The organism is Planobispora rosea (genome assembly GCF_014648175.1).
GTDB classification, from domain to species: Bacteria; Actinomycetota; Actinomycetes; order Streptosporangiales; family Streptosporangiaceae; genus Planobispora; species Planobispora rosea.
In genome coordinates this window covers 1-55063 of the sequence record NZ_BMQP01000039.1, presented here as the reverse complement: position 1 = coordinate 55063, position 55063 = coordinate 1, and the positions used below count along the sequence as shown (strand labels likewise).

Below are 55063 nucleotides of genomic sequence, written 5' to 3'. Positions count from 1 at the left end.
CCGGTCGAGTCCGGCCGCGTCCTCGCGCGCGAGCGCGAACCAGGTGGCCACCGCGGCGGTGCCGGTCCACACGGGCAGCCGGACGTCGTGCTCCACGACCGTGTGCCCGGCCTCGCCGAGCAGGCGCGCGGCGCCGTTCACCGCCTCCTGGAACTCCCCGTCCACGGCGAACCCCGGCGGCAGCGGCCGGGGCGCGACGGCGACCTTGAGCCTCACCGGCTCGGAGGTGGTCAGCCCGCCCGGGTAGTCGTCGATCGACTCGCCGACCCGGAGGGACTCGGTCTCACCGGGCGTGGCCAGGGACATGTCACCGGACATCACGGCCAGGGCGAGGGCGAGGTCGGCCACCGTCGTGGCGAGCGGGCCGTTCTCCGACAGGCCGTGCCAGTCGGGTTCCGGCGGCGGGAGCACTCCCGTGCCGGGCTTGATCGAGACGATTCCGCAGCAGGCCGCCGGGATGCGCAGCGAGCCGAGCCCGTCGGTGCCGTGGGCCAGCGGGACCATCCCCGCCGCCACGGCCGCCGCGCTCCCGCCCGACGATCCGCCGGGGGTGCGTTCGAGGTTCCACGGGTTGCGGGTCACGCCGTACACGCTGTCGGAGAAACCCGCCAGGCACAGCTCCGGCACGTTGGTGATCCCGACGACCACCGCGCCGGCCTCCCGCAACCGGGCCACCACGGGATGGTCCCCGGCCGCGGGCGCGTCCGGTGTGGCGGCCGAGCCGTGGCGCACCGCCTCGCCCCGCACCGGAACGGTGTCCTTGACCGCGATCGGCACCCCGGCGAGCGGCAGCTCCGCCAGATCCTCCCGCTCCTGTACGGCACGCGCCTCCGCGACCGCCTCCTCGGCCCTGACCCTGCGGAACGCCCCCACGTTCCCGTCACGCTCGGCGATCGCCCGGAGATGCTCCTCGACGACCACCGGGACGGTGGCCTTTCCCCGTCGTACGGCTTCCGCGATCTCGATTGCGGATCTTCCCACCCACGACATGCACCGAGTGTGGTCCCGCAGGCACGGTCAGGGGAAGTGCCCTGTGCCGCAATCGGGTCTCAATCGGATGACGCGCCGTTGTCGGGCGTCCCGTCCTTCTTCGCGGCGCGGCCCGCTTCCTTCAGCGCCAGGCGCAGCGCGTACTCGATCTGCGCGTTGACGCTGCGCAGGTCGTCGGCCGCCCACTTGGCGATCGCCTCGTAGACGGCCGGGTCGAGCCGGAGCAGGAGTTTCTTCCGCTCGGGCATGGTCTAGGAGTAGAGACTGCCGGCGTTGACCACCGGCTGGGTCGCCCGGTCACCGCACAGGACGACCAGCAGGTTGGAGACCATCTGCGCCTTCCGCTCCTCGTCGAGATCCACCACGCCCTCCTCGGCCAGCCTGGTCAGGGCCAGCTGGACCATGCCCACCGCGCCGGACACGATGTGCGTGCGGGCCGCGACGACCTGGGCGGCCTGCTGGCGGACGAGCATCGCCTGGGCGATCTCCGGAGCATAGGCGAGATGCGTGATCCGTGCCTCCAGCACCTCGACTCCGGCGAGCTGGGTGCGCTCGCGCAGTTCGGCGGTGAGCTCCTCGGCGACCTCGGCGCCGTCGCGCAGGCTGGTACGGCCCTCCTGGTGGGCGTCGTAGGGGTGGCTGGTGGCCAGGTGCCGGACGGCGGCCTCGGACTGGATCGCGACGTACTCCTCGTAGTCGTCGACGGAGAACGCCGCCTTGGCGGTGTCGGTGACCTTGTAGACGACCACGGCCGCGATCTCCACCGGGTTGCCGTCGGCGTCGTTCACCTTGAGCTTGTTCGTCTCGAAGTTCCGGATCCGGAGGGTGACGTTCTGCTTGGTGGTGAAGGGCAGCACCCACTGGAAGCCCGGCGTGCTCACCGTGCCGATGTAGCGGCCGAGGAACTGCACGACCTTCGCCTCGTTGGGGTTGACGACCGTGAACCCGCTGAGCAGGACGAGCGCGGCGAGACCCCACGGTCCGACCGTGGCGACCAGCGCCGCAACCGAGTCGGTCCATCCGGCCGCCACCACGACCGCTCCCACGACCGCCGCCACGACCAGCAGCCCGACCAGGACCGCGAACCCGCTCATCCGGAAAGCCTGTCGCTCCATGAATCCTGCCTTTGCTATCGGAGTGATATCACCACGATATCCGACAGAGGGCGTCGCGCGCACGTCGTACGGCGGGCCGGACAGATGCACGGAAAGGCCCGCGGTGCCGGGCTTTCCGTGGTCGCACAGCGTTTGACCTGGAGGCTTTCAAGTGAAACGCAAGTGGGAGGCCGGATACTGAAACCATGTGGTTCCTCGACAAGACGGCTCGTCAGCTCCGTTCCAACCCCTGCCTGCTCACCTTCCGGCCCCCGGAGCCGGGGCGGCTGGAGAGCCTGCTCCGCCAGTACGACCCCGCGCTCAAGGTCTCGGGCGACTGGTTCGTCGTACGGGACGCCAAGGTGCGCTGGACGGAGGTCACCGAGGGCGTGGCCGCCAAGGCGGGCATCCCGGCCGACCGGAGGGGGGCGATCGTCGCCGACGGCGACAAGGACGCCGCCAGGTTCGTGCTCAACGCCCTCGCCAGCCGGATCGGCGGAGCGCTGTACCCGCCGGAGATCCAGGACGACTACGTCGACGTCCAGGTGAACCTGGGTGCCAAGCGCGGCGTGCTCGACTGCGAGGAGGTGGCCGAGCTGGTGCGCTCGGTCCTCGGGGAGCGGACCGTCCGCCACGATCACGAGCTGGGCCTGTGCTCCTTCGAAGGCGGGCCGGGCAGCGTCGTCAAGGCCTCCTACAGCTGGCCGACCTCCGACCTGATGGACCCCGAGGACCACGTGATCGACCTGGAGCTCGACGCCAGGGACCTCGCGAACCACCCGGGCCTGGAGCTCCTCTACCGCACCGCGGTCTCCCTCGCCGCCGCCCTCGACGCCACCGTCACCTCCTACGACATGCCCGTCACCCGGCTTGAGGACATCATCCCCACCCAGGACCGCCTGCCCGCCTGATCTGTCCCGGCCGCTCCGGCTCCGGGGGCGGGGCGCGCCTGCCTGCGGCGGCCTCGCGGCCTCCCGCGGCCTCACCGTCTCCCGCGGTCTCCCGCGGGGTTCAGCGGCGGGGGTCGGTGCGGCGGGTCGCCACGGCGGAGAGCGGGTCCTCGGGCCAGGGGTGCTTCGGGTAGCGGCCGCGCAGTTCGGCGCGGACCGCGCGGTAGCCCTCGCGCCAGAAGGAGGCGAGGTCGCCGGTGACGGCGGCCGGGCGCCCGGCGGGGGAGAGCAGGTGGACCACGAGGGGCACCCCGGCCACGCTCGGGGCCTCGTCCCAGCCGAACAGCTCCTGCAGCTTGGCGGCGAGGACCGGCCGCTCTCCGGAGTAGTCGATCCTGATCCGCGACCCGCTCGGCACCTCGATCCGCTCCGGAGCCGTCTCCTCCAGGCGGGCGCTCCACGGGACCAGCCGGAGCAGGGCCGCGGCCACGTCGATGCGCTCCAGGTCGGAACGGCGGCGGGCACGGGACAACTCGGGTTCCAGCCACAGGTCGGCGGCGCCGACGAGGGAGTCGTCGTCCACCGGGTGCCAGGGCTCGCCGAGCGCGCGGCGGCAGAACGCCAGGCGTTCGCGCAGGGCCGCGGCCTCGGGAGACCAGCGCAGCACCGACAGTCCCTCGGTGCGCAGTCCCGCAAGGACGGCGGGCCTGACGTCGGCGTCGCGGAGCGGGGACGAGGAGAGCTCGATCGCGCCGAGCCGCTCGACCCGCCGGGCCGAGACGTCGCCCTGCCGCTGTCCCGGAGGGATCCGCCAGGTGATCTCGTCACCGGATCCGTACAGCGGAGCGGCGGCGAGCCTGGCGATCTCCTCGTCGATCACGACGGCCTGCGTGATCCGTGCCGTCGCCGACCCGGTGGGCCGGTCCGCGACCGCGACGGCCAGCCACTCGGCCGTGCCGAGCCGCGATCCCGGGGGCAGTTCGGCGGCCGTTCCCGAGGCCATGAGGTAGGCGCCGCCGCGCCTGCGGGCCACCCGCTCGGGGTAGGCCAGAGCGACCACCATCCCGGCCAGGTGGTCGTCGTTCCGGGTGGCGATCGGGCCGATGGTCCGGGTGCCGGCCGGATCGGTGTGCCGGGCGGGGGCCGGGGAGCCGTCCTCCCGGGGTGCGGCCCGCGCCAGGCGTTCGGCCTCCCGGCGCCAGCGGGCGGAGAAGCCGTCTCCGCCCCGGCGGGCGGACCGCCAGATCGCGACGAGGTCGTCGCCCGCGTCCCGGGGGAGCTGCTCGGACAGGAGGGCGACGACCTCGGCGGCCCGAGGACCGAGGTCGATCAGGGCGCGGGCCAGGCGGGGGTGGACCCCGACGGCGGACATCCGCCTCCCCCGATCGGTGACGACGGCGTCGGAGAGCTCCGGGTCACCGGGCTGCCCGGCACCGGCCCGCGTGTCCGGGCCGGTGGAGGCGGCACGGGGCCGGAGGGCGCCGAGGGCGTGCAGGGTACGGCGGGCGGCGGCCATCGCGGCCGGCGGGGGCGGGTCGAGCAGGGCCAGGCCGGTCGCGGCGGGATCGCCCCAGCAGGCCGCCTGCAGCGCGAAGCCGGTCAGATCGGCGAGGGCGATCTCGGGCCGGGAGTACTCGGGGAGGCGGTCGTGCTCGGCCCGGGACCAGCACCGGTAGACCGTACCGGGAGCCTCCCGGCCCGCGCGTCCGGCTCGCTGCTCGGCCGAGGCGCGGGAGACGCGGACGGTGGTGAGCGAGCCGAGGCCACGGGCGTGGTCGGTGCGCGGCTCGCGAGCCAGGCCGGAGTCGACCACGACCCGGACGCCGGGCACGGTCAGGCTCGACTCGGCGACCGAGGTCGCGAGGATCACCCGCCGCGTCCGGCCGGGGGACAGGACCGCGTCCTGGACGTGGGCCGGAGCCTGCCCGTGGACCTGGAGGATCTGGACTCCGCCCGGGTCGAGCCCGGCGAGCATCCCGGCGACCCGGCCGATCTCGCCGACACCGGGCAGGAAGCACAGCACGTCCCCGTGCCGCTCGGCCAGCGCCCGCCGTACGACGTCGGCGACGTGGGACAGGAACGCGGGATCGACCCGGAGACCGTGCGGGGGCGCCGTGGGCCGGGGCGGCGGCGCCCAGATCGCGGTGACGGGGTGCAGGGTGCCGGAGGCGTGGATGATCGGGGCCGTCGCGTCCTCGCCGGTGCCGAGCAGGCGGGCCCAGGGAGCCGCGTCGGCGGTGGCGGAGGTGGCGAGCAGCCGCAGGTCGGGGCGGAGGGTGGCGCGGACGTCGAGGAGGAAGGCGAGGGCGGTGTCGGCGTCCAGATGGCGCTCATGGCACTCGTCCAGCAGGACCACGTCCACGCCGCCGAGCTCGGGGTCACGCTGAAGGCGCTGGAGGAGGACCCCGGTGGTGACGACCTCGACGATCGTGTCCGGCCCCGCCCTGCGCTCGCCCCGGACCGAGAAGCCGACCTCCGCGCCGACCCGCGACTCCAGCAGCCAGGCCATCCGCCGGGCCGCCGCCCGTACCGCCATCCGGCGCGGCTCGGCCACGATCGCCTTCCTGGTCGGCGGGCCGTCGAGGAGCCCGGCCAGGGCGAGCGGGAGCAGCGTGGTCTTGCCGGTGCCGGGAGGGGCGGTGAGTACGGCGACGCCGTACTCGTCCAGGGCGGCGGCCAGCTCGGGAAGGACATGCCGGACGGGCAGTCCGGACCACTCGGAACGCACCCGACCAGTCTCCCCGAAGGCGCGAGCGGAGGCGGGGGTGGCCGGAGGCCGGGATGGTGCGAGCGGAGGTGGAGGTGGCCGCAGGCCGGGATGGCGGTGCGGGTGGGGGCGGGGGTGGTGAGGGCGGTCAGATGGTGAGATCGCCGGTGAGGTAGCGCTGGACAGTGGGGCCGAGGGCGGCGGTCACCTGCTCTGTGCTGAGTGCGGTCATCGGCTCCACGTGGAGCAGGTACCGGGTGAGCGCCACACCGATCATCTGGGACGCCACCAGGACGGCCCGCGTCTCGCCGTCGTCGCCGCCCAGGTGCTCGGCGAGCGGGCGGAGGATCTCGGCGACCATGAAGTCCCTGAGGATCTGCCCGGCGGCGGGGGCGGACGTCGCGGCCTGCATGACGGCGCGGAGGCGGGGCGCGGCCGCCGGGTCGTCCCACAGGGACAGATAGCGCCGGATCAGGCGTTCGCCCAGCTCGGCGGGGGGACCGGCGTCGATCACCTCACGCAGCCGCCGCAGGGGCATGCCCGGTCCCCGGATCGCGGCGTCGAACAGGCCGTCCTTGCTGCCGAAGAAGTGCATGACCAGCGCCGGGTCCACTCCGGCCGCCGTGGCCACACCCCGGATCGTCGTCCCGCCGTATCCCTTCTCCTCGAACGCGCCCAGAGCGGCCGCCAGGATCGCCTCCCGCGTCTGGGGGGACTCACCGCTCCCACGCCGTCGTCCGGATCGTTTTGTCTGCTCCGTCACACTCTCTATTCAACCACGTTGAATTCGTCTACGTTGAATTCAACGCAGTTGAAGTCAACGAATGGTGAAAAAGATGAGAAAGATCATCGCTCTGCTCGCGGCGGTGACCGTCCTGGGCATGCTGTTCGCCGGATCGTTCCTCGGTGCCCTGCACAAGCCCGAGCCGCACGGGGTGCCCGTCGCGGTGGTGGCGCCGGAACCGGTGACACGGCACCTGCGGACGGCGCTGGACCAGCGCGGACCCGGCGCCTTCGAACTGTCCGGCTACCCGTCCGAGCAGGCCGCGCGCCAGGCGCTTCTCGATCGGGACGTCGAGGCGGTCCTGTTGCCGCAGGAGGGCAGGCTGGTGGTCGCCAGCGCGGGCGGGCGCACCGCCGCGACGGTCGTCACGCAGGTCTTCCAGTCCGCGGCGCAGGCTCAGGGCCGGTCGCTGGCCGTGGAGGACGCCGTCCCGCTCCCGCCCGGTGACCCGGGCGGCATCTCGGGTCTGTTCTACGTGCTCAGCCTGGTGATCCCGGGTATCGCGCTGGCGGTCCTGCTCTCGAGGCTCGCTCCCGGGCTCGGTCTCGCCGCCCGCCTCGGCGTGCTGGCGGCCGGTTCCCTGGCGGCCGGTACGGCGAACGCCTGGCTGGCCGACGTCGTCCTCGGCGCGCTCCCCGGCGCCTTCGGCGGGCTGGTGGCCGTCTCCTCCGGCATCACCCTGACCGTCGCCCTGGTCGCCGCCGGCCTGATGAAGGTCGTGGGACCGGGCGGGGTCGGGCTGGCCGCCCTGCTGTTCATCCCGATCGGCCTGCCCGCCGGCGGCGGCCCGCTCGGCGCCCGGTTCATCCCGGAGTGGTACGCCGCGATCGGCCAGTTCCTGCCCATCGGCCCCGGCGCCGCCGCCGTCACCAACGTCGTGCACTTCGACGGGGCGACGCTGGCCCGGCCGCTGGCCGTACTGGGCGGATGGGCTCTGCTGGGCCTGGTCCTGCTGGCGCTCCCGGCACGGCGCCCGGTCGGCCGTGACGTCCGCGAGGTTCGGGACGCCTTCGCGGCGCGGTGATTGGGCCTTGTTGGCAGGGGAGGGCGGAGTTACGATCCGCTTAATTGTTAGGAAACTTTCCTATAAGAAAGAGTTTCCGCATGCGCCGAACACCCCCCATCCTGTGCGCTCTCATCCTCCTGGCGGCCCTGGCCGCCACCCTCACGGCCACGCCCGCCGCGGCCGCCGCCCGCCTGACCGCCGCGTTCACCCTGACCGGCAGCCAGGGCAAGTTCGTGGTGAGCAACCCGGGCAGCACCCCGGTCACCGGCTGGTCGATCACCTTCGACCTGCCGCCCGGGGTCACCGTCGGCAATCCCCAGCACGCCACCACCACCCAGAGCGGGACGCGGGTCAAGCTCACCCCCGCGTTCTACATCAACACCGTGCGGGCGAACGGGAACACCGAACCGTACAGCCCCACCTTCACCCTCAGCTCGCCGGCCCAGCCGACGAGCTGCACGATCAACAACGCCGGCTGCGACGGGAGCGGCGACCCGCCGCCCCCGCCCGCGCCGGTCACCGCCACCTACACGGGCAGCGGGACGCGGGGCGGGTTCGTGATCGCCAACAACACCACCACCGCGCTCAGCGGCTGGTCGATCACCTTCGACCTGCCCGCGGGGGTCACCGCGAGCGGGGCCCAGCACGCGACGCTGAGCCAGAGCGGCCGCCAGGTCACGCTCACCCCCGCCCACTACAACACCACCGTGCCCGCGGGCGGATCCACCGAGCCGTACAGCCCGGCCTTCACCCTCAGCGCGTCCGCGGAGCCGGAGAACTGCCGGATCAACGACGTCCGGTGCGACGGGTCGGCGGACACGCCGCCCGCCGCGCCGGGGAACCTGCGCTCGCCGGTCAAGACCACGAAGACCGTCTCGCTGGCCTGGGACGCCTCGGTCCCCGGGAGCCTGCCGGTCACCGGCTACGAGGTCTACAACGGCGCCGCGCTCGCCGCGACGGTCACCGGCACGAGCACGACCCTCACCGGCCTGACCCCGAACACGGAGTACACCTTCAGCGTCAAGGCCAAGGACCGCAAGGGGAACACCTCCCCGGCCAGTTCCGGGCTGAAGGTCAGGACCAACGACCCCGGTGAGGACTCCCGGCCGCCCACCGCGCCGACCGGGCTGCGCAGCACCGGCAGGGGCCCGGCGAGCGTCTCGCTCGCCTGGACGGCGTCCACCGACAACACGGGCGTCGCCGGGTACGACGTCTACATCGGCGAGACCCTGAAGACGACCGTGCCCGGCACCACGGCGACCGTCAACGGGCTCTCGCCGTCCACCGAGTACACCTTCACCGTGCGGGCCCGCGATCTGTACGACAACGTCTCACCGCCGAGCAACGAGCTGAAGGCGAGCACCGCCGACATCGTCGGCGACGGTTACGCCAGGGTCGGTTACTTCGTGCAGTGGGGCATCTACGGTCGCCAGTACTTCGTGCGCAACCTCGACACCACCGGGGCCGCGGCGAAGCTGACCCACATCAACTACGCCTTCGGCAACGTCGACCCGGTCAACCTGACCTGTCTGCACGGGGTCACCAAGGGCACCTCGTCCAACCCGCAGGACCCCAACCAGGGGGACGGCGCGGGCGACGCGGACGCCGACTACGGCAGGCCGATGAGCGCGGCGCAGTCCGTGGACGGGGTCGGCGACACCGGCTGGGAGAAGCTGCGCGGCAACTACAACCAGCTCCGCAAGCTCAAGGCCAAGCACCCCCACCTGAAGGTGCTGATCTCCCTGGGCGGCTGGACCTACTCGAAGTACTTCTCCGACGTGGCCGCCACCGACGCCGCCCGGCGCAAGTTCGTCAGCTCCTGCATCGACGTCTACATCAAGGGCAACCTGCCGGTGTACAACGGCGCGGGCGGGCCGGGCACCGCCGCCGGGATCTTCGACGGCATCGACCTGGACTGGGAGTGGCCGGGGGCCGAGGGACACCCGGGCAACCACGTCAGCCCCGCCGACAAGCGGAACAACACGCTGCTGATCGCCGAGTTCCGCAGGCAGCTCGACGCGCTGACCGAGGAGACCGGTAAGCGCTACCAGCTGACCGCCTTCACCCCGGCGGACCCGGCCAAGATCGAGGCGGGCTGGGAGCTGGGCGAGGTCGCCAGGCACCTGGACATCTTCAACGTCCAGGGCTACGACTTCCACGGCTCGGGCAGCGACAACTCCTGGGAGCCGAACCGGACCGGCCACCAGGGCAACCTGTACGCCGACGCCGACGATCCGTACCCCTTCCACTTCAGCGTCGAGAACGCGGTCGACGAGTATCTGGACGCCGGGGTCAACCCGAGGAAGATCACCATCGGTCTCGCCTACTACGGCCGAGGCTGGCAGGGCGTCACCGACGGAGGCAGGCACGGCGAGTGGCAGGCGGCCACCGGCGCCGCCCCCGGCCAGTTCCAGGAGGAGGCGGGCACCCGCGGATACGCCAACCTCGTGGCGAGCGTGCCGGGCTGCACCGTACGGCACGACGAGCAGGCGGTGGCCACCTACTGCTTCACCGGCAACGGCGGCCAGTGGTGGACCTTCGACGACACCTGGTCGATCGCCCGCAAGACCGCGTGGGTACGGCAGAAGGGCCTGCTCGGCGTGATGATCTGGGAGATGTCCGGTGACACCGGTGTCCTGACCACCGCCGTCGACACCGGCCTGAGGTGACCGGCCTGAGGTGACCGGCCTGAGGTGACCGGTCCCGTGCCCGTTCGCAGACGTCCGCGGACGGGCACGCCCGTTCTCCCGCCGGCGGGCCGGGGACGATCAGCTCAGGAACTTCAGCGCGGACCGCGGCGCCTGGTTGGCCTGGGCCGGCACCGAGGCGTCGGCCTGGGGGACGATCCGGTCGCGGACGGCGGTGGCCACCTGCCGGGCCATGGCCGTGTCCCGGATACGGGACCCCGGGGCGGACAGGTCCCCGATCACCGCGTTCAGGCTGCTGATCATGTGCTCGTAGCGGTTCTGGGCGGCGCCGAGCCTCGCCCGGGTGTCCGAGACCGCCTGGAGGGTGGTGTCGATGGAAGTGACCGCGGCCTGGGCGGCGGCGGCGTTCAGCGCCTGGTTCTCGGGATCGGTGGCGTCCACCAGGGACGCCGGGCCCAGACTCAGTGACGGGGCGCCGGAACCGCCGGCGTCGCTGATGCGCCGGCCGACGGCGTTGACGCCGTCGGCCCGGAGACCGCCGGAGGATGCGTCGCCCAGCGACGCGCCGTGACCGGAGGCGACGGCGGAGATCCGGTCGAGCTCTCTCTTGAGCTGGGTGAACTTCCTGTCGGCCGCCTGCTGGGTCCGGGCGTCCTGGAAGCCGCTGCTCGCGGCCTGGACGGCCAGGCCGCGCATGTGGTGCAGGACGGAAGACGCCTGGGCGAGCGCCGCGTCGACGGCCTGGATGGCCGAGATACCGTCCTGGGCGCTGCGCACGACGGTTCTGAGCTGGTCGGCCTGGGCGCGCGTGTGCTCGCCGGAGGGCGGCTCCGCGCTCTCGTTCACCGGCCGGCCGGTATGGAGGTCACCGGACGGGGTCCCCGCGGGGACGGCCGGGTTGCTCTCGGCGGGCGGGCGGCGATGGGCGTTCGCCACGCCGGTGCTCTGATCGATGCGCAGGCCCATGATCTTCCTCCCGGGAGGGCGTGCGGCTCCGTCCGTGGGTCCGCTCTGCTCCCCTATCGGGGGAAGAGTGGGTGGGCTGAGGTTTCCTCAGAGGTTTTTTTCGGTTTTTTCTGAGCGGATTTCCTCAGGTGTCCGCCTCCGGTCCCGGTACGGAGGACAAGGTGATGGTGAAGGTGGAGCCGTGGCCGAGGGCGCTGGTGGCGGTGAGGGTGCCGCCGTGGGCCTCGATGATGCTCCTGGCGATGGTCAGGCCGAGGCCGATGCCCTGGACGGCGTGCTCGGTGGCCAGGCGGGTGCGGTAGAACCGGTCGAAGATCCGGGGCAGTTCTTCGGCGGTGATGCCGGCGCCGACGTCGGTGACCTCGATCGCCACCTTCCCGTCCGTCTCGGAGGCGCGCACCGTGATCGGCGTGCCGGGGGCGGAGAATTTGATCGCGTTGGACAGCAGGGCGCGCAGAGCGCGGACGGCGTGTTCGCGGTCCGCGTTGACGGACCCGGCCGTCACACTGACGTCGAGGCGGTGGCCGCGGTTCCGGATGATCTCCTCGACGGATCGCACGGTCTGGCCGACGAGTTCGGAGACCGGGACCGGGACGGGCTTCAGGACCAGCTGGCTGGCTCCCATGGTGTTGACCGTGAGCAGGTCCTCGACCAGGTCCTGCAACCGTGTGGTGCTGCGGGCCATGGTGCGCAGCATGCGGTCCTGGTGCGGGGGGACCGGTCCGGCGTCTCCGTTGGCCAGGACCTCCAGGTAGCCGATGACGGTGGTCAGCGGGGTGCGCAGCTCGTGGGAGACGGTGTCGATGAAGTCGTTCTTGGCCTGGTCCAGCTCCCTGAGCCGGGCGACGTTGGCCTGCTCCTTCTCGTAGGCGGCCCGCAGGGCCTCCTCCGCGTGACGGCGGTCGGTGATGTCGTGCAGGAAAGCGTTGAACACCCACTGCCCGTCGTCCTGGACGGCCCAGATCGCCAGCTCGACCGGGAACTCGCTGTGGTCGGCCCGCCAGGCGGTGATCTCGAAGCGCTGGTTGAGCACCCGCGGTATGCCCGTGGTGAGGAACCGGGCCAGCCCTGCCCGGTGGGCCTCCCGGTAGCGGGGCGGCACGATCGTCTCGGCCAGTTCCCGTCCGAGCGCCTGCCCGCGGGGGAGCTTGAACATGCGCTCGGCCGCCGCGTTCCAGGCGACGATGCGCCCGGCGGCGTCCATCGCCACGAACGCCTCGACCGAGCTCTCGATCATCTGCTCCAGCCGGCGCCGGCCGGCCTCCACCGCGTCCCGGGCGCGCTGCCGGTCGACCACCCGTCCGAGCTGGTGGCCGAGGCTGGCCATCACCCGCAGCAGCGGGGCGTCCGGCGCCGCCACCCGGTGGGAGAAGAACTCCAGCACCGCCGCCACCCCGTCGGCGGCGACGATCGGGAACGCGAAGGCGGCCCCGACGCCGAGGTCGACTCCCTGCTGGGCCCGGACGAAGGTCGGGTCGCGGGTCACGTCGACGGACCAGACCGGCTCGCCGGTGGACACGACCCGGCCGACGATGCCCGAATCGAGCGTGAACCTGGTGCGGGAGGTCACCTCGCGCAGGGTGGTGAACTTCTCGGCCTCGCCCACCCACACGTTCGAGGAGACGAACTCGTCTCTCCCGGGACCCGACGGTACGCACAGGTGGCCCAGCGGCCAGCCGGTCACCTCGCAGACCGCCGCCATCGTCGCCCGTGCCGCCGGCTCGAGTTCGCGCGCGGTGTTCGCCACCGCCGTGACGTCGTCCAGCAGCGCGATCAAGGCACGCTCACGATCCGTCCCTCGCACAGACCGCCTCCCTCGCCCCGAAGCCCCCACTCCGGCGACGCCCCAGGGCGGCACCCGACCAGGCTGACCTAACCGTGTGTGAATGATGCGTCACATGGCGTTCCCGGGCGCGGCCTCGATATGCGGCCTCACACCGCACTTCGCCCGTCCGGGGACGCCGATGTGACTCCCGCCGTGGTTTTCGGGACGGAGGAGCGGGACCTTAGGGCTTTCCGGCGGTGGGTTCGAGGACGCCGAAGCTCACCAGAGCGATGATGACGATGCCGAGGACGACCCGGTAGATCACGAAGCCGGTGAAGCGGTGGGTGCTGATGTACTTCAGGAACCAGGCCACGGCCGCGTAACCGACGGCGAAGGAGATCACGGTGGCCAGGATGGTCGGCCCCCAGGCGGGGGCGCCGCCCTCGCCGATCTCGAACAGCTCCAGGACGCCCGCGCCCAGCACGGCGGGGATGGCCAGCAGGAAGGAGTATCGCGCGGCCTCCTCGCGGCGGTAGTCCAGCAGCAGGCCCGCGGTGATGGTGCCGCCGGAGCGGGAGACGCCGGGGATCAGGGCGAGTGACTGGGCCAGGCCGTACACGATCGCGTGCGGGAAGCTGAGGTGCTTCTCCAGGGTGAGCTTGGTGCGGGCGGTGCGGTCGGCGAACCACAGGATCAGGCCGAAGACGATGAGCGTGGTGCCGATCAGGCGCAGGTCCCGGAAGACCGTCTCGATGCTGTCCTTGAAGAACAGGCCGAGGACGAGGATCGGGAGCGTGCCGACGATCACGTACCAGCCCATCCGGGCGGCGTGGTGGCCGCGGAGCTCGGGCTTCCACAGCGCCTGCGTCCAGGTGGAGACGATCTCCCAGATCTCCTTGCGGAAATAGATCAGCACCGCCGCCTCGGTGCCGAGCTGGATCACCGCGGTGAACGCGGCACCGGGGTCGTCCCAGCCGAAGAGCGCCGCCACCACGCGGATGTGGGCGCTTGACGAGATCGGCAGGAACTCCGTCAGTCCTTGCAGGACCCCGAGGACAACCGCTTCGAACCAGCCGATCAACGTGGACACCTTCCGTCCCAGCGCTTGCGTGACCTACGCGAGGCTAGCGGAGCGGCGGAAAGTGTGTGACTCGGTCATCCGGCCGATGGCGTCACCGGCCGGCCTGTCCCCGGTCGAGCGGGCCCCACTCCTGGCATCCCTGATCCTCGACGAGCGCGCTGGCTTCTTTCATGACCGCCTCGTCGACGATGGCCACCACGTCGTCGCACTCGATGAGGGGCTCGTTGTCGGGGCCCCGGCCGACCTCCTCGCCGGACAGGACCCACGCCTTGACGCCGGGACCGCGGTCGCGGCGGAGATGGGAGTAGTCGTGCAGGCGCCGGGCGGCCCACAATCGCATCGGGCGCTCGCCCCACCACTCCTCGACGTCCAGCGGATTGGCGGACAGCCCGGGCAACTCGGCACCGGTGAGGGAGTCCCGGCTGCCGCCGCTGGCGCGGTCGCCGTCCAGGTCCCGGGACCATCGGATGAACAGCCCTCGCCGCTCCTCCAGCAGCGTCGCCAGATCCCGCAGACTGGTGATGACGGACGGCTCCGAGGCCACGGCGCCACCTCGCTTCCCTCTCGGCGTACGGTTCCCGGTTCCCGCGGTACGGTTCCCGGTTCCCGCGTGTGAGCAGCTCACACGCGACGGCCCGCATACGGCGGTACGGCCGGCCCGCATGCGACAGGTGCCCTGCGCGCCCATGTGGCGGGTGCCCTGCGCGCTCATGCGGCGGGTGTCCTGTCATGCCACGGCGCGGCTCACGGGCCGGTGTGGCCCGGGAGCCGCGCCGTCCCGGCGGACCTACCGGTTCCCCTCCGCGGCCGAGATGTCGGCCAGGGCCGAGTCGGAGTCGCGCTCGATCGCCAGGTCACCGAGGCTGATGATGCCGACGGCGTGGTCGTTCTCGACCACCGGCATGCGACGTACGGCCTTGGAGCGCATCAGCTGCACGACCTGTTCGAGGCTGGTGTCGGGCCCGACCGTCACGAGGTCCTCGCTGCACGCGTCCCGGACCGGGGTGCCGGGGCCCTTGTCCTCGGCTACGACACGGACGGCGATGTCGCGGTCGGTCACGATCCCGCTGATCACTCCGTCGTTGGTGATGATCACCGCGCCGGTGTCCTCGTCGCTCATGATCTTCGCGGCCACCGATACGGGCTGGCTCGCGTCGATGGTCGCCGGGTTGGCCGTCATCACGTCAGCCACCGTCTTGGTCATGGAGTCCTCCTCTGCTCGTGTCGGGCACTCGTACCCCGCCCAGAAAGGACAAAAAGCCTGATTTCTACATTTTTCCTACTTTTTAGAGAGCGGCCTCCGTGCTTATGGTGCGCCCCTCGTGGAGCGCTCCGAGCCGGGTGGCCGATGCTAGGCCGGGTGCGGCGGCTGCTGGTCGGGCGGCACGCCGCCGCCCTCCCCGCCGCCCCGGTTGCCCTTGTCGGTGCCGTGCGCATGACCTCCGGACACCTTGCCGCTGGGGCTCTCGGGGACGACGTCGAGGTTCTCGTCGTTGGTCGGAGCGCCTCCGGACCTGCGGATCTCGTTCTGTTGCGGCTGGGTCATGATGTCCTCCTTCTCGGTGCAGAAGGACGTTTCCCCGCTCCGGTCCGTTGAACCCGGCCTTACCGATATCTGGACATAAAACCGGCCGAAACGGGCATTGCTCGGCTATGAGCATGCCAGAGGAGAGCAGCCCGAAGACCGACGACAACGACCCCCTCCTGAGCTCCGTCGCCGAGCAGGGGCAGGGGGTGGACCAGGAAGGGGAGTCCTCGGAAGACGATGACCTCGAAGACCTGCAGTAGCCGCGTGGCGGCCCCGCGCGGGGCCACCACGCAGGGCCACCACGCGGGGCCTCGGCCCTACTGCCGCGTGATCTTCACGTCGTCCACCCCGGCCTCGACCAGGGAGGCGCCGGAGGCGTCGGCCGCCTCGACGAGGATCCGGACGCTCTGCCCGGCGAAGGAGGAGACGTCGACCTCGGCGGAGCTCCAGGCGCCGTCACGGTCGGTGGCCGCGCCGAGCTGCTGGAACACCTGGGTCGTGGTCGAGCCGACGACCTTCACGCGCAGGAAGTCGGCGCTGGAGGCGTTGGAACCGTGCGCCAGGTACCAGGAGAAGCCGAGTTTGAGCGTGCCGCCGCTCGGCAGGGCGACCGGCGGTGACTGGATGCTGGTGACGCCGCCGTCGATGTCGTAGGCGCCCGCAGAGGTGCCCGCCAGACGCCCGCTGACCAGGTCGTTGGTCCCGCTGACCGTGGTGCCGAGCTGCTTGGCGCCGCTGGAGGTGGTGGCCTCCGGGTCGCCGCGCTCCCACTGGCCGAGGGTGGCGGTGTCGGTGCCGTTCGGGTTGGCGGTCCAGCCGGTCGCGGTCTCGAAGGTGTCCTGCCAGACGACCGTCGGCGGGGTCGCGGTCGCGATCGTCCACACCGCGTAGGCGATGGCGTCGGCGTTGCGGTCCAGCGCGGTGTCGTTGATGTTGGCCGTGGTGTCGCAGGAGCGGTGGTAGCAGCGGTCGAAGGCGACGCCCGCCGTACCGCCCCACAGGGAGGCCTGCGCGCTGGACTTGATGCCCTCCGCGCCGGTGAAGGTGCCGCCCGCCGGGATGCCGACGGAGATGAAGGGACCGTAGTCGGAGCGGCCGTCGAAGTCGGTGCCCCGGGTCGGCACGCCGATCGAGGTGAAGTAGTCCTGGAGGGTTCTCTCCAGCTGGGCGGAGCCGGCCGGGCCGGGGCCCGAACCGGTGCCGTCGGAGTTGTCGCCGTCGTAGACGAAGTATCCGGCGTTGGGCGAGCCGACCATGTCGAAGTTCAGGTAGCCCTTGATCCTCGCGCGCTCGGCGGCCGGGAGGTTGTTGACGTAGTACTGCGAGCCGCGCAGGCCGAGCTCCTCGGCGCCCCACCAGGCGAAGCGCAGGTGCTTGGTCGGGTTCAGGTCCTGCCGGGCGACCTCCAGGGCGGTCTCCAGGATGGCCGCGCTGCCGGAGCCGTTGTCGTTGATGCCCGGACCGGCGGACACGCTGTCGAGGTGTGCGCCGACCATCAGGACGTCGTTCGGGTCGCCGCCGGGCCAGTCGGCGATGACGTTGTATCCGGTGGCGCCGTTGTAGGTGAACGACTGCAGGGTGGTGGTGAACCCGGCGGCGTCCAGCAGGCCCCTGACGTAGTTGGCCGAGGCCAGATAGCCGGGCCGGCCGTGGGCGCGGTTGCCGCCGTTGGCGTTCGCGATCGACTGGAACTGGGTCAGGTGGGCCTTGACGTTCGCCAGCGGGATGTCGGGCGCGGCCGCGGCCGACGCCGTGGCGGCCGGCACTGTTGCCGACGCCGAGGCCGACACTGCGGGCGAGATGAGAGTCAGGGGAAGTGTCAGGATCGCTGACATTCCGATGGACCGGAGAATGCGCATCGATGCTCCTCGGGTGGGATACGGGGGGTGAGTCCCGAGAGCGGCGCGCGCCCGGGTCGGGGCGCGCGCCGTACAACGCGGTGGTGCGTGCGCGGCGACCTCCTCGGGTCGCCGCGCGGGGGTCAGACCGTGTGCGCGGCCCGTGTCCGGCTCGGACGCGTGACCCTCACGGCCTTACTCGGCCGGCGCTCCGTGGTGGGAGTGGGAGTGGCCCGTGGGGGCGCCGGACTTCTTCATCAGAGCCGCGGCGTTGCGGTCGGGGATGGTGGACAGGTCGAAGGCGAAGAACGCCGAGGTGTAGGCGACGGCCTTGGAGTTGCGCTCCAGCGCGGCGGCGCTGATGTTGGTGATCGTGTCGCACGCGGCGTGGTAGCAGGGGTCGAAGGCGACACCCGCGGTGCCGCCGAACTTGGCGGCCTGCTCGGGGGTCTTGATGCCCTCGGCGCCGGTGAAGATGCCGCCGGACGGGATGCCGTTGGCGATGAAGGGGCCGTAGTCGGAGCGGCCGTCGAAGTCGGTGCCCTCGTACGGCAGGTTGCGCTTGTCGTAGAACGCCTGCAGGCGCTTCTCGATCTCGGCGGAGCCCGCCGGGCCGGGGCCCGCGCCCTCGGCGTCGGAGTCGTCACCGTCGTAGAGGAAGGTCGCGTCGTTGGGCGAGGCCACCATGTCGAAGTTCAGGTAGAGCCGGATCTTGTCCTGCTCCGCCTGGGAGAGCTCGGCCACGTACTGGGTGGAACCGAGCAGGCCCAGCTCCTCCGCGCCCCAGAAGGCGAAGCGCAGCTTGTACTTGGTCGGGACGTAGGCCATCTTCAGCGCCGTCTCCAGGACGGCGGCGCTGCCGGAGCCGTTGTCGTTGATGCCGGGACCCTCGGGCACGCTGTCCAGGTGGGCGCCGACCATGACGATCTCACCGCTCTTGCCCCAGCGGGAGTCGGCGATGAGGTTCTTGGTCTGGCCGACCGTGGTCTTGGCGTCCACCTTCAGGCGTACGGTCGTGCCCGCGGGCTCGGCCAGGTCCGTGCCGACGGCGAAGCTGGCGAACACGATCGGGATGCCGAAGCGCCACTCGCCGATGTCGAAGACGAACGGGTCGGTACGGCCCGGCTGGCCCTCGTTGAAGAAGATCACACCGGACGCGCCCGCCGCCTTGGCGTTGGTGGCCTTCTGGACGAACGGGCAGGTGCCGCGCTGGATCAGCGCGATCCGGCCGGCGACGAACCCGGTGAAGTCCTCGGGCTCGCAGCCCGCGGTGGAACTGGGGGTCGGAGTCGGCGGGAGGACCGGGTCGACCACCTGGATCTGCGCGGTGACGTCACCGGAGCCGGAGGACTGCACGGTCACGTAGTCCGTGGGGGTGACGTAGGTCTTGGCGTCCGGGGCGGTCTGCTCCAGGACCGGAGGGCTGAGCTCCTCCCAGCTGATCGGGAACTGCACGTCCGTGGTGGAGGTCCGGTATCCGGCCTTGCGCAGCTTGTCCTGCACGTAGGCGAGCGAGGCGTCGTAGCCGGGCGTGCCCGCGGCGCGGTTGCCGCCGTTGGCGGTGGCGATCTCCTGGAACTTCTGCAGGTGCTTGTTGACGTTCTTGCCCGTCACCTTGTGGGCCACGGCGTTGGCCAGGACGTCTGGGAGTCCGGGCGTGGACGCGCTCGCAGTCGGGGCGAGGGCGAGGGGGAGGGCAAGGGCCGTGGCGAGGGTGAGGCCTCGGACCATGCCGCGTCGGAATCTCAGGCGCATAACGCTCCTCGGGAGTTTTGGGGGGTCCCCCATTCCGTACTAGAGCGGAACGTACCGTTATCAATCCTCTTCGACTAGGGCGGTAAGACCGGGATGTGCGAATAGTTATGTAGCGCGCGTCACGTCGGAGACCGTACGAACGGGAGAGACCGGCGAGGACGGCGGCATAGGAGAATCGATGGCCGGCACCGGCCAACCCTGACAGGGTTTTCTCAGGGGTCCGGAGGGAACGGGAGTTCCTTCGCCCCTCGTTCTACCGGGTGAGAGACAACGATCCGGGGAGACAAGACATGCACCGTTCGAGAAACCACAAGATAATCGCCGGCGTCTGCGGCGGCATCGCGGAGAGCCTCGGGATGGCGCCCACGGTCGTCCGGGTCCTGTGGCTGCTGCTGTCCCTGATCCCGGGACCTCTGTGGGTGGCCTACGTCCTGATGTGGATCCTCATCCCGAAGGCGCCCGAGAGCCGCTACGTCGGCAACCGCTACGTGAAGTGAGGACGCCGGCGGCGGGCGGGACACCCCCTGCCGCCGACGGCGCCGCCCCGGGCGGGCGGCGCCGCCATAAGCTGAGGGCATGAGGCAACGCCCCCTGTCCCTGATCCAGGATGATCTGGTCGACTACGACAAGGCCATGGACCGCATGGCCGAGCTCGTCGGAGAGCGGCAGCGCGACGAGCGGCCGGACACACTCTGGCTGCTCAGCCATCCGCAGGTCTACACGGTCGGCAGACGCACCCTGGAAGGGCACCTGCCGGACCCGTCCCACGGCATCCCCGTCGTGAGCACCGGGCGCGGCGGCCAGCTCACCTACCACGGCCCCGGCCAGCTGGTCGGGTACCTCATCGTCAAGCTCGGCGAGAACGAGGGGATCGTCGACTACGTGCGCGAGGTCGAGCTCCGGCTGGTCCGCGCCCTCTCCGTGCTGGGCCTCGCGGCCGAGCGCAGGGACACCCCGCCCGGCTCGGAACTGCTCACCGGCGTGTGGACGAGCGAGACCGGCCGGAAGATCGTCTCCATCGGCATGCGCCAGAGCCGGGGTGTCACCAGTCACGGGTTCGCCCTCAACGTCGACGGCGACCTGTCCCCGTGGGACTGGGCGGTGCCCTGCGGCATGCCCGAGGTGGACATGACCTCGCTCGCCCGCGAGGGCTCCGCCGTCCCGATGGACCAGGTCAGGGCCGTGGTGGCGGAGGCATTCGAGGCCGGCTGACCCGTCGGCCCGCCGGAAGGCCCCCGGCCCGTCGCCCGCCGGGCGACCCGCCGCCCCGTCAGCCGCCGAAAGCCGTGACGGCCGCCTGGCAGAAGGCCTTGAGGTCGTCCGGCTTGCGGCTGCTGACCAGGGTGTTCGGCCCGCCGGTGCAGACCCTGACCTCCTCGTCCACCCAGGTGGCGCCGGCGTTGCGCAGATCCGTGGCCACGCTCGGCCAGGACGTCATCGTGCGCCCGCGCACGACGTCGGCCTCGATCAGGGTCCACGGGCCGTGGCAGATGACCGCGACCGGCTTGCCCGCGTCGAAGAAGTCCTTGACGAACCGTACGGCCTGCTCCTGCGTGCGCAGGAAGTCGGGGTTGGCGACGCCGCCGGGCAGGACCAGGCCCTCGAAGTCCGCGACGGCGACCTGGTCGACCGTGGCGTCGACCTCGAAGGTGTCGCCCTTGTCCAGGTGGTTGAACGCCTGGATCCTCCCCGGTTCGGTGGAGATCAGGCGGGGTGTGCCGCCCGCCTGCTCGACGGCCTTCCAGGGTTCGGTGAGCTCGACCTGCTCGGTGCCCTCCGGTGCGACGAGGAAGGCGATCGGCTTGCCCTGCAGCATGTTTCCTCCTGCGACGTTCCTGCTGCCGCGTTCTCCGCCGCGGCGTTCCTGTCCGTCCGGATGCCGGTCTGCCCGAGAGCGGACGATCTATGCGGAAGATACCCCCCGGGGGTTGCGAATCTCGCGCGGATGTGGCATCTTATCGGCGTGGAGATACCCCATGGGGGTATAAAGCGGGAGGAGGGAAGATGAACGGCGCAACCAAGGTGGGGGCGTACGTGCTCGGACTGGCGGTGGTGTTCGGCGGAGCCCTGGGGGTCGGGAAGGCCGTCGGGCCGGTCGGCGACACGGCGGCCGGGACCTCCCCCGGTGCGGGGACCTCCCACGGGGCGGGCCACGACTCCGCGAACCCGGCGAAGACCGGAGGCACCGGGGAGACGGCGCAGGCAGGGCGGGCCGTGGAGGTTCCCGGCGGCCTTCAGGTGTCGGCGGCGGGATACACCCTGATGCCCCGGACCGATGTCGTCGAGCCGGGCGAGTCCGTGGACTTCCGTTTCTCGGTGATCGGCCCCGACGGCCGTCCGGTGACCCGGTTCACCCCGCAACATGAGAAGAAACTGCACTTCATCGTGGTCCGCCGTGATCTGACAGGGTTCCAGCACCTGCACCCGGAGCAGAAGGGCGACGGGGTGTGGTCGGTCCCGCTCACCCTGCCCGCGGCGGGTGAATACCGCGCCTTCGCCGACTTCGCCCCCGAAGGGGCGAGCGGGATGACGCTCGGCATGGACCTGTCGGCCCCCGGCGACTACCGCCCCGAGCCGCTGGCCGCCCCCGTCCGCACCGCCACCGTCGACGGGTACACGGTCGCGCTGGCCGGGGATCTCGCTCCCGGACGGACGAGCAGGCTCACGCTCTCGGTGAGCAAGGGCGGCAAGCCGGTCACCGATCTGGAGCCCTACCTCGGCGCGTACGGCCACCTGGTCGCGCTGCGCGACGGCGACCTGGCCTACCTGCACGTGCATCCCGACGGTGAGCCCGGGGACGGGCGGACCGCCGCGGGCCCCGGCATCACCTTCTTCACCGAGGTGCCCAGCGCGGGGGCCTACCGGCTGTTCCTCGACTTCAAGCACGGCGGAACCGTGCGGACCGCGGAGTTCACCGCGACCGCCGGAGGGGTGGCCGTCCCGGCCACCGAGAGCGCTCCCGCCGAGGAGGAGAACACGCCCGCCGGGGAGGAGAGCCCTTCCGATGGTGCTTCGGAGGCCCCGGAGGGCCCGGAGACCTCGCACAACTCCGACGACCACAGCCACTGAACGACCACAGCCACCGAACGACCACAGCCACCGAACGACAAGCCGACCACAACCACCGATACAGGAAGAGAGACAGCCATGACCGTCACCACCTACCGGGTCGAGGGCATGACCTGCGGCCACTGCGTCAGCTCGGTCACCTCCGAGGTGAGCAAGATCGAGGGTGTCACCGGGGTGAACGTCGACCTGACCGCCAAGCTGGTCACGGTGACCAGCGGCGCCGCCCTCGACGACACCGCCGTGGGCGCCGCGGTGGACGAGGCGGGTTACGAGCTCGCCGGGCGCGTCGAGGCCCGGGACGACGACGCCGCCGGGGCCGAGAAGGCCGGCGCCTGCTGCGGCTCGGGCGGCTGCTCCTGATCCTCGTCCACGGACCAGGGTCTTGATCCTCGCCCACGGGCCCGGGTGACACGGCTCCGCCACCCGGGCCCCGATTACCCCTCGCGGTCGCGGACCGCGCACCATTGAGAGAGCATGCAACGGGAGTAGCGATGTCCATGACCACCACCAGGCCGCCCGCCGGCGGCGGCGAGATCGAGATCGCCATCGGCGGCATGACGTGCGCCTCCTGCGCGAACCGGATCGAGCGCAAGCTCAACAAGCTCGACGGGGTGACCGCGACGGTCAACTACGCCACCGAGAAGGCGAAGGTCTCCTACGGCGGGAACGTCAGTCCCGAGGACCTGGTCGCCGAGGTGGAGAAGGCGGGCTACACCGCCGAGCTGCCCGCCGTACGGGAAGAGGACGGGCGGGAGGAGGCGGGGGACGAGCGTGACGAGCTGGCCCCGCTCCGCCAGCGCCTGATCACCTCCATCGTGCTGTCGGTGCCGGTCGTCGCGATGGCGATGATCCCGGCGCTGCAGTTCGACAACTGGCAGTGGCTCTCGCTGGCGCTGGCCGGGCCGGTCGTGGCCTACGGCGGCTGGCCGTTCCACCGGGCGGCCTGGACCAACCTGCGCCACGGCGCCGCGACCATGGACACCCTGGTCTCGCTGGGCACGCTCGCCGCGTTCGGCTGGTCGTTGTGGGCGCTGTTCTTCGGTACGGCGGGCACGCCCGGCATGAAGCACGGTTTCGAGTTCACCCTCGCCCGGGGCGACGGGGCGGGCAACATCTACCTGGAGGCCGCCGCCGGAGTGATCGCCTTCATCCTGGCCGGCCGCTACTTCGAGGCCCGGTCCAAGCGGCGGGCGGGCGCCGCGCTGCGGGCGTTGTTGTCGATGGGCGCCAAGGAGGTCACGCTGGCCTCCGGGGAGCTCGTTCCGGTCGAGAGGCTCAAGACCGGAGACCGCTTCCTGGTCCGGCCCGGCGAGAAGATCGCCACCGACGGCGTGGTCGAGGAGGGCGCCTCGGCGGTGGACACCTCGATGCTGACCGGTGAGTCGGTGCCGGTGGAGGTCCGGCCCGGCGACGCCGTGGTCGGCGCGACGGTGAACGCCGGCGGGCGGCTCGTGGTCCGGGCCACCCGGGTCGGCTCGGACACCCAGCTCGCCCAGATGGCCAGGATGGTGGAGGAGGCGCAGAACGGCAAGGCGCAGGTCCAGCGGCTGGCCGACCGGATCTCCGGGATCTTCGTCCCGATCGTGATCGCCCTGTCCCTGGCCACCCTGGGCTTCTGGCTCGGCACCGGCAGCGGTACGGCCGCCGCCTTCACCGCCGCGGTCGCGGTCCTCATCATCGCCTGCCCCTGCGCCCTGGGCCTGGCCACGCCGACCGCGCTCATGGTCGGCACCGGCCGCGGCGCCCAGCTCGGCATCCTGATCAAGGGCCCCGAGGTGCTGGAGTCCACCCGCAGGATCGACACCGTCGTCCTGGACAAGACCGGCACCGTGACCTCCGGCACGATGACCCTCAAGGACGTCTTCACCGCCGAGGGCGAGGACCGGGAGGAGGTCCTGCGGCTCGCGGGGGCGCTGGAGTCGGCCTCCGAGCACCCGATCGCCCAGGCGATCGCCCGCGCCGCGGGATCCACCGCCGCGGTCGAGGACTTCGCCAACGTCGAGGGCCTGGGCGTGCAGGGCATCGTGGACGGCCGCGCCGTGCTCGTCGGCCGGCCGCAGCTGCTGGCCGAGTGGTCCCAGCACCTCCCCGCCGACCTGGAGCGCGAGCTCGCCCAGGCGCAGGCCCGGGGAGAGACCGCCGTCGCGGTCGGCTGGGACGGCCGGGCCCGCGCGGTGCTCACCGTCGCCGACGTGGTCAAGCCCACCTCGGCCGAGGCCGTCCGGCAGCTCCGTGCCCTGGGCCTGCGCCCGGTCCTGCTGACCGGCGACAACGAGACGGTCGCCCGCCAGGTCGCCGCCGCGGTGGGCATCGAGGAGGTCATCGCCGAGGTCCTGCCCGCCGACAAGGTCGACGTGGTCAAGCGGCTGCAGGCCGAGGGCCGTACGGTCGCCATGGTCGGTGACGGCGTCAACGACGCCGCCGCGCTCGCCCAGGCCGACCTCGGCATGGCGATGGGCACCGGCACGGACGTGGCGATCGAGGCCTCCGACCTGACCCTGGTCCGCGGCGACCTGCGGGTGGCCGCCGACGCGATCCGTCTGTCGCGCCGCACGCTCGGCACCATCAAGGGCAACCTGTTCTGGGCATTCGCCTACAACGTGGCCGCCCTGCCGCTGGCCGCGCTGGGCCTGCTCACTCCGATGATCGCCGGAGCCGCGATGGCGTTCTCCTCGGTCTTCGTGGTCAGCAACAGCCTCCGGCTCCGCCGCTTCCGGTAAGCCGCCGGTTCACGCAAGGCCCCGGATCCCGTCACAGGGGTCCGGGGCCTCGCCGCCGGAAGAGCCGGGTCACGCGGTGACGGCGGGCCTGGCCGTACGGGAGGCCAGGCGGTGCAGGGCGACCAGGACGTAGCCGAGGGCGGCGAAGAAGGCCGTGAGGAGGACGGCCTGCAGGGCGACCCCGTCGTAGCCGAGCCTGTCGACGTTCAGGAAGGGATAGGGATAGCGGCGCTCGGTGCCGGGGTCGAGCAGGGCGCCGCGGGTGAGGGCGAAGACGAGGTAGAAGGCGGGGTAGGCCAGCCAGAGGAGGGGGACGGTCCAGGCCGGGCGGAGCGTGCGGTCGAAGACCAGCCAGTCGGCGATCGCCATGATCGGTGTCACGTAGTGCAGCAGCAGGTTCCCCATGTCGAGCACGTCGTCGCCCCGGCCGTCGGGAAGCATGCCGAGCGGGCTGGCGCCGTGCATCAGGACGAAGTGGTAGACCAGACCGGTGATCGAGATGAAGAGGGTCACCGCCCCCTTGAGGAGCGCGGAGGGGACCTCCCGCCACAGCAGCCAGGCGTAGTAGGCCACCAGCATGATGGTGCTCTGCACGGTGAAGTAGACGGGCGGGTTGAGCGGGCTGGCCGCCGGCCACCACGTGCAGACGAGTCCTGTCAGACCCGCCGTGACCAGCAGGATGCGATACACCTTCGTCCCGTTCACGCGGTCACCCTACTGGCCGGTAATCGGTGGGAGGAACACCGGACGATAACGGATCAAACGGACAGTAGGGCATCAGGCATCAGGCATCAAGACACGGGAACGCCGGGAGAGCGGAAGGCCGGGATGTGGAGACGTCGGGCGGCGATCAGGCGGACAGGTGCTCGCGGGCCTCGTCGTTGAGGCGGTCCACCGCGTCCTGCAGGCGGATGGGGTCGGGGCCCTCGGCGAGGACGGCCCGGGAGACCGACGGCAGCACGTTGCGCCGGGCGGCGGCGAAGAGCCGGGCGGTGTCGGCGCAGGTGGCGCCCTGCGCACCCACGCCCGGGGCGAGGATCGGCCCGTTGAGCCGCGCCACCGGATAGTCGAGGTCCGTCAGCGTCGCGCCGAGCACCACGCCCACGGAGCCCAGCGGTTCGGCGCCGTGGTTCAGCCCGGCGACGTGGTCCATGACCGTGCCGGCCACCGTCCGCCCGTCCGGACCGGTGGCCAGCTGCACCTCGGCGGCCTCCGGATTGGAGGTCCTGGCCAGCACGAACAGCCCGGCGCCGTGCTCACGAGCCAGGTCGACCATCGGCTGGAGCGACCCGAACCCCAGGTAGGGGCTGATCGTGACGGCGTCGGCGGCGAGCGGGCTGTCCGGGTGGAGGTAGGCCTGGGCGTAGGCGGCCGTGGTGCTGCCGATGTCGCCCCGCTTGGCATCCATGATCACTAGGGCGCCCATGGCCCGCGCGTCCGCGACCACCGATTCGAGGACGGCGACGCCCCGGCTCCCGAACCGCTCGAAGAACGCCGACTGCGGCTTGACCACCGCGACCGACCCGGCGACCGCCTCGACGGCGAGGCGGGCGAACTTCTCCAGCCCGCCGGGGGTGTCCCCCAGCCCCCACGCGTCCAGCAGCGCCGTACTCGGGTCGATCCCCACGCACAGCGGGCCCCGGCTGTCGATGAGTGCCCGCAGGCGTCCTCCGAATGACCTCACGGCGTATCAGCATGCCAGAGGAGTTCAGGAGACGACGTCCCGGGGCGGCTTGCCGTCCAGGTGGTCGGTCACGTTCTGCACCGCGGCGAGGGCGATGCGGACCACGGCCTCCCGCGTCACCCCTCCGGCGTGCGGGGAGAGCACGACGTTGGGGGCCCGCAGCAGCCGCAGGCCGGTGCCGGGGGGTTCCGGATCGTAGACGTCGAGCCCGGCCCCGGCGACGGCGCCGCGCTCCAGGGCGTCGGCGAGGGCGTCCTGGTCGATGAGCGCGCCGCGGGCGGTGTTGACCACGAAAGCGGTGGGCTTGAGCAGGGCCAGGCGGCCGGCGTCGAGCAGATGCCGGGTCTCGCCGGTGAGCGGGGCGTGCAGGCTGACGTAGTCGGAGGTGCCCAGCAGCTCCTCCAGCGGCAGGCGGCGTGCCCCCAGACGCTCCTCGACCTCCGGGGCGGCCGGGGTGCGGGAGGTGTACACCACCGTCATGCCGAACGCGGCGGCCCGGCGGGCGACCTCCCGGCCGATCGCCCCCAGCCCGACGATGCCGAGGGTCTTGCCCGACAGCTCGGTCAGCGCCCCGCGCACGCGGGGCAGCGGCCACTCTCCCTCGGCCAGGGCGTTGTGCGCCGGGACGAGCTGCTTGGCCAGGGCCAGCATGAGCGCGAAGGTCTGTTCGGCGACGCTGTGGCTCTCGGCGTCGCTGGAGCCGATGGTGCATACGGGCACCCCGTGCAGGCGGGCCGCCGAGACGTCCACGTGCTCGTATCCGTGGCTGGTGCACTGGACCAGCTCCAGGGCGGGAGCGGCGTCCAGGTGCGCGGCCGTGACGGGGACCAGGGCGGTGAGGACGACCTGGGCCCCGCGCAGCGCCTCCGGATCCTCGTCGAGCGACTCCACCACGGTGACCTGCGCGCGCCCGGCGAGCAGGGAGCCGAGCGCGGACCCGGCCCGGCGTCCGCCGACGTGGGGCGCGATGGCTACCAGAACGTTCTTCAGCGGCATCCGGTCTCCTGGGGGCAGGGGTGGAGGTGGGGGCGGGGCGGTGGCCCGGCTATGCGGGTGCGTCATCCACGGCGACATCGGTGGAGACGTTCATCGAGACGTCCGTGGAGACGGACCACCATATGACGCCGAGATCCGTGACGATCCAGCGGACCGGGATGCCGGAGACGTCGGGCGGCCGGGCGCCGCCGGCGCGATCGACCCAGCAGAAGTCCACCCCGGCCTCCCTGGCGCACCCGCCGTCGCTCACCACGGAGTCGCCGACCATCAGGGAGTCGTCGGGCTTGGCCTCCAGCAGCGACAGGGTGTGGTGGAGCAGCGCGCCGTCGGGCTTGCGCAGGCCCGCCTCGGGGGCGATCACCACCCGCTGGAAGAACCTCTCGATGCGTGTACGGCGGAGCTTGACCCGCTGCACGGCGGGGAGCCCGTCGGTCACCAGGGCCAGCCGGAAGCGCCGGGACAGCAGCCGCAGCGCCTCACGCGCCTCGGGGAACAGGACCGCGTGCCGACCGAGGGCGTCCTCGAACGCGGAGGCGACCGCGGTCCCGGCGCCCATCCGGGCCCAGCGTTCCAGCCGCAGCTCCTCCAGATCGATCCGGTGCTCGCGGTAGGCGGCCCAGAGCGGCCCGTTGACCGCGTGGAAGTCGCGGAGGAACGATCTCAGGCCGCTGCGGAAGAACCGGCGGTGGATCTCACGAAGCGCGCTGTCCTCGGTCCGGGCGTAGTCGATCAAGGTCCCGTCCAGATCGACCAGCAGGACCCGGTAGCGACTCTCCCTCGCTGAGCTCATCGCGCTCCGACAGCCGGAGGATGTCGTCGACCGCGGGCACATCCACGGCGTAGATGTGCGGAACGTCGACGAAAATCCTCATTGCCCCACAGCTCACCTCGAGATCGTCTGCGACCTCGCACTGGATACTACGCAGAGGCACGTAGTTCAGGTAGCAGGTGAGGGCATTCTGGGATCGGAATGTCGCGGTCATGACCAGTCGTCCCTCCCGCAGGCGGAAGGCCAGCGCGGTCAGGCAGGGCACGGCGTCCTGCCGCTCCCCGGGCGCGGTCAGCGAGATCCAGCCGCTCTTGCTGAACGGCTTCGCGCGCAGCACGTCGGTGACCCACCGCAGCTGGTTCACCCCCTGGAAACGGCGGATCCGGCCGCCGTAGCTGTACTTGAACGGGGGCACGACCGTCAGCTCGCTGAACTTGCTGCTGTAGAGCGCGATCTTGCCGGCGTCGCCGTACGACTCCAGGACGGGATCGTCCCAGCCGAGGTCGGCGATCTCGAAGAGCACCGGCGGGGCCTCGATGATCGGGCCCCTGTCGTCCTCGGCGGGTCCGCCGTTGCTCCTCACGTGATTCATCAGCCAGATCCAGGTCTCCCCACAGGACGCGAATCGGAGGAGTTCTGCCATCAAGTCTCCACGTTGGGGAAATGGAAGGGATTCTGGGGAAGGCGGCGCTTGCGCGAGACGTTGGAGCGCACGTAGTAGACGAAGTAGTGGACCAGTGCGAGCAGGCCGATGATCACTATGAGCACGGCCGGGTTGGGGTCCGAGCGGAGCAGACCGAGCGTGCCGATCGCGATGTAGGAGCTGTTGACCAGGGCCAGCATCATCACGTTGACCCCCGGCCAGGCGAGGGGCGCGTAGGTCTCCGGATAGCGCGGGTCCACCGGCAGGTTCGGGGACCAGCCGAGGGCGGAGAAGTGGTCCTTGAGCTGGACCACGTAGAGCAGCCGGAAGTTGTTGAGCGCCCGGGCGGTGCGCATGTGCGCGTTGACCGCCTCGATCAGCCGCAGGAACGGCAGGAAGCTCAGCAGCCCGAACGCGGCGATCATCGCGAACAGGTAGGCCGGGGCCTGCTCCCAGGTGATCAGGGCGGACGGTGAGATCACCTTCGCGCTGGCGAGCGCGACCGCGGCGGCGAACGGGGCGGCCAGCAGGCTCATGGAGAGCCGGGTCATCTTGATCCGCTCGTCCTTCGACGCCAGGTAGACGTGGTAGGTCCCGTTGAAGTCCACGGCCACGAGTTGGAGGAACTCCTTCGCCTCCACGGGCAGGTTGTCGAGTCTCTCGGGCAGCGACTCCGCGGACATCCGCGGCAACATCTTCTTCATGCGGGCCCAGCCTCGCGGGTTGGTGAAGTTTCCCAGTAAGAAAATTTTGACGCACTTGTCAGCACGATGCGCGGGTTTTACCGACTTATTTTGGATATCTTTGCCAAGCTCAACGGCCTCTATAGGGAGGTTTCGCTAATAAGGTAGATCTTTCATGAACTGGGAAAACTGAGCGGACCTTCCGGGGCTCCGGAAGGGCGGATCGGCGGCCCGCCCGTCACTCCTTTCTCACGGCTCCCACCGCTCACCGCGTGCGCCCAACGGCTCATCTCCCGCCCGAGCCGGAGACGCGGCGATAGAGCAGCCACAGCCTGACCTTGGCGGCGACCAGGACGCTCCACAGGGCCAGCCAGACCAGGACGGCCGCCGACCGGCCGAGGTCCCTGGCCGCGTCACCCATGGAGACGGTGATGAACGCGCTGGCCAGCACGGAGAGGAACCCCCCCGCCGGGAGATGGAACAACACCAGCTTGACGGCCGTCCCGACGGTCGGCCGCGGGCCGTACAGGCGCTCCAGCCTGGCCAGGGGGTCCTCCGGACGGTCTCCCGGCTCCGGCCGGGCCCGCCGCCCGCGCGGCCGGTCGCCGTACGGCCCGCCCGGGGGAGCGGCCGCCGTACGGCCGGTGGAGGCGGTGGTCGTCTCCGGCGCGGGGGTCGTCCGGTGGCCGTCCGCCACCGCCTGTCCGGGCGGGGCGGACTGCCGTTCGAGGTCGTGGCGGAGGCGGCGCTCCGGGTCCGAGAGCAGGCCGTACGCGCTCGCGATCTCGGCGAACACCGCCTCGCCCTGCGGATTCTTGTCGGGGTGGTAGCGACGGGCCAGGCGCCGGTAGGCCTGCCGCAGATCCTCGGGGGTGGCGGTGGACGGGACGCCGAGCACCTGATATGGATCTTTCCCCTGAAGATGGTCAGTGCCCATGTAATCTCCGTCCGCACGGAAATCTCGGGAAGATCCAGTCTGGCATGGGAGCAAACGTACGGCCCGCTCTGGTGTGATGTTTTATACGGTTGTGAGCATGTTCAAGGGGTGACTCCCCTTCTCATTCGCTCCTTTTTGCGGGCTTTCGCGTCACATGTCATCACGAGTGCCACAACGAGGTACGGCACCGCGAACAAGGCGAAGATCACACCGTGTCCGGCGAACACCGACAGGGCGGCGTAGACGCCGTAGACGAGGACCGTCGCCAGCTCCGTGACGAGGTTGGCCAGGGAGGTCACCGTCGCCCGGCTCGGCCCCGTGATCCTGTCCTGGAGCCGTGCGTCCGCCACCAGGGTCGCCATCTGGAAGACGCAGAAAGCCGCCGCGACCAGCACGAGCCCGCCGGGCCGGGCGACGGCGGCCCCGCCGCCCAGGGCGAGCGCGGCGAGGGCGAGGACCGCGGCGAACGCCCGGGAGGTCATCCGCCGTCCGGCCCCGGCGAGCAGGCCGCCGGCCGTCACGCCCGCCCAGACGAGCAGCACCCACAGGGGAACGGCGGGGGCCGGAACGCCGATCCCCTCCACGAGCAGGGCGACGTACTCCTCCAGCGACCCCCAGATGGTCGCCGTCGCGGGCACGAGCAGCAGCGCCCGCCGTACGGAACGGCTGCCGCGGACCTCGGCGAGACCGGCCCGCAGAACCTCGCGGTAACCGCGCGGGCCGCCGTCCCCGTCCGGATCGCCTTCCCCGTCCGCGGCGTCCACCGCGTCTGGGCCGTCCGGGTCGCCGGAGGCGTCAGGGTGATCCAGCGGGGCCGCCGGGACCCGCGCGCCGCGGGCGTCCGGTGAACGATGCTCCGGCAGGGCCATCCCGCAGGCCGCGCACAGCAGACAGGCGAGCACGCTCGCCCCGCCCAGCGCCGGGTAGCCGCCGACGGCGAACACCGGGGCCGCGGCGGCCGTGGACAGGGCCACCGCGCAGAGACCGACGACCTCGGCGCGGCCCATGATCTGGGCGTACCGCCCGGCCTCGCCCAGGCGGTCGAGCTCCTCGTAGGCGAGCGCCTCGAAGGCCCCCGAGGTCATCGCCCCGCTCACCCCCCACAGGACGAACCCGAGGGCGAACGCCCAGTAGGAGGGGGCGGCGACCCAGAGGGCGTAACCCGCGGCGGCCGGGAGCGGGGCCAGGATCAGCAGCAGCCGCCGTGAGACGGCGTCGGCCCAGACGCCGGAGGGGACCTCCAGCACGATTCCGGTGAGCGACCAGATGATGAAGAGCGAGGAGATCTCGGAGACGGACAGGCCGGTGTCGGCGAACAACAGCGCGTACACCGGGTAGAGCAGAATGAGCTCGTCAAGGAACGTGTAGACGTAGAGCACGGCGGTAAGCCGCCTCGCACGCGTGCCGCGCGTGCGCGAAGAATGAATGATCATGAGGTCTTTCCACGGGACGGACTCGGACTCCGGACGTTGCGCACGTCCGGCGGTCCGCGGCAGCGCGTCCCGCGCCGACCTCTAGGAGTTCATCAATGTCGTCGTCTCATGCTGCCGAGTCTAGGCGGCTCCGCGGGGAAAGGGCAGCGGTTATCCGGGCGGCCCCGCCCTCACGCGGCCTCGCGCGGTTAAGGCGTTGAGCGGCCGGGCGCGGAGGCGTACCGTGCCCGGCATGAAGATCATTAGCGCGACCCCCGGCGACGCGCCGGTGCTCGCCCGGCTCAACCGCTTCGTGCACGATCCGCACGCCGAGCACCGGCCGGACATCTACCGGGCGAACCCGCCGCTTGAGGAACTCGCGCCCGGTTTCGCCGAGCAGCTCGGGCGCGAATCCGTCCGGGCCTTCATCGCCGAACTCCCCGGTGACCAGATCGACCGGCCCGACCAGACCGGCGGGGAGGACCACGCGGTCGGCTACGCCATGGCGAACATCGTCCGGCGGGCCGAGAACCCGCTGATGCACGCCGAGTCGATCATCTTCCTGGAGCACCTGGCGGTGGACCCCGCGGCGGTCCGGCGCGGCGTCGCCACCGCGCTGCTGGAGGCGGTGGCCGCGGCGGGCCGCGAGGCGGGGTGCCGCCGCCTCGTCACGGACGTGTGGGACTTCAACGAGGAGGCGCGTGCCTTCTACCGGACCGCGGGATTCGCGCCGATGAGGCGGCTGCTGGACCGGCCCCTCTGAGCGGGCCCGTCAGTCCTCGGCCCACTCGGTGCGGCAGGTCCTGAGGTAGCCGTGGGGCGGCTCGCCGTACGTGACGCGGACCCGCGGGAGAGCGGCCCGCGTCCAGCCGGCTCCGGCGACTCCGTACGCGGGGCTGAACTGTCGGTGCCGCTCTGTAGCGTCGGAGACCAGCGGACGAAGGGACCGTCATGGCCACAGCGACGTCACGTGATGGCACGCGGATCGGGTTCGAGCAGGCGGGCACGGGGCCGACGCTCGTCCTGGTCGACGCGGCGGGCGGGTTCCGCGGGTTCGGGCCCATGGGCTCGCTCGCCGGGCACCTCGCCGACAGGTTCACGGTGGTGACCTACGACCGGCGCGGACGCGGTGAGAGCGGTGACACCCCGCCGTACGCCGTGGAACGGGAGGTGGAGGACCTCGCGGCCGTGATCGGGGCGGCCGGGGGGCCGGCGTTCGTCCACGGGTTCTCCTCCGGCGCGGTCCTGGCCCTGCTCGGGGCGGCGGCAGGGCTGCCGATCTCGATGCTCTCGCTCCTCGAACCGCCGATCATGCTCGACGGACCGTCCCCGGAGGCCGGCGAGGGTGATCTCGCAGCCGAGATCGAGGAGCTCGTCGCCGCCGGCCGCCGGGCGGACGCGGTCGAGCACTTCAACCGGAGCATCGGGGTTCCCGAGGAGATGATCGCGGAGATGCGGCAGGCTCCCTTCTTCCCGATGCTGGAGGGCATCGCGCACACGCTCGCCTACGACAGCCGGATCACCCCGGCCGTCTCCCGCGCCACGCTCCAGTCCGTCACGGTGCCGGCCCTCGTCGTCAACAGCGACTCCAGCGACGACCGCCTGCGCGGCTGGGCCGGGGACGTGGCGGCGGCCCTTCCCCAGGGCCGCCACCTGGAGCTCAAGGGTGACTGGCACGGCGTGCCCGACGACGTGCTGGCCTCCGCGCTGGCCGGTTTCTTCGACGGCGGAGCCGCCTGACCGGGCGCGGGAGGGCGAGGCGAAACCGGCGTGAAGCCGTGGCGAAGCCGATGACGCGGAAGCTCTCCTCGGACGCCGGGAGATACCCGGCGGAGAGAGGAGACGCGTCATGGCGGACCTCAGCGCCGTCCGGGCCGACGGCCTGGTCAAAGGATTCGGGGACTTCCGGGCCGTGGACGGGATCGATCTCCACGTACGGCAGGGCGAGATCTTCGGAGTGCTCGGCCCCAACGGAGCGGGCAAGACCACCACGCTCCGGATGCTCGCCACCCTGCTCCCGATCGACGGCGGCCACGCGGAGATCTTCGGTGTCGACGTCCGGCGGGAACCCCACCGCATCCGGCAGCTGGTGGGTGTCACCGGCCAGTACGCCTCGGTTGACGAGGACCTGACCGCCCGGGAGAACCTCTGGCTGTTCGGCCGCCTGCAGGGCCTGTCCGGCTCCCGGGCCAAGGCCGTCGCCGGCGACCTGCTCGAACGCTTCGGCCTCCAGGAGGCGGCCGACCGTCCCCTGTCCCAGTTCAGCGGCGGCATGCGCCGCCGCCTGGACCTGGCGTCGAGCCTGATCACCCGCCCGCCCCTGATCTTCCTGGACGAGCCCACGACCGGCCTCGACCCGAGAACCCGGGGCCAGATGTGGGACACCATCCGTGAACTGGTCACCGACGGCTCCACGATCCTCCTCACCACCCAGTATCTGGACGAGGCCGACCAGCTGGCCGACCGGGTCGCCGTGATCGACCGGGGCCGGAAGGTCGCCGAGGACACCCCCGACGCCCTGAAGACCCAGGTCGGCGACTCGACCCTGCAGCTGCGCCTCGCGGACGGCTCCGACGTCGCCCTGGCCGCCGACGTCGTCCGCCGCCTGCTGGGCGAGGACCCGGTCCTGACTCCGGAGTCGGGACGCATGAACGTCCCCCTCCCCGACCCCGACCGCGCCGCGGACGTCCTGATCGGCCTGCGGGAGGCGGGCCTCGGCATCTCCTCGGTGAGCGTCGCCAAGCCGACGCTGGACGAGGTCTTCCTGACGCTGACCGGCCACGGCGCCGACGACGAATCCCAGCTGGAGGCGGCCCGATGACCCCCACGAGCCCTGTGACCCCGACGGACCCCACGACCCCGACGGACCCCATGACCCCGGTGACCCCGGCCGCCCGTGACCCCCGCCGCATCGACCCGGCCGCCGTGGTCGCCCGCACCACCTCCCGCAGCTCGCTCCGGGAGACCTGGACCGAGACCCTGGCGATGGCGTGGCGGGCCCTGAAGAAGATGCGCCGCAAGCCCGAGCAGTTCTTCGACGTCCTCATCCAGCCCCTGCTGTTCACGGCGATGTTCGCGTTCATCTTCGGCGGCGCGATCTCCGGCAGCGTGGCGGACTACCTCCCGGTGCTGATCCCCGGCATCCTCGCCCAGACGGCCCTGACCGTCTGCATGGCGACGGGCGTGCAACTGCGCGAGGACATGGACAAGGGGGTCTTCGACCGCTTCAAGTCCCTGCCGATCGCACGGATCGCCCCCCTGGCCGGCCCGATGATCGCCGACCTGATCCGGTACGGCATCGCCTCGGTGCTGACGCTCGTCACCGGCCTGCTCATCGGTTACCGTCCCGGCGGCGGCGTGCTCGGCTCCATCGGCGGCATCGCCCTCACCGTGTTCGCGGGCTGGTCGCTGGCGTGGATCTTCACCTGGCTGGGCACGATGGTGCGTTCGGCGCAGAGCGTCCAGGGCATCTCAATGATGATCATGTTCCCGCTCACCTTCCTGTCCAACGCCTTCGTCCCCGCCGAGACGCTGCCCGGCTGGCTGGAGGCGTTCGTGAAGGTCAACCCGGTGTCGCACGTCGTCTCCGCGGTGCGCGACCTGTTCAACGACGGGGCCGTGACGGCTGAGGTGGGCTGGGCGGTCTTCGGCTGCGTGATCGTCGTCGCGGTGTTCGCTCCGCTGGCGGTCCGCTCGTACTCCCGCAAGATGTAGACGGTGTCAGACCACCCGCTTCAGGACGGCACGGGCCTCGTCCAACAGGTCGGGGCCGCGCCGTTCGCCGTACTCGGCCTCGATCCGGGACAGGACGCCGGGGGCGAGGCGCTCGGCGTGCGCGGACAGCACCGGCCACTGCATCGTCGGGGTGAACCGGTTGTAGGCGAACCGGTCGGCGAGCGCCAGCAGCCGGACCGCCTCCTCGGCGGGCGACGCCCCCTTCAGCAGGCCCCAGGCGCCCATTCCGGCGAGCACCATCCCCACCACCGGGTAGTCCCTGAACTCGTGGTCCGGGCCGAGCACGATCAGGATCCTGACCCGCAGCGACTCGAAGAGGTCCGCGCCGTCGTCGCCCTCGCCGTACTGCGCGAACGCCGAGAGCGCGAAGGCCTCGCCCACGATGGCCCACGGCGTGAAACCGTCCGGCGCATGCGGGACGCGCAGGTCCCGGAGCAGTTCGGCGGCCTCGCGGTGCCGTCGCAGTCCTTCGGCGATGTCGCCGTCGACGAGGGCCAGCTGGGCTCTGGCGACGGCGACCGCCAGGATCTCGCCGTAGGTGCTCCGGGAGGCGAGCGACTCCAGCTCGTCGATCATCCGCGCGGCCTCGTCGCGGCGGCCCTCGGCGAGCGCCGCCATGGCGAGGGCGGCGCGGATCTGGACGGCGTCCTCCACCGCCCCGAGGCGTTCGAGCACCGGGAGCGCCTCGGCGGCGTGCCCGGCGGCGGGGACGAAGTCGCCGGAGTTCGCGTACAGGCCGGCCAGCTGGGTGTGCAGGGCCGCCCGGCTCCAGGGACCGCCGTCCTCACCGGTGAGTTCGAGGGCGGCCCGGGTCGCCTCGATCGCGCCGGCCGGGTCACCGGCGTTCTCCCGGCCGTGGCTCAGGAAGTGCAGGGCGATTCCGCGGACCAGCGGGTCGGGGTCGCAGGTCAGCCCGTCGAGACCCGCAACGGGGTCCGCCATCATGGTGAGCATCACCGTCACCAGCGCCCGGACGGCCGGGTTCGCCGAGTCGGCGCCCAGCCCTGACAGCATCCGCGCGAGCGTCTCGGCCTCTTCGAAGGAGAAGACGACGGTGTTGAACAGCGCGATGCTCAGGACCACCCGGGTCCGGTCCAGGAGCCGGGGCGGCGGCGTCCAGCCGGTCAGGGCGGCGGCGACGGCCGGGGTGAGGACGATGCTGCGCGGATGGTCTCCACGGATCGTCCAGTAGCCGCCCAGGGCGGAGAACAGCACCACCACCGCCTCCGGGTCGGGGTCGGCGAGGGCCTCACGGAGGATGTCGGCGAGGTTCGTCTCCTCAGAGCGCAGCCGGTCCATCGCATCGACCTGCTCCGGCGAGTACAGCCGGACGCCGTGCCGGTCGGCGTGACCGACGGCCCACGCGCGCACCGCGGCCCGCGCCCCGGCGGTCTCGCCGGCCGCGTCCAGCCGCACCCGGCCGAACTCGCGCACCGTTTCGAGCATGCGGTACCGGACGCCGTCGGTCGTCTCCACGACGGTGAGCAGGGACTGCTCCACGAGAGTCTCGACGTCGCCGAGAGCGCCGTCGCCGAGCACCTCCTCCGCGGCGTCGAGGGCGAAGCCGTCCGGGAAGGCCGACAGGCGGCGCAGGGCCCGGCGCTCCCGCTCGCCGAGCAGGTTCCAGGACCAGTCGATCACCGCCAGCAGCGTCTGGTGCCGGGAGGGGGCGCTCCGGTCGCCGCCGCGCAGCAGCGCGAACCTGTCCCCAAGCCGGCGGGCGATCTCAGCCGGTGACATCACCCGCACCTTCGCGGCGGCCAGTTCGATCGCGAGCGGCAGGCCGTCCAGGCGGGCCACGACGGCGCGCACGTCGTCCTCGTCGAGGCGGACACCGGGCCGGGCCGCGGTCGCGCGGTCGCGGAACAGCTCGACGGCGTCACCGGTTCCCAGCTGGGGCAGGGGGTAGACGCGTTCGGCGGCGATCGCCAGTGGCGAGCGGGTCGTGGTGAGGACGCGCAGCTCCCGCGTGGTCGCGGCCAGATAGGCGACCAGGTCGGCGACCGCCTCCACCAGATGCTCGCAGTTGTCGAGCACCAGCAGCGCCGGGGCCAGGTCGAGCTGCTGGGCGATCCGGGCCCGGACGTCGGCGCGCTGCTGCGGGGTGAGCGCGTGACGGCCGGTCACCGAGTCGCGGACGCCGAGCGCCGACCCGATCTCGCCGACCAGGTCCTCGGGCGCGGTCACGCCGACCAGTTCGACGAAGTGCACCACCGGCTGCGGGGCTCCGCGGGCGACGGTATGGGCGAGCCGGGTCTTGCCGAGCCCGCCCGGGCCGAGGATCGAGACCACCCGGGAGGTCGTGAGCAGCGCCCGCACCCGCCGGAGGTCGTCGTCGCGGCCGAGCAGCGGGGTCGTGTCGAACAGCACACCCGCGCGCACGGGGCTGTCGAGTGCCAGCAGCTCACGGTGGACCCGCCGCAGCTCCGGGCCGACGTCGGCGCCGACCCGGTCGCGCAGGCCCGAACGGTGGCGCTCGAAGCGGTCCAGCGCGGCGCCCGTCCCGCGCACCGCCGCCTCGCTGCGCAGAAGGTCGGCGAGCAGCCCCTCGTCTCCGGGATGGACGCGCGCGGCCTCCTCGAGCGCCGGCAGGGCGGGGCCGTGGTCACCGCTCCGGCTCCGGGCCCGGGCGAGCACGGTCCGCGCGGACGCCAGGTCGCGTTCCGCGCGGCGGCGCACCTCCGCCAGCGGGCCGCCGCCCTCGGGCGGCAGCGCCCCGGCGCCCAGCGCGAGCGCCTCCTCCGCCGTCGTGGCCGCCGAGGCCGGATTCTCGACGAGCAGCGCCCGTGCCCGGCCCGCCAGAGCGTGCAGCCGGCCGGCGTCGATCCGGTCGGGCGGTACCGCGAGCCGGTAGCCGCCCCCCTCCGTGACCAGCGCCTCCGGTCCCACGACCGACCTGATCCGGGACACCAGGACCTGCAGCGCCTTCACCGGGTTGGCCGGCTCGTCGTCGCCCCACACCTCCGTGACGAGCCGGTCGGCGTTCACGGTCCGGCAGGTCAGGGCGAGGGCGGCGAGCAGCGCCTGAGCCCTCTCGCCGACCACCGGCTGCTCCCGCCACCGCACACCGTCGAGCAGGCTCAGGGAGATCGGCATGGTTCGAGTCTAGGCTTCGCCGGTGAGCTCAGGCGCTCGTGAGGGCGGCGGGCTCCGGGGGTTGCATCCTGTACCCGGGTACAGGATTACCGTTGGACTGCAGGGAGCCGCTCGCGGTGAAGACGGGCGGCCGCGGCACCGGGAGGACTCATGGAGCGAGCGCCGGCGGAACGCACCCTGCCGACCGGGACGGCTCCGCGGGCGGCGTCATGACCAGGACCGGAGGCTGGCTGCGGACCGGCGAGGTCGCCGAGGCGGCGGACGTCAGCGCCCAGACGTTGCGCTACTACCACCGGCGGGGCCTGTTGCGGGAGCCGCGGCGCAGCAACGGCGGGCACCGGCTGTACCCGCCGGAGACCGTGACCGTCCTGCGCGTGATCAAAGCGGCGCAACGGCTGGGTTTCACCCTGGACGAGGTGGCCGGCCTGGTCGAGGCGGGCGGGCACCGTCACGGCGGGCCCGACCGGGGGTTGCGGGCGCGGGCCGTGGCCAAGCTGGCCGAGGTGGAACAGAGGATCGCCGACCTTCAGACGATCCGGGAGACGCTGCTTCAGGCGGTGGACGCCGGATGCGACGATCTGGTGGTGTGCGCGGGCAGTCCGTGTTGTCCCCTGCCGTTCGCCGAACCGGCCACGGCGGGACCGCGTGCCCTGAGGCCGTGACGCGCCGGCCGGCCGGCCCCGTATCGTCGCCCGGCTCCGATCACAGCGTTGACCGTTGGGCGGCTGAGGCGTCCCTGACCGCGACGGTCAGCCAAGTGACCAGTGCGGCGACGGTCGTGACGCCGATGACGACCAGTGCGGGAAAGTACCAGCCGGGGAAGAGCAATCCGAGATCGACGTCCCCCGAGGGATACAGCACGATCGCGTAAGTGGCCAGTCCGGCCAAGGCGAGGCTCATCAGGTAGACCATGCCGGTGGCCGCGCACAGCACGAGACCGCCGATGGTGGACCGACGGTTCAGACGGTCACCCAGCGCGGCGAGCAGGGCCGCCTCGAAGGCGAGGGTGAAGGCGATGCCGAGCGTGAACCCCCGCGCCGACGCGATCTCCCTGTCCAGCTGCGCCAGCAGTCCGTCGTTCCAGGGCGTTTCGTACCAGGGGTGGAGTCCCGTCGGGTGGGCGGCGAGCTGGATCGCGATCATGGTTGCCGTGACGTACAGCAAGGGGGCCGCCGCGGCGTACAGCAGGGTGGACGAGCGGATCAGCCGCCGTAGGTCCATGATCAGTCAGTATTCCAGCCTCATCGTGGGATGGCGAGATCTTGGGATGGCGAGGGTGATCCGGCCGGACGGGAACGGCGGGACACCTCCTTGCCCCGTGCCTGCCCCGCGTACCGGGAAGGCGTCCGGCGGACCGGGCTATGAGCTCACATGCGCCCTGAACCGCTCGTGGGCGCTCTGCTTGGAGATCCCCATCGCCTCCCCTATCTGCGCCCAGGAGGCACCGGTCTCCCGCGCTCCGGCGACGGCCTGGTCGAGCAGGGTACGCTGCCAGCTCTCCAGCCGGGACAGCAGGGTGAGGGCGGCGAGAGGACGCTCGGCGGCGAGGTTGACGATCCGCTCGCACAGGAGATCCGACATGGTCACCAGCTCGCCGGGGGGTGCGGCGGCGATCAGCGGGGCGGCGTGCCGGCTCCACCACCGGTACTCCGTCTCCTTGGTCCCCTCCGGCGTGGGCGGGAACCGACGCTGATCGGCCCAACCGCAGGAACAGGCGGCCTGGTAGCCGACGAAGGTCTTGGTGAAGGCGCCGGCGGATGAGGCCAGCTCACCGGTGGGGAGCACCGGGGCGGCGAAGCCCTCGTGGGCCGGGATGTCAGGAGACTTGAACGTCATATTCGTCAGGGTATCCTGACGGGCCGCCGTACGTGTGAGAGCGACATGACGCGGTCGGCGTGGCATCGAACCAACGGTCGTCCGGCGGCGTCCAACAAGATCAAGGCAGCGGAGGGGGTTCGTATGATCACCTGGTTGAGCGGCGCCTTCGGGGTGGGCGACCACGTCACGGCAGACGGGCCTTGCGCCGGGCGGCCGGGGCCGTGCACGACGCAGGCCGTCGTCGCCGCAACGAGTGTGCGGGTCACCTTTCCGCGGCCTCACCTTCGTGTCGCCGCCGATGGCGTGGACATGATCGATTTCCGGGAATGGTGACCCGGAAACACGCCCCACGCTCCGTGCGGCGAATCGACGTGACCCGCCTTCCCGAAGACGTGGTGGCGCTCATCGACGCCCTCGAGCCGGGTGAGAACCTGGTCCTCACCCGTGACGGCGCGTCGATCGCGACGGTCTCCAGCACCGTTGACGTGGTCCAGGGCGCCGTCGTCGATCGCGGCGCGTCAGAGGAGACCGGCGATCAGGCACCGCTGGATGACGAGGGCGTGACGGTCGTGGCCACCGCGATGAAGCTGTCGACCGCGGCCCGGGTGGCGCTTTCGACCCAGCTCGGGGAGGACTACGTCGTGCTCGACATGCATGCGGCCCCCGCGACGACCGATGTGCTCCTGATACCTCCAGGCAGTCCGCAGCTGATCGCGGCACTTCGATCGATGTTCCCGAAAGCCCGCGTCATCGTCACCGAGATCGAGGACCACGAGCTGGGAATCCAGTACTCCGGCCCGGTCCGACGGCTGCTCGACGCCGGCGCCGAGGCGTATCTGCCTCCGGCGAACCTCCCCCTCCTGGCCAGGCAGCTCGACTACACGCTGAACCACGGACGTGAGATCGCCGACGGGGCCGCTACCCGGCCGCAGATCGCACCGGCCGCGGGCCCGGCCGATCCGGACGACGAATGACCCCGCGCCTCTTCACCGGACCGTCGGGATGTCAAGATCCGGCATCTGCTCGACACCGAAGGATCTTGAACGCTGTCCGGCCTGGATCGCCTACGCCACATCGGGCCGTGTCATCAGCGGTGACCGCAGATGCACCCGCAGATCGGAGCCGGTCAGCGGCGCGATGTTCCACGTGGCCACCGCGGTGCCCGTGCCGGTGTCGACCACCAGCCGGACCCGGTGCGGGGTGGTGATCACATACAGCTCGGCGACGAACGTGTCGCCCTGCCAGGCGCCGGTCGCGACGACGGGGCGGCCCAGCGGTGAGCTCTCCCGCCATTCGCCGTGGCCGACCTCGACGTCGAGGAACGTCTCTGCGCCGGGGAGCGACCCGATCTCGGGGAACGGCCCGAAGCGCACGAGCCATCCGCCGCCCACGGGATCGACGGCCACCGTGGTCGCGTCGGGCAGCGCCGAGTCCTCGGTGGAGGCGTCGAGTCTGGCCTTGGCCGACCGATGCGGGGCGGCCGATCCGGGCACCGGCGGCAGCGACAGCCGCCGCAGCCGCTCGGCGAGGAGCTCGTCGTCCCGGGCGCTCGCCGCGTCTCCTGCGTCGTCGCGGGTGCTCGCCGCGTCTCCTGCGTCGTCGCGGGCGCTTGCCGCGTCGTCCGGGGTGCTTGCCGCGTGGCCCACACCGGGCAGCAGGCACTCCCATATCGCGTCGAGCACGGCCTGGGCCCGCGTGTGGGCGCCGGTGACGGCGACCACGAGGTCGTGCGAGGGGACCACCACGCACAGCTGGCCGAAGGAGCCGTCACCGTGGTAGCCGTGACGCGAGATCCAGAACTGGTAGCCGTACCCGCGAAGGTAGTCGGCGTTCCCCGATCCATCCTCGAATGGCTGGGTGTCGATGTGCGGCCGGGTGGCGAGCCGTACCCAGGAGCGGGGGATGAGCTGCCGCTCGCCCCAGCGGCCCTCACGTAGCAGCAGCTGGCCGAAGGCGGCCACGGCCTCGGTCCTCAGGTGCAGGCCGTGGAAGCCGAAGGCGGCGCCGCTGGCCACCCGGTCCCATTCGGCGTGGTCGATGCCCATCGGCAGGAACAGGCGCTCATCGAGCAGGTCCGGCAGGGGGCGGCCGGTGACCTTTTCCACCATCCGGGCCAGGATGAAGGTGGTGGGGTTGTCGTAGGCGTGCCGGGTGCCGACGGGGTCGGGGAACGGGACCCGCAAAAAGCCCGTGACCAGGTCGCCTGGTTCGCGCTGCCAGGCCTCGGCGAGGCTGTCGGTGCGGTGTCCGGTGGTCATGGACAGCAGGTGGTGGACGGTCAGGCGGTGGGCCTGCCGGTGCAGGTCGGCCGGGACGTGTTCGGGCAGGATCTGGGCGATGCGGTCGTCCGGGGACAGCAGTCCGTCGGTGACGGCGAGTCCGACGGCGATGGCGGTGAAGGACTTGGTCAGGGAGTACAGCAGGTGCGGGCGGTCGGCGTCGTAGGGTGCCCACCAGCCTTCGGCGATGACGTGGCCGCGGTGGACGATCATGAGGGAGTGGCACTCGACGGAGTGGGCGTCGAGCCGGTCCAGCAGCGCGGTGATCGCGCGTGAGGACATCCCTGAGGCGGCCGGTGTCGAGCGCGGCAGCAGGGGGTGCGGGGAGGGCATTCAGGCACGTTAACAAGCCCGCCGGATCCGCCCAATCGAATTACGAGCCGTCGCCTGGCCGGCAACCGGGTACTCCTGCGGCTCTGCCCGGTGCTGCTGTGCAGACAGGCCGGTCCTCAAATCGCGTCACCCGGGCGACACGTTCACCCGGCACGATTCAATGCTCACCGCCGAGCCGGGCGTGACGATGAGGACGGCTCGGCTGTATGGATGTCGTTCTCGTGGGTTCCCGTCCGTTCTGACACGGATCTGGTACGAGATCACTTGCCTGTGCTTAGGTGTTCGGTATGAGCCCTGATTCGGATATGGGCAGGCGTCTCGAACCTGTTCCGGTGAGGACGGACCCGGCAGGCGGCAGGGCGGATTACGTCGTGCCGGCCCTCGTCCTGGGAGCGGTCCCCCTTCTGGTCGCCGACTGGTTCATCACCGCCGCGATCCTGGGGCGCAGCTGCGTCGTGTTGTACGAGGGCGGCAACATAACGGAATGCATCGGTGGGCTTTCGGAGGAGGAGATGTCCGCCGCCTCGGGACTGATCGCCCTGGTGATGCTCGCCTTCCAGACAGGGCTGGCCGTCCTGGTGAGGCGGCACATCCGCTCCGGTTCGCAGCAGAGGCCGGCACGTGTCGCCGGGGACAGGGCATGATCCTCATAGTGGGGATCCCCGGACCCTGCTGGGTGTTCTGATCGACCACCTGAACCGGCGCGGGGAGGAGCGGAACGGGTGACGGGGATCGGATCCGCTCTGTCAGCCCGGGAAGTCTGCCGCCGCATCACCGCGATCTCCGATGGATCAGGGCGGGGGAACGGAGTCCCGGACCGCCGATCGCCCTCCCCGTATACGGTGATCAGCCGCAGAGACGCCCCCACCTGCAGGGACGAGCCCGCCCTGCGCCTTGACCTTGCCCCTGAGGGCAATGTTTAAGGTTCTCCCAGGTGAATGCAGATGAAGATCAGTGAAATCGCGCGCGATGCGCAGGTGACGACGAAGGCGATCCGCTACTACGAGTCGCTGGGACTGCTCGCTCCCGCCAGGCTCGGCAACGGCTATCGCGACTACTCGGCCGAGGACGTCCGGCGCGCTCGCGAGATCCGCGAGCTCAACCGGCTGGGCATCCCCGTGGAACGGACACGTCCCTTTCTCGAATGCCTCGAGGTCGGCCACGCGCATGCCGACGACTGCCCCTCGTCGCTGGCCGGCTACCGGGCCGCCATCGACGAGCTGACCAGCTGGATCGACGCGCTCACCGAACGCAGAGCCGTGCTGGTCCAGCGGCTGCGCCATGCGGCGGCCCGCAACTTCCCCCTACAGCCAGACGACCTGGAGGCGATCGATATGACGGACGTCCACGAACTGCCTGCGAACCTGCCGGTGCCCGAGGACGACGGCGCAGCCGACCACCTGCCCGGCATGGCAGTGCCGACGATCGAGTTGGCCGGTTCCACGGGGGAGACCGTACCCCTGCACGCGCTGGGCGAAGGCCGCCACGTGCTCTATGTCTTCCCGCTCATCGGCACCCCGGACGCCGACCTGCCCGACGGCTGGGACAACATCCCCGGCGCGCGCGGCTGCACCCCGGAGGCGTGCGACTTCCGCGACCACTACGAGGACCTCATCGCCGCCGGCGCGGCCGGAGTCTTCGGGATGTCCCTGCAGGAGGCCGGCTATCTGCGCGGAGTGGCGGAACGGCTGCGGCTGCCGTACGCCATGCTCGCCGACACCGGCTTCCGACTGGCCGAGACCATGGGGTTGCCGACGTTCCAGGCCGGCGGCAAGCGGTTCTACCGGCGCCACACGCTCATCATCCGGGAAGGAAGGATCGAGCACGTCTTCTATCCGATCTTCCCGCCGAACGAGCACGCCCAGCAGGTCCTCACCTGGTTGAGGGAGCACCCGCTGGAGGCTGCCCCGCGCCGTCCGGGCCGGTGACGCCGGGCTGCGGGCGCCCCTGCGGGCGTCCCTCCGGGGATCCTTGCGTTCCGTGGCACCCGCTCACGCCTCGGGGCGCGAGACGGTGGACAGGAGGGACGGCAGTTCGCCGCGCGAAGTGACGCCGAGCTTGGGATAGGCGTTGTAGAGGTGGTAGCCGACGGTCCGCGGGCTGAGGAAGAGCTGGGCGCCGATGTCCCTGTTGCTCAGGCCTGCCGCGGCCAGCCGCACCACCTGAAGCTCCTGAGGGGTGAGGCGGGCGAACGGGTCGGCGTCGTCGCCGCGGGTGGTCAGGGTCTCGCCGGTGGCGCGCAGCTCGGTGGCGGCGCGCCCGGACCACGGCTTGGCGCCCAGCCGTTCGAATGTCTCCAGCGCCGATCTCAGCCGGCCGCGGGCGTCGATCCGGCGGTGCTGCCTGCGCAGCCACTCGCCGTGCAGGAGTTCGGTGCGGGCCCGTTCGAACGGCGGGGACTCGTCCAGGCGCAGGGCCCGGTCCCAGGCCTGCCCGTCGCCGTCGAGCAGGGCGGCGCAGCGGGCGGCGATCGCCCGGGCCCAGGGCTGTCCCGAGTGCTCGGCCCAGTCGGCGTAGTGACGGGCGGCGTCCCGTCCGAGTTCCGGCCGTCCGGCCCGCACCGCGGCCTCGACCAGGTCGGGCAGGCTGTGCACGGTGCCCAGTTTGTTGGGGCCCGCCACCGTCGCCGACAGGACCTCCAGCGCGACCTCGTGCCTGCCCAGCCCCAGGTCGAGCAGGGCGGTAATGGCCTTGGCGCGTGAGTGGGCGGGCGCGGCGCCGTGTGCCGTCATCTCGGCGGTCAGCTGCCGGCAACGCTCCTGGTCGCCCTCGATCGCGGCGAGATGGGCGAGGACTCCCCGGAGAAAGACAACCTGGTGGCTCTGCCCGGTGTCCTGGGCGATGCGCATGCCCTCGGTGGCGCTGACCTGGGCGTCGCGGTGCGCGCCACGCCACAGCTGGGTACGGGCGAGCAGCATCAGCGCGCGGGGCAGCACGCCGATCGCCCCCTGCCTTCTGCTCTCGCGCTCCAGGGTCACCGCCCGGCGATGCGCGGCGGCGTAGTCACCGAGCAACAGCTCCCACCAGGCGATCCTGGCCTCGTCCCGCAGTCCGGACCCGGCCGCGAGGTCACGATCGAGCAGCAGGCGTACGGCGTGCGCCGCCTCGGCCACCCCACCGTCCGGCTCGGTGAGGGCGGTGATGCAGGTGGCCAGTTCACCGATGCGGGCGGCGTCGGGGAGGCCCAGCCTCCGCGCCTGTCCGGCCGCGGCCCGTACCGCGGCGAAGTCGCCCGCGGTCCACGCCGTCTCGACGGCGGTGAAGAGCAGCCCGCTCGCCAGGCCGGGTGACGGCTCGGCGACCGCGTCGGCCGCGTCGGCCAGGAGCTGGTGCGCCGAGGCCGCGCTGCTGCGCTCGTCGGCCAGGCCCGCCCTGATCCTGGCCATCTCGGCCCCGATCACCGGATCGGAGACCAGATGGGCGGCGTCGTCGGCGAAGGCGGCCGCCCGGTCGTGCTGCCCGGCGTCGGCCGCGGCCCGCGCGGCGGCGGCCAGGCGCCGTCCGCGCTCGCGAGGCTCGACGCTGAACCTGGCGGCGCGTTCGTAGGCGGCGGCGACCGCGGCGTGCCCGCCGCGGCGTCGCGCGCTCTCCGCGGTGCGTTCGAGTTCGGCGGCGACCTGCTCGTCGGGTCCCGTGGCCGCGGCGGCGAGCTGCCAGGCGCGCCGGTCGCCGTCGAGCACGTCCGCGAGCGCCCGATGGACGGCGAGGCGCCTGGTGACCGTGGCGCCGCGATAGGCGGCAGTCCTGATCAGCGGGTGCCTGAACACCAGCCGGTCACCCGCCAGGCCCAGCAGCCGCCGCTCCTCGGCGGGTTCCAGGTCGGCCGCGTCCGCACCGAGCAACTTGGCCGCGGCGAACACACTCGCCGGGTCGCCGTCGCCCTCCGCGGCGGCGACCAGCAGCAGCGTCTGGGTGGCCTCGGGCAGCGCGGCGATCCGGTCGGCGAACATGTGCTGGACGCGGCTGAGCGGCGAGGGGACCCGCACGCCGTACGGCTCGGCGGCCAGCTGCCCCTCACGCTGCGCGGCCGGCAGCTCCAGCAGGGCCAGCGGGTTGCCCGCGGACTCGTGGACGATCTGGTCGCGGACGTGAACCGGCAGGTCACGCGCCTCGTCGGCGAGCAGGCTCGCCGCGGTCTCCGGGTCCAGGCCGGACAGCCGCAGCTCGTCCACACCTGGCGCGGGGAAGGCCGGAGCATGCACCTCGCGCACGGCGAACAGCATGACGACACCCTCCGCCTCCAGCCGCCTGGCCGCGAACAGCAGCGCCTCCGCGGACGCGGCGTCGAGCCAGTGCGCGTCGTCGACGACGCAGAGCACGGGGGCCTGCTCGGCCAGATCGGCGAGCAACATGAGCACGCCCGTCCCGACCATGAACCTGTCGCCTTCGACGGCCTCGGCGGACGCGTTCAGGCCCAGCGCGCCGCTCAGGGCCCGGGCCTGCCGCTCAGGCAGCGCGGCGACCCGATCGAGCACCCCTCTGAGCAGCAGGTGCAGGCCGGCGAAGGGCAGCTCGCTCTCCGCCTCGATCCCGGCCCCGCGGATCACGCGCAGCTCGGCGGCGGCCGCGACGGCGTGATCGAGCAGTGCCGTCTTGCCGATCCCCGCTTCGCCCCGGACGACGAGCGCGCCGCTCCTGCCGGCGCGCGCCGCTTCCAGCAGCCGGTCGATAACGGCTGTTTCCGCAGCTCGTCCGTACAGCATGGGCAGAAGTGTAACTACGGTACGAGGATGATCTTTCCTGTCGCACGTCTGGATTCCAGCTCGGCGTGGGCGGTGGCGGCCTCCGCGAGGGGGAAGCGCCGGACCAGGGGAGTGATGACGCCGTCGCGCACGGCGGCCAGGGCGCGTTCCTCCAGCCTGCGCACCCCGCCGGAGCCAGGGGCCGGGCCGGGCGCGCCGCGCAGGGTGAGCTCGCGCTCGTACAGGTCGCGGGCGGGCACCTCGACGGGCGTGCCGCTCGCCCAGCCGAAGACGACGGCACGGCCGCCGTACCCGAGCAGGTCCACGGCCTGACGCCCGAGCTCGCCGCCGACCCCGTCGAGCAGCGTGGTCACCGGGCGGCCCGCCAGCTCCCGCGTCACCCGCCCGGCCCAGCCGGGTTCGTGATGGTCCACCGGTACGGCCGCGCCATGCCGGCGAGCGGCGGCGGACCTGGCCGGGCCGCCCGCCACCCCTACGACGGTCGCGCCCAGGTTCGCCGCGGCCTGCACGAGCATGCCGCCGACGCCGCCCGCGGCCCCGAGCACCAGCACCACGTCCCCGGCGGCGACACGAGCGGCGTCCAGGACGCCGACGGCGGTCCGGCCGGTCACGACGGCCGCGACGGCCGCCTCGTCCGGGACCTCGTCACCGATCTCGTGCACGGCCGCGACCTCACGTACGGCCAGCTCGGCGTAGCCCCCGCCGGCCAGGCCCAGGCAGGTGACGACCCGCCGCCCCAGCCAGCGGCTCGGAACACCGTCACCGAGGGCCTCGACCACCCCCGCCACCTCCCTCCCCGGGATGATCGGCAGCGTGGGCGACCACGGGTGGACTCCCGCGCGGACGGCCAGATCCAGCCGGGACACCCCCGCCGCCGCCACCTTGATACGCACCTGCCACGGCCCGGGCCGCGGCTCGTCGACGTCCTCATGGACCAGCACGTGCGGGCCGCCGAAGGCGTACTGCTTGACCGCCTTCACCGGTCAGCTCCCGTACGGGTGCTCGGCCCTGGCGTTCTTCAACGCGCGCGCCCACCAGCCGAGCTGGTCCAGCAGCGCCCTGGCGGCCTGCTCCGGAGCCGAGGGGTCGAGGTGCCGGCCGTCCTCGCCGAACTGGTTCCAGGGGTGGACGAAGCTGATCGTCTCCCTGATCGTGACCGCGTGCAGCTCGGCGAAGACCGCACGCAACGCCTGGATCGCATGCTGACCGCCTGACATCGAACCGTAGGAGATGAGGCCCACCGGCTTGGCCTGCCACTCGGTGTAATGCCAGTCGATGACGTTCTTCACCGAGGCGGGGAAGCTCCGGTTGTACTCGGGTGTCACGAAGACGAAGGCGTCCGCCGCGTGCAGCCGCCGGGACAACTCGGTCATCTGCGGCGCGGGCGGCACACTCGCGGGCATGACCAGCGGCAGGTCCACCTCGGCCAGGTCGATCACGTCGAGGGCGACCTGGCCGCTCGCCTTCGCCTGGTCGACGAACCAGTCGGCCACGACCGGCCCGAACCGGCCTTCCCTGACGCTGCCAATGATGATCGCTACGTTCAGCATCCCGCGTTCTCCTCAGGTCGGGGTTGACGAGGATGACGCTAGGAGGCGCGTGACGGGGGTCGCCTCTGTCATGTGACCGGGTCCGGCGACCGGGGCGGACCCGGTCACATGACAGAGGAGGGGAACCCGGATGCCTTCCTAACGTTGGCGGCATGAACGACAACGGTACGAGCACCCAGGTCGAGTTCACCTTCGACATCCCCTGCGTGTGGTCATATTTCGCCTTCACCCGGCTTCAGCGGGCCTTGACCCATTTCCGCGCCGAAGGCGGGCGGGCCGAGGTCGTCTTCCGCCCCTTCCAACTGGACCCCGAGGCGACCGCGGAGGGCGAGCTCAAGGTGGAGGTGTTGCGCAGGGCGTTCGGCATCGACCCCGCACAGGCCGTGGCCGAGATCACCGAACTGGCGGCTGCCGAGGGCCTGACCCTCAGGCACGACAAGGCGATCTTCTCCAACACCTTCGAAGCGCACCGTCTCGTCGCCCTCGCCGGCGACCAGGGTCTCGGGGAGCAGATGGTCGAGCGCCTCTTCCGCGCGCACCACACCGATGAGCTCAACGTCGCCGACCCCGACGTCCTCCGGCGTCTCGCGTCCGAGGTCGGTGTCCGGTGGAGCGACGAGGGGGCCGCCGAGACCCGCGCCGAGCTCGAACGGGTGCGCCGCACCGGCGTTCGCGGGGTGCCCGTCCTCCGGTTCGCCGGCCGCCCCGCGACCGGTGGCACCCCCTCAGAACAGGACATTCTGGCCGCCCTCGACGACGCCTGACATCCGAACCCCGACCTCCGAGAAAGGTGCACCACCATGACCGCTCGACCCACCGTTTACGGTCCCACCGTCACCGAGCAGGACCGGCGTGACCTGAAGCGGCTCCTCGCCCGGATCGAGACCGGCTTCAACCGGAAGGACGCGGCCGTGCTCGACGGCCCGTTCAGCGACGACGCCGTCGTGATCGTCCCCGACGGCACCGTCCTGCGCGGCTGGTCCGAGCTGTTCGACTACCACACGGCCCGGCTGAACGGCCCCGTCACCGGCTGGACGACCCGCATCGAGATCATGGACATCTCCTCTCCCGCCCCCGGCCTCGCGATCCTCCACCTTCGTCAGGACACCACGACCCCTCAGGGAGCCTTCGCCAACCACGGCACCGTGGTGGCGGTCAAGAAGGACGGCGCCTGGTGGATCGGCGCCATGCAGAACACCAACGTGGCCTGAGCGTTCTCGGGCCCTATGCCGGATGATCGAGGAGATGCGCCACTACGAGCCGACCGCGGTGCGCGGCACCGGCCTGATCACTTCTGAGCGCCTGTTTGGCCATGCGCCCTCTGAGCCGGGGAGATAGGAGTGCTGCACGCTTCGATCGGCCGACCCGGGAAGGCGCATGATGCTCATGCGGGTTCTTCCAGTTTGCGGGCGATGCTTTCCAGGGCGGACAGGTCTGCGGGCGAGAGCCGGTCGATGACGTGGCGGCGGACCGATTCCAGGTGTGCCGGGGCGGCGTCCTCGAGCGTCTCCATGCCGTGCTCGGTCAGGACCAGGTAACAGCCACGGCCGTCGTCCGGGTCGGGCTCGCGCCGCACGAGGCCGCGGGTCTCCATGCGAGTGGCGTGCCGCGACAGGCGGCTGCGTGACCAGCCCATCTTGGCGGCCTGCTCGCGCAGCGTGCTGGTGCGGCCCGGACGCTCGGAGAGCGTGCTGAGCACCTCGTAATCGGCTTCCGACAGGCCGATCGCGGCCAGGTCGTGCGCGGTGCGCGACTGGATCGCGATCATCATCCGGCGGAGGGCGCGCCAGGCGCGTTCTTCGTCCGCGTCGAGCCAGCGCACCGTCTTCCCGGACTTCCCCGAACTTTTCTTTGACATGTAAACAAGTTACCAGCTATGTTCGTTTCCATGTCAACGAAAACTCTGCGAGTCCTCGTCCTCACCTGCAGCACCCGTCCCGGTGCTCTCGGCCCGGCCGTGGGGCAGTGGCTGATCGACGCGATCGCGCCGCGGGCCACGGAACTGGGCGTGGAACTGCTGCCGGTGGCCCTCGGCGACCTCGCCCTGCCGTTCCTCGACGAGGAGGAAGAGCCGGCGTCCGGCCTCTACCGGAACGAGCACACCAAGCGGTGGAGCGCGATGGTGGACGCGGCGGACGGCTTCATCGCGGTCACCCCCGAGTACAACTACGGCATGCCCGCGGCCTTCAAGAACGCCCTCGACTACCTGGGCCGGGAATGGGCGTGGAAGCCGATGGGGTTCGTCAGCTACGGCAACACCTCGGCGGGCACCCGGTCGGTCCAGCACGCCAAGCAGGTGGTGACCACGCTGCGGCTGGTGCCGCTGGGCGCCACGGTCGCCCTGCGCATCGCCGACGCGGTCGACGGCGGGCGGCTCCGCCCGGACGCCGGCCGCGACCAGGCCGCCGTCGGGGTCCTGGACGAGCTCGTCCGCCTCGCGCACGCCCTGCGGCCGATGCGCGAGCGCACCCGCTCAGACGCCGGACCGGTGCCGGGGTCCTACGTGAGGGCGCTGACCCCGGACGACGCTGCGGAGGTTCTGGTGCTCCAGCGTTGCTGCTGGGTGGAGGAGGCGACGGCCAACGACACCCTGGCCATCCCCGCCCTGGAGGAGCCGCTGGAGCAGGTGCGCGCATGGCTGGCCACCTGGCAGACCACCGGCTTGTGGCGGGACGGCCGGCTCCTGGGCATGGTGCGTACGCGCCGCGTGGACGGCGACTGGCACGTGGGCCGCCTCGGCGTCGTCCCCGATCTGCGCGGCCAGGGCGTGGGACGCTGGCTGCTGCGTGAGGCCGAAGCCGCGGCCGACGCCTCCTGCAGCCGCATCGTGCTGTCCACCGGCGCCCAGAGCCGGCACAACATCCGCCTCTACCACTCCCAGGGGTACCGTACGGAGTCGTCCGACGGCGCGACGGCCACCCTCACCAAGCCGGTGTCCGCGCACGGCGCCGTCGGGGTTTCCGGCGAAGAGCTGGCAGCGGCGGGACGATGAGACCGCTGAGAACGATTCGGCAGTGATCAGCTCTGGGGCGGCTCGCTCCAGTGCTGTGACCAGAAAGGTTCACGGGTTTCGTCGTCCCCGCTCTCCACCTGATGTCCCGCCTCCTTCAGGACGATGACGGCCTGCTGCTCTTCCTGCTCGGGAACCAGAACCAGGTCGGCGTGGGAGGTCGAGGCGACGAATACCGATATCGCCGCCTCCGCCAGCGGCTTGACAATCGCCGCCAGCATTCCGGGAACATCCAGGCCATGGGCTGTGGCACCGCTGTAGAAACCGACCCACCGTTCCCCTGAGTCCACAGGCCGGGCCGCACGGACAACGGTCAGCCCTTCCGGCCCGCGGACAAGCACGACCCAGTCGTCTCCGGGCGACGCTGCATGCGGCAGTTGCTCGACGACGAACGCTGGAGAGACGACGCGCAGGTGTTGAGTCGTAGGGAGGCTCATGGAGCCTGGTCTACCAGAGATCTTGCGACTCCATTCTTGTCCGGCCGGTGGCGCCCGGTCCCGGAGATCCTCATGACCAGGCGTGACGCCGAAGCCGGGCTGACCGAAAAGGAGCTTGAGGTTTTCACGAGGACCGGACGAACCCGGATCTCGGGAAGACCTCCTCCAAGGAGTACGGCCTCCAAGGAGTACGGCTCCGAGCGGGCGGGACGATGCCCACCGTCCCGACGCCGGAGCGATCGGCGGAGGCTCTGGAGATGCGGCTGAGCGTCCGGTTCCAGCCGCTGCGGTAAGCGAGCTGATCTCACCGGAGCGGCGTCCGACCTCGCAAGGTGCCGATGGTCCTCATGCTGTGCGGAGATCGGTGATGACGCGGAAGCGTTCCAGGACCACCGGGGTGGTGTCGTCCACGGTGAAGCCGGCATCGCCCAGCGCCGAGCACATCTCCTGACTGTGCCAGAACCTCTCATGGGCCGCACGCCACTGCGCGATCGTTGTGTGGCCTTCGCCCTCGTCCACTGCGTGGGCGGTATCCACCTCCCCCAGCGCCACAACACGCACGCCCGTCACCTCGATGACGGCCACCGGGCGATCGGCGGAGTCCACCACTACCGACCGCTCGCCGAGCTCGGGCAGCGGCTCGCCCTCATGCGCGTACTCGACGGCCAGAGCGGTCGTAGCAGTCTTGCGACCGTTAAGAATCGCCGCCACGATCGCATCGCGCAACGGACCGGGGAAAGCGAACTCGGCCTTGGGCAAGGAAGCGAGATCGACCGGCCCGCTGGAGTCAGACGTCACACCGCACCACCCTAACGACGACGGCCACCGGCAACAGGACTGGGGCATCCGCGCCGGCACCGTGGAAGGCTCTGGAAACGATCGAGTCCCGGGTCGGGATGTCTCCCTGGGCTGGGCTCTCCGCTCGGACATCCACCTCACCCACCTATGGCCCTACCGGCGAGCGACTCGTGACCGCAAAGGGTTGGACAGCGCCTCCCGCGGACAAGAAGATCCCGGCATGGGAACCGACATCCACGGATTCATCGGGTGCTGCGCATGGAATCCCGGCCTCGATGTCGGCGAGACCGCTTGGTGGCCTGGTTCGAGGAGTAGACGATCCGGCATGCCGGACAGCGCTTTTTGTACGTGGGCAGGTGACGGGAACCGAACCCGTGCTGTCAGCTTGGGAAATGCATCGATATCGGCGATCTCCTGGCATCGGGCGGTGCACGGTCATTCGTTAGAACTGATCCCTGGCTTCGCCCTCCTGATCGATGTTGATCGGCTTCGTGTTCAATATGGGGCGAGGCTGTTAGCGTAGGCCCGTTCCCTCAGGAACCTGGAGCGCTTCGCCATGAAGTACACCGTCTCGATGGAGATCGCCCTGCCGCGGGAGAGGGTTGTCCAGCTGCTCGCCGACCCGGCACACCTGCCGAAGTGGCTGCGGGGTCTGGTGCTGCACGAGCCGTTGACCGGGGTGCACGGGCAGGTCGGTACCACGTCGCGGGTCGTGATGCAGATGGGGCAGCAGAAGTTCGAGGGCACCGAGACCATCACGCGCCGGGAACCGGCAGACCTGCACGGGATCCCGAAGGAGAGCGTCGTTCACTTCGAGCGCGAGATCGTCGGCGAGGGCATGTGGAGCGTTACGCGCGAACGGTTCACCGAAGCCGGTCCGGAGACGACGCTCTGGGTGAGCGAGAACGAATACCGGTTCAGCGGCTTGCTGATGCGGCTGGTGGGGCTCCTGACGCCCGGCGCCTTCCGCAAGCAGTCGCAACAGCACATGCAGGACTTCAAGGCGTTCGCCGAGCAGGGAAAGGACGTCCGCGAAACGAAGGACTGATCTGCTTGCGTACGGCGGCGTCGACGACGTCGCGACCAGGGGGTTGTAGTCGCGTGCCACCCGTTGTAGCCGCTGACTCACCACGGTGGTCAAGGCCGTACAGGCCCTGCAGTACCTGACCCGTACCCTTTCGGCACCGTCCTGATCGATACCGCATCGCGACTCGTGCCGATCCGACCGATTGGTTCTCCTCCCAAGGGGCGGGCCGTCATGCCTGACGCACCTTGGCGCTAGTACTGCAACGGCACTTGTGTATTTACGCCCGCTTTGTGATCATCCCTGTCTCGTGAC

The 55063-nt window shown here is 71.4% G+C and carries 53 protein-coding genes and 1 pseudogene (1 of these 54 cut by a window edge); 22 read left to right on the top strand and 32 right to left on the bottom strand.

From position 1 onward, the window contains the following. The 3 genes in view from IEZ08_RS30020 to IEZ08_RS30010 are tightly spaced (at most 59 nt apart) and all read right to left on the bottom strand, a layout consistent with a single transcriptional unit that may run on beyond the window. A protein-coding gene (locus tag IEZ08_RS30020) for an amidase (RefSeq protein WP_068920912.1) crosses the window boundary here: on the bottom strand, positions 1–990 show its 5' portion. The gene continues 417 nt to the left of window position 1, outside the view; only the first 990 of its 1407 coding nucleotides appear in the window; its start codon is at positions 988–990; its stop codon lies beyond the left edge, outside the window. A gap of 59 nt (positions 991–1049) precedes the next feature. Next, positions 1050–1238: a type II toxin-antitoxin system antitoxin gene (locus IEZ08_RS30015; RefSeq protein WP_068920913.1), complete on the bottom strand. Its 189-nt coding sequence runs from the start codon at positions 1236–1238 to the stop codon at positions 1050–1052. A 3-nt stretch (positions 1239–1241) separates the two neighbouring features. Further along, positions 1242–2084 carry an SPFH domain-containing protein gene (locus IEZ08_RS30010; protein WP_373294388.1) on the bottom strand — a complete coding sequence of 281 codons (843 nt, stop codon included), beginning with the start codon at positions 2082–2084 and terminating at the stop codon, positions 1242–1244. 206 nt (positions 2085–2290) lie between these two features. Between IEZ08_RS30010 and IEZ08_RS30005 the strand changes: the two genes are divergently transcribed. Beyond that, positions 2291–2995, top strand: a complete 705-nt coding sequence (locus IEZ08_RS30005) for a hypothetical protein (protein ID WP_068920915.1) — start codon at positions 2291–2293, stop codon at positions 2993–2995. A gap of 100 nt (positions 2996–3095) precedes the next feature. Here the strand turns inward: IEZ08_RS30005 and hrpB are convergent, their stop codons facing one another. Both hrpB and IEZ08_RS29995 read right to left on the bottom strand, forming a co-directional pair. Beyond that, positions 3096–5702 carry an ATP-dependent helicase HrpB gene (hrpB, locus tag IEZ08_RS30000; RefSeq protein WP_189243449.1) on the bottom strand — a complete coding sequence of 869 codons (2607 nt, stop codon included), beginning with the start codon at positions 5700–5702 and terminating at the stop codon, positions 3096–3098. Positions 5703–5829: 127 nt separating this feature from the next. Beyond that, positions 5830–6444 carry a TetR/AcrR family transcriptional regulator gene (locus IEZ08_RS29995; protein ID WP_189243448.1) on the bottom strand — a complete coding sequence of 205 codons (615 nt, stop codon included), beginning with the start codon at positions 6442–6444 and terminating at the stop codon, positions 5830–5832. Between the two features lie 73 nt (positions 6445–6517). Here IEZ08_RS29995 and IEZ08_RS29990 point away from each other — a divergent pair, with 73 nt between their 5' ends. After that, complete coding sequence (locus tag IEZ08_RS29990; protein WP_189243447.1) at positions 6518–7489, top strand: hypothetical protein; 972 nt, start codon at positions 6518–6520, stop codon at positions 7487–7489. A gap of 80 nt (positions 7490–7569) precedes the next feature. Then, positions 7570–10140 (top strand): glycosyl hydrolase family 18 protein, encoded by a 2571-nt coding sequence (locus IEZ08_RS29985; protein WP_084779522.1) that lies wholly within the window; start codon positions 7570–7572, stop codon positions 10138–10140. Positions 10141–10239: 99 nt separating this feature from the next. Here IEZ08_RS29985 and IEZ08_RS29980 read toward each other — a convergent pair whose 3' ends face one another. The 6 genes from IEZ08_RS29980 to IEZ08_RS29955 form a co-directional block, all read right to left on the bottom strand. Next, positions 10240–11085 carry a flagellin N-terminal helical domain-containing protein gene (locus tag IEZ08_RS29980; protein ID WP_189243446.1) on the bottom strand — a complete coding sequence of 282 codons (846 nt, stop codon included), beginning with the start codon at positions 11083–11085 and terminating at the stop codon, positions 10240–10242. A gap of 124 nt (positions 11086–11209) precedes the next feature. Next, complete coding sequence (locus tag IEZ08_RS29975; protein ID WP_189243445.1) at positions 11210–12889, bottom strand: ATP-binding protein; 1680 nt, start codon at positions 12887–12889, stop codon at positions 11210–11212. Between the two features lie 202 nt (positions 12890–13091). After that, positions 13092–13940 (bottom strand): undecaprenyl-diphosphate phosphatase, encoded by an 849-nt coding sequence (locus IEZ08_RS29970; protein WP_203863537.1) that lies wholly within the window; start codon positions 13938–13940, stop codon positions 13092–13094. 82 nt (positions 13941–14022) lie between these two features. Continuing rightward, the gene (locus IEZ08_RS29965) at positions 14023–14475 is read right to left on the bottom strand and encodes a DUF6098 family protein (protein WP_068920921.1); all 453 of its coding nucleotides are present in this window, start codon (positions 14473–14475) and stop codon (positions 14023–14025) included. Between the two features lie 243 nt (positions 14476–14718). Next, on the bottom strand, positions 14719–15135 hold the full coding sequence (locus tag IEZ08_RS29960) for a CBS domain-containing protein (protein ID WP_068920922.1): 417 nt from the start codon (positions 15133–15135) through the stop codon (positions 14719–14721). A gap of 147 nt (positions 15136–15282) precedes the next feature. Continuing rightward, on the bottom strand, positions 15283–15477 hold the full coding sequence (locus IEZ08_RS29955) for a hypothetical protein (protein ID WP_068920923.1): 195 nt from the start codon (positions 15475–15477) through the stop codon (positions 15283–15285). Between the two features lie 107 nt (positions 15478–15584). Between IEZ08_RS29955 and IEZ08_RS40385 the strand changes: the two genes are divergently transcribed. Then, on the top strand, positions 15585–15719 hold the full coding sequence (locus tag IEZ08_RS40385; RefSeq protein WP_268249377.1) for a hypothetical protein: 135 nt from the start codon (positions 15585–15587) through the stop codon (positions 15717–15719). Positions 15720–15776: 57 nt separating this feature from the next. Here IEZ08_RS40385 and IEZ08_RS29950 read toward each other — a convergent pair whose 3' ends face one another. Next, positions 15777–17225, bottom strand: a complete 1449-nt coding sequence (locus IEZ08_RS29950; protein ID WP_229803661.1) for a M28 family metallopeptidase — start codon at positions 17223–17225, stop codon at positions 15777–15779. 267 nt (positions 17226–17492) lie between these two features. Continuing rightward, the gene (locus tag IEZ08_RS29945) at positions 17493–19052 is read right to left on the bottom strand and encodes a M28 family metallopeptidase (protein ID WP_189243444.1); all 1560 of its coding nucleotides are present in this window, start codon (positions 19050–19052) and stop codon (positions 17493–17495) included. Positions 19053–19342: 290 nt separating this feature from the next. Here IEZ08_RS29945 and IEZ08_RS29940 point away from each other — a divergent pair, with 290 nt between their 5' ends. Together IEZ08_RS29940 and lipB are read left to right on the top strand one after the other, a co-directional pair. After that, positions 19343–19549 (top strand): PspC domain-containing protein, encoded by a 207-nt coding sequence (locus IEZ08_RS29940; RefSeq protein ID WP_068920924.1) that lies wholly within the window; start codon positions 19343–19345, stop codon positions 19547–19549. A gap of 79 nt (positions 19550–19628) precedes the next feature. Then, entirely contained in the window at positions 19629–20264 is a 636-nt protein-coding gene (lipB, locus tag IEZ08_RS29935) for a lipoyl(octanoyl) transferase LipB (protein WP_068920925.1), read from the top strand. A 58-nt stretch (positions 20265–20322) separates the two neighbouring features. Here lipB and IEZ08_RS29930 read toward each other — a convergent pair whose 3' ends face one another. Beyond that, on the bottom strand, positions 20323–20868 hold the full coding sequence (locus tag IEZ08_RS29930) for a type 1 glutamine amidotransferase domain-containing protein (protein ID WP_068920926.1): 546 nt from the start codon (positions 20866–20868) through the stop codon (positions 20323–20325). A gap of 188 nt (positions 20869–21056) precedes the next feature. Between IEZ08_RS29930 and IEZ08_RS29925 the strand changes: the two genes are divergently transcribed. The 3 genes and pseudogenes from IEZ08_RS29925 to IEZ08_RS29915 all read left to right on the top strand — a co-directional run bounded on the left by IEZ08_RS29925 (position 21057) and on the right by IEZ08_RS29915 (position 24841). After that, positions 21057–22121: a DUF8832 domain-containing protein gene (locus IEZ08_RS29925; protein WP_189243443.1), complete on the top strand. Its 1065-nt coding sequence runs from the start codon at positions 21057–21059 to the stop codon at positions 22119–22121. Between the two features lie 78 nt (positions 22122–22199). Further along, positions 22200–22400, top strand: a pseudogene (locus IEZ08_RS29920) (heavy-metal-associated domain-containing protein); the annotation flags it as partial. A 212-nt stretch (positions 22401–22612) separates the two neighbouring features. Further along, the gene (locus IEZ08_RS29915; protein WP_229803659.1) at positions 22613–24841 is read left to right on the top strand and encodes a heavy metal translocating P-type ATPase; all 2229 of its coding nucleotides are present in this window, start codon (positions 22613–22615) and stop codon (positions 24839–24841) included. A gap of 69 nt (positions 24842–24910) precedes the next feature. Here the strand turns inward: IEZ08_RS29915 and IEZ08_RS29910 are convergent, their stop codons facing one another. From IEZ08_RS29910 to IEZ08_RS29875, 8 genes are all read right to left on the bottom strand, one after another. Next, positions 24911–25546 (bottom strand): Pr6Pr family membrane protein, encoded by a 636-nt coding sequence (locus IEZ08_RS29910; RefSeq protein WP_068920928.1) that lies wholly within the window; start codon positions 25544–25546, stop codon positions 24911–24913. Positions 25547–25691: 145 nt separating this feature from the next. Then, the gene (gene pyrF, locus IEZ08_RS29905; RefSeq protein ID WP_068920929.1) at positions 25692–26525 is read right to left on the bottom strand and encodes an orotidine-5'-phosphate decarboxylase; all 834 of its coding nucleotides are present in this window, start codon (positions 26523–26525) and stop codon (positions 25692–25694) included. 24 nt (positions 26526–26549) lie between these two features. Further along, entirely contained in the window at positions 26550–27521 is a 972-nt protein-coding gene (locus IEZ08_RS29900) for a 2-hydroxyacid dehydrogenase (protein ID WP_068920930.1), read from the bottom strand. 49 nt (positions 27522–27570) lie between these two features. Beyond that, a complete protein-coding gene (locus tag IEZ08_RS29895) occupies positions 27571–28311 on the bottom strand; it encodes an HAD-IA family hydrolase (RefSeq protein WP_176728362.1) in 741 nt (246 codons plus the stop codon). Beyond that, positions 28214–28882, bottom strand: a complete 669-nt coding sequence (locus IEZ08_RS29890) for a thymidylate synthase (protein WP_176728363.1) — start codon at positions 28880–28882, stop codon at positions 28214–28216. Before IEZ08_RS29890 ends, IEZ08_RS29895 begins: the two co-directional genes overlap by 98 nt. Positions 28883–28932: 50 nt before the next feature. After that, positions 28933–29637 (bottom strand): hypothetical protein, encoded by a 705-nt coding sequence (locus IEZ08_RS29885; protein ID WP_068920933.1) that lies wholly within the window; start codon positions 29635–29637, stop codon positions 28933–28935. A 265-nt stretch (positions 29638–29902) separates the two neighbouring features. Next, on the bottom strand, positions 29903–30553 hold the full coding sequence (locus IEZ08_RS29880; protein WP_189243442.1) for a J domain-containing protein: 651 nt from the start codon (positions 30551–30553) through the stop codon (positions 29903–29905). A gap of 101 nt (positions 30554–30654) precedes the next feature. Then, positions 30655–31986 (bottom strand): MFS transporter, encoded by a 1332-nt coding sequence (locus IEZ08_RS29875; protein ID WP_189243441.1) that lies wholly within the window; start codon positions 31984–31986, stop codon positions 30655–30657. 232 nt (positions 31987–32218) lie between these two features. Here IEZ08_RS29875 and IEZ08_RS29870 point away from each other — a divergent pair, with 232 nt between their 5' ends. The 4 genes from IEZ08_RS29870 (at position 32219) to IEZ08_RS29855 (ending at position 35679) form a co-directional block, all read left to right on the top strand. Then, positions 32219–32728, top strand: a complete 510-nt coding sequence (locus tag IEZ08_RS29870) for a GNAT family N-acetyltransferase (RefSeq protein WP_068920936.1) — start codon at positions 32219–32221, stop codon at positions 32726–32728. 188 nt (positions 32729–32916) lie between these two features. Then, entirely contained in the window at positions 32917–33705 is a 789-nt protein-coding gene (locus IEZ08_RS29865) for an alpha/beta fold hydrolase (RefSeq protein WP_068920937.1), read from the top strand. Between the two features lie 109 nt (positions 33706–33814). Then, positions 33815–34786 carry an ATP-binding cassette domain-containing protein gene (locus tag IEZ08_RS29860; protein ID WP_068920938.1) on the top strand — a complete coding sequence of 324 codons (972 nt, stop codon included), beginning with the start codon at positions 33815–33817 and terminating at the stop codon, positions 34784–34786. Next, positions 34783–35679: an ABC transporter permease gene (locus IEZ08_RS29855; protein ID WP_203863539.1), complete on the top strand. Its 897-nt coding sequence runs from the start codon at positions 34783–34785 to the stop codon at positions 35677–35679. Before IEZ08_RS29860 ends, IEZ08_RS29855 begins: the two co-directional genes overlap by 4 nt. A 6-nt stretch (positions 35680–35685) precedes the next feature. Here the strand turns inward: IEZ08_RS29855 and IEZ08_RS29850 are convergent, their stop codons facing one another. Continuing rightward, the gene (locus tag IEZ08_RS29850; protein WP_189243440.1) at positions 35686–38796 is read right to left on the bottom strand and encodes an ATP-binding protein; all 3111 of its coding nucleotides are present in this window, start codon (positions 38794–38796) and stop codon (positions 35686–35688) included. Between the two features lie 209 nt (positions 38797–39005). Here IEZ08_RS29850 and IEZ08_RS29845 point away from each other — a divergent pair, with 209 nt between their 5' ends. Beyond that, positions 39006–39458, top strand: coding sequence for a MerR family transcriptional regulator (locus IEZ08_RS29845; protein WP_189243439.1), 453 nt, complete (start codon positions 39006–39008; stop codon positions 39456–39458). A gap of 40 nt (positions 39459–39498) precedes the next feature. Here IEZ08_RS29845 and IEZ08_RS29840 read toward each other — a convergent pair whose 3' ends face one another. Both IEZ08_RS29840 and IEZ08_RS29835 read right to left on the bottom strand, forming a co-directional pair. Continuing rightward, on the bottom strand, positions 39499–40017 hold the full coding sequence (locus IEZ08_RS29840) for a hypothetical protein (RefSeq protein ID WP_189243438.1): 519 nt from the start codon (positions 40015–40017) through the stop codon (positions 39499–39501). 138 nt (positions 40018–40155) lie between these two features. After that, complete coding sequence (locus IEZ08_RS29835; protein WP_203863540.1) at positions 40156–40632, bottom strand: hypothetical protein; 477 nt, start codon at positions 40630–40632, stop codon at positions 40156–40158. A gap of 123 nt (positions 40633–40755) precedes the next feature. Between IEZ08_RS29835 and IEZ08_RS29830 the strand changes: the two genes are divergently transcribed. Both IEZ08_RS29830 and IEZ08_RS29825 read left to right on the top strand, forming a co-directional pair. After that, complete coding sequence (locus IEZ08_RS29830; protein WP_068920944.1) at positions 40756–40947, top strand: hypothetical protein; 192 nt, start codon at positions 40756–40758, stop codon at positions 40945–40947. A 23-nt stretch (positions 40948–40970) separates the two neighbouring features. Then, entirely contained in the window at positions 40971–41588 is a 618-nt protein-coding gene (locus tag IEZ08_RS29825) for a hypothetical protein (RefSeq protein ID WP_229803657.1), read from the top strand. Between the two features lie 90 nt (positions 41589–41678). Here IEZ08_RS29825 and IEZ08_RS29820 read toward each other — a convergent pair whose 3' ends face one another. Then, positions 41679–43226 (bottom strand): serine hydrolase domain-containing protein, encoded by a 1548-nt coding sequence (locus tag IEZ08_RS29820; RefSeq protein ID WP_189243437.1) that lies wholly within the window; start codon positions 43224–43226, stop codon positions 41679–41681. 371 nt (positions 43227–43597) lie between these two features. On the opposite strand from IEZ08_RS29820, the gene IEZ08_RS29815 reads away from it, so the two are divergent. Beyond that, complete coding sequence (locus tag IEZ08_RS29815; protein ID WP_189243436.1) at positions 43598–43870, top strand: hypothetical protein; 273 nt, start codon at positions 43598–43600, stop codon at positions 43868–43870. Positions 43871–44170: 300 nt separating this feature from the next. After that, positions 44171–45154 carry a MerR family transcriptional regulator gene (locus IEZ08_RS29810; RefSeq protein WP_189243435.1) on the top strand — a complete coding sequence of 328 codons (984 nt, stop codon included), beginning with the start codon at positions 44171–44173 and terminating at the stop codon, positions 45152–45154. A 63-nt stretch (positions 45155–45217) separates the two neighbouring features. Here IEZ08_RS29810 and IEZ08_RS40545 read toward each other — a convergent pair whose 3' ends face one another. From IEZ08_RS40545 to IEZ08_RS29795, 3 genes are read right to left on the bottom strand one after another with little or no spacing between them, the layout of a single operon-like run. After that, on the bottom strand, positions 45218–47929 hold the full coding sequence (locus IEZ08_RS40545; protein WP_189243434.1) for a helix-turn-helix transcriptional regulator: 2712 nt from the start codon (positions 47927–47929) through the stop codon (positions 45218–45220). A 14-nt stretch (positions 47930–47943) separates the two neighbouring features. Then, a complete protein-coding gene (locus IEZ08_RS29800) occupies positions 47944–48909 on the bottom strand; it encodes a zinc-binding dehydrogenase (RefSeq protein ID WP_189243433.1) in 966 nt (321 codons plus the stop codon). Between the two features lie 3 nt (positions 48910–48912). Further along, the gene (locus IEZ08_RS29795; RefSeq protein WP_189243432.1) at positions 48913–49479 is read right to left on the bottom strand and encodes an NADPH-dependent FMN reductase; all 567 of its coding nucleotides are present in this window, start codon (positions 49477–49479) and stop codon (positions 48913–48915) included. Positions 49480–49631: 152 nt separating this feature from the next. Between IEZ08_RS29795 and IEZ08_RS29790 the strand changes: the two genes are divergently transcribed. Beyond that, positions 49632–50243: a DsbA family oxidoreductase gene (locus IEZ08_RS29790; RefSeq protein ID WP_068920958.1), complete on the top strand. Its 612-nt coding sequence runs from the start codon at positions 49632–49634 to the stop codon at positions 50241–50243. Positions 50244–50279: 36 nt separating this feature from the next. Beyond that, positions 50280–50690, top strand: coding sequence for an SgcJ/EcaC family oxidoreductase (locus tag IEZ08_RS29785; protein WP_068920959.1), 411 nt, complete (start codon positions 50280–50282; stop codon positions 50688–50690). Between the two features lie 173 nt (positions 50691–50863). On the opposite strand, the gene IEZ08_RS29780 is transcribed toward IEZ08_RS29785, so the two are convergent. Next, the gene (locus IEZ08_RS29780; protein WP_068920961.1) at positions 50864–51337 is read right to left on the bottom strand and encodes a MarR family winged helix-turn-helix transcriptional regulator; all 474 of its coding nucleotides are present in this window, start codon (positions 51335–51337) and stop codon (positions 50864–50866) included. A gap of 30 nt (positions 51338–51367) precedes the next feature. Here IEZ08_RS29780 and IEZ08_RS29775 point away from each other — a divergent pair, with 30 nt between their 5' ends. Continuing rightward, positions 51368–52471 carry a bifunctional NAD(P)H-dependent oxidoreductase/GNAT family N-acetyltransferase gene (locus IEZ08_RS29775; RefSeq protein WP_189243431.1) on the top strand — a complete coding sequence of 368 codons (1104 nt, stop codon included), beginning with the start codon at positions 51368–51370 and terminating at the stop codon, positions 52469–52471. Positions 52472–52497: 26 nt separating this feature from the next. Here the strand turns inward: IEZ08_RS29775 and IEZ08_RS29770 are convergent, their stop codons facing one another. Both IEZ08_RS29770 and IEZ08_RS29765 read right to left on the bottom strand, forming a co-directional pair. Further along, positions 52498–52926, bottom strand: coding sequence for an ACT domain-containing protein (locus IEZ08_RS29770; protein ID WP_068920962.1), 429 nt, complete (start codon positions 52924–52926; stop codon positions 52498–52500). Positions 52927–53271: 345 nt separating this feature from the next. After that, positions 53272–53724, bottom strand: coding sequence for an ASCH domain-containing protein (locus tag IEZ08_RS29765; protein WP_229803655.1), 453 nt, complete (start codon positions 53722–53724; stop codon positions 53272–53274). 556 nt (positions 53725–54280) lie between these two features. On the opposite strand from IEZ08_RS29765, the gene IEZ08_RS29760 reads away from it, so the two are divergent. Continuing rightward, positions 54281–54772, top strand: a complete 492-nt coding sequence (locus IEZ08_RS29760; RefSeq protein ID WP_189243429.1) for an SRPBCC family protein — start codon at positions 54281–54283, stop codon at positions 54770–54772. Positions 54773–55063 lie beyond the last annotated feature (291 nt).

What these genes read in the sequence shown, in the direction of transcription:
- IEZ08_RS30015 (WP_068920913.1), bottom strand. Translation starts at nt 1,238, where the DNA reads ATGCCCGAGCGGAAGAAACTCCTGCTCCGGCTCGACCCGGCCGTCTAC.
- IEZ08_RS30010 (WP_373294388.1), bottom strand. Translation starts at nt 2,084, where the DNA reads ATGAGCGGGTTCGCGGTCCTGGTCGGGCTGCTGGTCGTGGCGGCGGTC.
- IEZ08_RS30005 (WP_068920915.1), top strand. Translation starts at nt 2,291, where the DNA reads ATGTGGTTCCTCGACAAGACGGCTCGTCAGCTCCGTTCCAACCCCTGC.
- IEZ08_RS29990 (WP_189243447.1), top strand. Translation starts at nt 6,518, where the DNA reads ATGAGAAAGATCATCGCTCTGCTCGCGGCGGTGACCGTCCTGGGCATG.
- IEZ08_RS29985 (WP_084779522.1), top strand. Translation starts at nt 7,570, where the DNA reads ATGCGCCGAACACCCCCCATCCTGTGCGCTCTCATCCTCCTGGCGGCC.
- IEZ08_RS29980 (WP_189243446.1), bottom strand. Translation starts at nt 11,085, where the DNA reads ATGGGCCTGCGCATCGATCAGAGCACCGGCGTGGCGAACGCCCATCGC.
- IEZ08_RS29960 (WP_068920922.1), bottom strand. Translation starts at nt 15,135, where the DNA reads ATGACCAAGACGGTGGCTGACGTGATGACGGCCAACCCGGCGACCATC.
- IEZ08_RS29955 (WP_068920923.1), bottom strand. Translation starts at nt 15,477, where the DNA reads ATGACCCAGCCGCAACAGAACGAGATCCGCAGGTCCGGAGGCGCTCCG.
- IEZ08_RS40385 (WP_268249377.1), top strand. Translation starts at nt 15,585, where the DNA reads ATGAGCATGCCAGAGGAGAGCAGCCCGAAGACCGACGACAACGACCCC.
- IEZ08_RS29945 (WP_189243444.1), bottom strand. Translation starts at nt 19,052, where the DNA reads ATGCGCCTGAGATTCCGACGCGGCATGGTCCGAGGCCTCACCCTCGCC.
- IEZ08_RS29940 (WP_068920924.1), top strand. Translation starts at nt 19,343, where the DNA reads ATGCACCGTTCGAGAAACCACAAGATAATCGCCGGCGTCTGCGGCGGC.
- lipB (WP_068920925.1), top strand. Translation starts at nt 19,629, where the DNA reads ATGAGGCAACGCCCCCTGTCCCTGATCCAGGATGATCTGGTCGACTAC.
- IEZ08_RS29930 (WP_068920926.1), bottom strand. Translation starts at nt 20,868, where the DNA reads ATGCTGCAGGGCAAGCCGATCGCCTTCCTCGTCGCACCGGAGGGCACC.
- IEZ08_RS29925 (WP_189243443.1), top strand. Translation starts at nt 21,057, where the DNA reads ATGAACGGCGCAACCAAGGTGGGGGCGTACGTGCTCGGACTGGCGGTG.
- IEZ08_RS29915 (WP_229803659.1), top strand. Translation starts at nt 22,613, where the DNA reads ATGTCCATGACCACCACCAGGCCGCCCGCCGGCGGCGGCGAGATCGAG.
- IEZ08_RS29900 (WP_068920930.1), bottom strand. Translation starts at nt 27,521, where the DNA reads ATGCCGCTGAAGAACGTTCTGGTAGCCATCGCGCCCCACGTCGGCGGA.
- IEZ08_RS29895 (WP_176728362.1), bottom strand. Translation starts at nt 28,311, where the DNA reads ATGAGCTCAGCGAGGGAGAGTCGCTACCGGGTCCTGCTGGTCGATCTG.
- IEZ08_RS29890 (WP_176728363.1), bottom strand. Translation starts at nt 28,882, where the DNA reads ATGAATCACGTGAGGAGCAACGGCGGACCCGCCGAGGACGACAGGGGC.
- IEZ08_RS29885 (WP_068920933.1), bottom strand. Translation starts at nt 29,637, where the DNA reads ATGAAGAAGATGTTGCCGCGGATGTCCGCGGAGTCGCTGCCCGAGAGA.
- IEZ08_RS29880 (WP_189243442.1), bottom strand. Translation starts at nt 30,553, where the DNA reads ATGGGCACTGACCATCTTCAGGGGAAAGATCCATATCAGGTGCTCGGC.
- IEZ08_RS29875 (WP_189243441.1), bottom strand. Translation starts at nt 31,986, where the DNA reads ATGATCATTCATTCTTCGCGCACGCGCGGCACGCGTGCGAGGCGGCTT.
- IEZ08_RS29870 (WP_068920936.1), top strand. Translation starts at nt 32,219, where the DNA reads ATGAAGATCATTAGCGCGACCCCCGGCGACGCGCCGGTGCTCGCCCGG.
- IEZ08_RS29865 (WP_068920937.1), top strand. Translation starts at nt 32,917, where the DNA reads ATGGCCACAGCGACGTCACGTGATGGCACGCGGATCGGGTTCGAGCAG.
- IEZ08_RS29860 (WP_068920938.1), top strand. Translation starts at nt 33,815, where the DNA reads ATGGCGGACCTCAGCGCCGTCCGGGCCGACGGCCTGGTCAAAGGATTC.
- IEZ08_RS29855 (WP_203863539.1), top strand. Translation starts at nt 34,783, where the DNA reads ATGACCCCCACGAGCCCTGTGACCCCGACGGACCCCACGACCCCGACG.
- IEZ08_RS29850 (WP_189243440.1), bottom strand. Translation starts at nt 38,796, where the DNA reads ATGCCGATCTCCCTGAGCCTGCTCGACGGTGTGCGGTGGCGGGAGCAG.
- IEZ08_RS29845 (WP_189243439.1), top strand. Translation starts at nt 39,006, where the DNA reads ATGACCAGGACCGGAGGCTGGCTGCGGACCGGCGAGGTCGCCGAGGCG.
- IEZ08_RS29840 (WP_189243438.1), bottom strand. Translation starts at nt 40,017, where the DNA reads ATGGACCTACGGCGGCTGATCCGCTCGTCCACCCTGCTGTACGCCGCG.
- IEZ08_RS29835 (WP_203863540.1), bottom strand. Translation starts at nt 40,632, where the DNA reads ATGACGTTCAAGTCTCCTGACATCCCGGCCCACGAGGGCTTCGCCGCC.
- IEZ08_RS29830 (WP_068920944.1), top strand. Translation starts at nt 40,756, where the DNA reads ATGATCACCTGGTTGAGCGGCGCCTTCGGGGTGGGCGACCACGTCACG.
- IEZ08_RS29820 (WP_189243437.1), bottom strand. Translation starts at nt 43,226, where the DNA reads ATGCCCTCCCCGCACCCCCTGCTGCCGCGCTCGACACCGGCCGCCTCA.
- IEZ08_RS29810 (WP_189243435.1), top strand. Translation starts at nt 44,171, where the DNA reads ATGAAGATCAGTGAAATCGCGCGCGATGCGCAGGTGACGACGAAGGCG.
- IEZ08_RS40545 (WP_189243434.1), bottom strand. Translation starts at nt 47,929, where the DNA reads ATGCTGTACGGACGAGCTGCGGAAACAGCCGTTATCGACCGGCTGCTG.
- IEZ08_RS29795 (WP_189243432.1), bottom strand. Translation starts at nt 49,479, where the DNA reads ATGCTGAACGTAGCGATCATCATTGGCAGCGTCAGGGAAGGCCGGTTC.
- IEZ08_RS29790 (WP_068920958.1), top strand. Translation starts at nt 49,632, where the DNA reads ATGAACGACAACGGTACGAGCACCCAGGTCGAGTTCACCTTCGACATC.
- IEZ08_RS29785 (WP_068920959.1), top strand. Translation starts at nt 50,280, where the DNA reads ATGACCGCTCGACCCACCGTTTACGGTCCCACCGTCACCGAGCAGGAC.
- IEZ08_RS29780 (WP_068920961.1), bottom strand. Translation starts at nt 51,337, where the DNA reads ATGTCAAAGAAAAGTTCGGGGAAGTCCGGGAAGACGGTGCGCTGGCTC.
- IEZ08_RS29775 (WP_189243431.1), top strand. Translation starts at nt 51,368, where the DNA reads ATGTCAACGAAAACTCTGCGAGTCCTCGTCCTCACCTGCAGCACCCGT.
- IEZ08_RS29770 (WP_068920962.1), bottom strand. Translation starts at nt 52,926, where the DNA reads ATGAGCCTCCCTACGACTCAACACCTGCGCGTCGTCTCTCCAGCGTTC.
- IEZ08_RS29760 (WP_189243429.1), top strand. Translation starts at nt 54,281, where the DNA reads ATGAAGTACACCGTCTCGATGGAGATCGCCCTGCCGCGGGAGAGGGTT.